Origin of the sequence: Prevotella sp. P3-122 (genome assembly GCF_002251365.1) — a bacterium.
Classification (GTDB): domain Bacteria; phylum Bacteroidota; class Bacteroidia; order Bacteroidales; family Bacteroidaceae; genus Prevotella.
On record NZ_NPJH01000087.1, the window covers coordinates 1 to 57671 of the forward strand.

A 57671-nucleotide genomic window follows, 5' to 3' on the forward strand; every position below is an offset into this window, starting at 1 on the left:
CTGTATCACTGTCCTGCCACCTCTATGCCGCATGCCGCAATGCCATAAACAGGTTATTGCATTGCTTGTCGCCAGAACTGTCCGACACTGACTTTTGACATGGCTTGAATCATGATTAACGACACCTCATCGAATGGTTCACTTGCGTTCAGCTCAGTAATACGTACCTCTCTGCAACGCTCACCACCGCAACGTTTCCGACTGCAGCAGCTTGCAGAGGGTTTGATGCCAGTGCCTGCACACCGACACCGAGAGACCTTCTCCCATCTCATTGGCAGTTACGGCTACATCTTATATGGAAGGTAGCCAACACTTAATATAGATGTGCACCTCGTGGCACACGGACAGGTCCCTGATTCGTTTATGTCTTAAAGATATCAATACTCCGGGTAGGGCTCGAATTCATCAGGTGAGCAGTAGGAATACCAGTCTTCGTCTTCAAGGGTAGATTCACATACCATTCCCGCCTGGAGTCTTTTATCATTTTCTGCACTTGTTGCCCTTTGCACGACGGAATATGGTACGCCTGTAAGGCGGGACAATGCGCGAGGACCTATTCCTTTTGTATGGGCTTCCCATAGATATAGCTTCTGCTGAGGTCGTGGCAATTGCTGAAACTCAGCAGCGGTGGTCATGCCACACAGATTTGTGAGTACATGCCATATCTCTTCATCGGAGTAGCAGGTCTTGACAGGTGTTTCTTCTATATCAAGGAGTCCTTCTTCTTCTTTTTCGGCCAGAGGCTCTGCTATGAGATTTGATAACTCCTCAAGACTAATTCTGCTTAGGACTACATTTGTGGCACAGAAAGCATTCTTTTCTTGTCCAATATATTCAAGCCAGCTGCTCCATTTGTATTCTCGAAGGGAGGTGACCAGATGAGGCTTGAGTGGGTTTTGATGGATATACCGAAGCAGTGTGAGGAAATAATCCCAGTCTCCAACAGGCTGGCTCTTGAATCGCTCCTGAAAGAGATGCCCTATTCGTCCATACTTGTGATTGTAGTAATATACATAGGATGAGGATATGCGCTTCATGATTTGAGCGAGGGTCTCACTGGATTCTTTGATGAGAAGGTGGACATGGTTTCCCATCAGGCAGTAGGCATATACCACACAGTTAGGTTTTGAACGATGTCCAGATTCGTCTTGCTCCTGAACTGTTAGAGTACGCAAGATATTTAGAAAGCGCTGATAGTCTTCAGTGCACTCAAAAATCTGTTGTTTGTTTACCCCTCTTAATATAGCGTGATAGACTCCGCTATCTGAATGCGTTCTTGCTGTACGTGCCATTACTTAATTCAATATGGATGGCTCAGGTACCTGTCCCCTGACCCTTTCAACAGTTCATACCGCCTTTCAGGCGATACGAAGCCTATCTTGTTCAATCGTTGGTTTTGCACCAATTTCTACATTATTACATTTCATGATTATATAATTTTAATTGTAACATTTTATATAGAATAATTCTCAACTCAGCTTTATATCAGACAATCCCAACCTTGAAGCATGTGATGAGAATTTTTGCAGTATGTCGGCAAACAATTTGGGCTTTGCCCTAAACCATACTTCAAAAATTGCAGGATTCTTCAAATCTTCGTCGTTTGGAGTGTAAAGATGTCTAAAGTCAAAAACCATATAGCAGTTTTTCCCTTCAATCATAATATTCTTGAGGACATACAAGTAATCACCTTTAAGATTACCATCTAATTTTTTGATATCTTTTGCTATTAAGGTATCCACACATTCGATGATATAACCGACTATGATTCTTGAGTTGATCTTCTTGTTAGAGAAATCACACGGAGGTGTCAGCTCTATAGCCACATCGTGTGATGTATATGGCTCTTCTTTATTGATTTTTGCCTTATTGATGATTTTCAATCGTGTTGCATCCCCCTTTAGTTTATATATGTTTCCGGGTACAATTACATTTTGCACGATGGCATCATTGTCTATAAACATTTTGGCGTTAAGTTTACCACAGGCTTTCTTCTTGTCTTCTTCTGTCAATGTTCCTGTAGGCTCTTCTTTAAAATGAGGATTCAATTCATCTTTCTGCTGTACAAACAAGTCTGCATACAACAATTCATCAAAAGCTTTGTAGCTATCAACTGTCAGATTGCCTGTATTTACACCAGTGTGGTTTATCGCCAACTGATAGAGCAAGTAGGAGATATTCTCATCATAGTGTTCATAATCTTTGCATATAGAATATACATCTACTATCGACTTATTACGAGCAGCGTTTACAGATGTTGTCCAGCTCATAAAGAAGAAGCCCGCATTGCTTTTCTTTACGACATTTTCTATATCTATAAGAACAGTGTCATAAGAATTTTTCGCAATATATTCATTTTTGTTCATTGTAACAATAAACATAGGAGGAACTTGCAAATGTGGCATATCCTCATCTATTTCATCTTCGTCAGTCGATGTATGTGATTGGTTCACATTGACAGACTTGTTGATAATCTTTTTTAGCTCATCTTCTAACTCCGAATGTTTTGTCCACACCACCAATCCGTATGGTCCAAAATCAACAGGTATTATATCGCTCAACAACTTTATTAACCGAGATAGATTTGATTTATACTTACTTACATCTTCATCAAGCATGAGATCCGCAAAAATCAGTTGACGGTTCTTCTTTAATGTATAAGGCTCGTCGTCTGTTTCCGGATTGAAGACTGTAACATCAATATCCTGTTCTTCACAAAGTCTCTTTAAATCCTCGATTTCATCTTCCTTGTTGTCGATGATGAATACTCTATCTGCAAAATCTTGTATATGCATTGCACAATCTGTTTTTCTTTGTATATAACTTTTATTTGGCCGGTGGAAAAGAGAGGACAACCACTGTCGGATTGTCTGTATAGTCATTAATTCTTTCAGGTAATTCCAAATCATAAGAATCCATTATTTGAAGTTTTCCATTCATTGCTGCCATCACCTCATTCGTGATATGAAGCCCTAATCCCATACCAGTATTCATCGGCTTAGCCGTTACAAATGGCTGCATCGCCATTTCTGGAGATAATGTAAAACCTGGGCCATTGTCACAAACTGCTATTGAGGCATATCCGTCAATATCATCAGTCAGATAGACATAAATCATTCTGTCTGTATCTCGGCTTCTGGACACCCAATAAATGGCGTTATCTATCAGGTTAGTCAACGAAGCGATTGTTTCCGACTTGCTTAACAGTGCTTTCCCAACATATCTCTTATAATTAGAGAATATTTTTATTTTGTGGTCAGAAAAGCGGAACATGTTATTGTCTATCACTATCTTCGCAATCTGTGCCAAGTCGGTTGCCTTGATGTCCGAATTTGAGAGAAACACACTATATCCAGCAACTATCTTTTCCAGATGGAGGGCCAGCGTTTTTATCTCCTCTATTTCTCCTCTCTCGGCAAGTCCTTTCAAACGAGCCACATTCTTCTCAATTTCATGTACTGCAACACCCAAATTCAGTCCTGCATTGGCACTTTTTATCAAAGTATCCCTTACCTCCTTATATTGCTTCCCGATCCTTATGAGATAATTCTTTATTGTAGCCTTGTCCTTCTCATTTTCAACGGCTTTTTCTACAATTTCCATAACCTCATTTAAGTCACCAACAACTGGCTCACTCACTTTTGAAGTTGACTTATATATCGACATTAAGTTGAATTTGTCCTCATTTCTTAGAAGGCAGATTTTATCCATAGCATATTTTACAGCATCCACAAAGGCAAAATAAGCATCGTTCTCTATGAACCCCTCTCGGTTGGTTTTTTCCTTTAGATCAGCACTTTCGAATCTATTTATACCTACTGAGCCTATAAGTTGAGCACTACTTAGTGTTCCACCTGCTCTTACCATTCTTCGATGATCAAGCCCGAGCCAGTCATTATCCCTCTCGCCGTAGTTGTACACCCTGACATCGTCTCTATATACCCTCATTCCTCCATTTTCCCTTAGATATTCATTTAATGAAGTCTTTTCAGTGTTGAGATAACTAAAGACTGAGACATCCTTTTCAAAAATTACCACATCAATTTGAATTGGTCCTATGTTAAAATAAGACAAATCCAGATATTCTTCATGGCTTCTTATCCTACCATTGTCATTAACATCCTCAACCCTACGAATTAACAAACTATCTACGTATTGCAAATTGTTAATCTTTCTTCCATGAATTCTGGTTAATGATTTCCATGGGCGGAATTCATAGTTAAAATCAGTTATTCTGTCTCCAATAATAACGCAGTGAGCTTTGTACATTCCCACATTAAGTATTTCTTCAACGTTCGGCAATCCACGAAATATGTTGTTATTGCTGGTAACATTAACAATGAATGAATCATTCTTATTTGAGAAAGGACTGTTCAGTGAGGTCAAGTCTCTATAGACAGAGCGCAGTTTGCGCCTGTCCCATTGTCCTTTTAGTGAGGTGATATATATCTTCGTTCCATGGGCATATGATCCATCGAAATGTTGTGGTGTACATGTCTCGTCAACATCAATTCTGAAATCATCAACAGACTTACTTGTGTATAGTTTACTCCAGTCTATTTTTACAGTCACCTCATTACCACCTCTTGTTTTCGTGTACATGGATATTTTTTCACCTAATTTATGTACACCAAGTCTGCCGATACCTTTCTCACCAAGAGGCATTCGTCCGAGATTAACGCCATTAGACATATCCATTATCTTTTTCTTATTGTCAGTGCCGATTACCAACCATACATTTTTTACAGTGTCGATAGACATTCCTGTGCCATCATCTTCAATGGATATGCGTTCCAATTCGTTGTCTGCACCGAAATGGAAATATACATTGCAATTATGAGCAAAAGCATCATATGAATTCTTGACAAGTTCCAAGATTGCAATGCTCTCGTTTTTTATCAAATCTTCTCCAAGATGAGCTATCACCCTAGGAGTAATCGTAAATGGGCTTTTCATATTGCTGTATATTTATACTTATACCAACTTTTATTTCACTTATTAAACAAATTGATCCATTTGTACTTTTTCTGAGTCGTAGTGAATAATTTGTCTGCAATCGTTGTTGCCAATACACCAGCGCTTCCCACCGCAGCGATTTTAGGGTAAGAGAAGAAATTTCCTAAAGTCATCCCCGCAGAGAAAGTTAATACGATATTTCTCCAGCGTTCAAATTTTTTATACGTATGATTCAACTTGCGTTGAACTTTAATTCTCTCAATATTGATCTCATGGAGTAATTCATCAACTGGAATATCCTCATTATACATAAACTTTTCAGAACATATTCTATCCATCAACTCGCATAGCTGATTGATTTCTTCGTGTTCTCTATATTCTAATATATACAATGTTTGTTTTTCTATTTGACTTAGATAGGAATCTTTGCATTGAGTATTATTATTGCAATTATTACATCTCTTCATTGATGTGGTGAGGTAATCATGTCCTAATTCAAAATTTGGAAGTGTTAATTGTAATACTTCATTAATTGCTGTCGATCTCCTTGCAATTCGTGGCGTCGTAAATACGTTTTGCATCTTTAGAGGAATTATTGTCTTCAAATATGAAATTTCACGAGGAGATAACATAAAACTCGCATTTTTCTGTCGAGATAGATATAGAGATGCATATAAGGACCACAAAGAAGGAACACAATGACAATGATGGCCGATAGTAATTAGAGGGTGGTCTGTGTATTCCTTTTTTCCTAACAATTCAAGATCAGAAGAAATCTGATTAAAAATATCTTCGGCTGTTTCTTGATTAATGCATGAGTCTGGAATAATGTTTACAAGACCAACTTCATTTAGAATTGTATATATAAGCTTTGTTGACTTTGCAAAAACTTCTTTTTTCCCTTCAAGTCTATTATCAGTACAGCGTTCGTTAATTACAATATCCCACATCGACTGGGTTATTACTAATTTATCCATCCACAATAAGTTAATGGGATTCCCATACAACCATTCAAAGTCCATATTTACACATGAACAGCTTCCTGATGGAATGCCCAAAGCAAGGCCTGTTTGAAATATATTCTTCATATTAATACGTTTTATTACAAATCATTATAGATTGTCCTATGTTATTCAAGCATCCATATATAAACTTCACAAGGCCATCTCACAAATTGCGCATATCAGTCGGATGATGATAAAGAAGAAGCTTTGTACTGTTTTGGCTTATATAATGTAGCCAAAGTTACTCCACTAATTATACAAACAGCGCCTATGGCTATAAACCATGTCAGTGTACCTGAAAAATACTCGGGGAAAAATATGCTCAGATCCAGAGGACACGAGAGGACACGGGGACAGGACTGAAGTGAACCCACAAAGTTGGACGGGTTAATAACTGTGAGCCAGTTCGAATGCCTTTCTGTATAAAACAGGTGACATACCGTTGAGTCTCAATTTTATTCTCTCATTATTATAGTATTCCATATACTCTTTTAAGCTACCTTTTGCAAAGGCCTGTCTGCAGTGAAATCCCTATTAATCACATTGGACACAGTCTTGCCGACATCACCCTTGTATGACCTGTATCTCACTTTACGCACCTCACATTTAAGCCCCAACTCATCCATAAGCCTCTTGACTGTCTTATGGTTGATACTTCTTCAACTCCAGCAGGAGATTGAGATCCACATGCTCCTCGCGCCTTAGTTCGTCAATGGCCCGCGCCCAATCCTTCTGTTTCGGGACTCTCTTTCCTCGACTAAGGCTTTCACTTTTTTTAGCAGCAGGTTCTCTGCCCTGAGACGTTCGTTCTCCTTGCGCAGTCTCTCGTTTTCCTTCTCACACTCTTCCTTTGGTAATCTTTTCATAATGCTCTTGGATTGTTCTCTTGGCGATGGTTGCTTTCTTGCAAGCGCATCCTTTCCACCCTTGTTGAACTTGGACAGCCAGCCGACTAAGGTACTAGACGCGATACCATGCTTCGAACTAATCTCCGGCAAAGTTAGCTCTGATTCTTGATATTCACGAATTATTTCGCATTTTTTTCAAATGAATACTGGTTTTTCTTACATATACGCTTGTTTTCAAGCCCGCAGACGCCTTTTTCTTTATAAATGTATAACCACTCATAAATTTGATGGTGTCCAATGTGTAAACGGTCAGACACTGAACGAGCAGAGTTGCCCTCCTCTACTAATCTAATAGCTTCTAACTTTTCTTCTAATGTTCTTCTTCGCATATGAACAGTAAGTGTTGTGTCCAACTTTTTGGGTTCACTTCAATCCTGTCCCCTGATCCTCTTGATGACATTGACTCGTTGTCTTGCACGAAGTTGATACTATGCCCAAGGATGGGCGTTACCTTCTCGTCGAATTCCCGCTGAGAGAAGCTCTCGAAGAAATAACCTCTGGAGTCTTTGAATACACGGGGTTCAATAATGAGCACTTCGCGGATATTTGTTTATAACACTCTTCTATTTTCTTAATTTCAACATACTATGTTTCAATACAGCCTTTGGGGCGTATTGATTGAGTAAAGCTTTCACAATAGTTTCTTGTGCTTCTGAAGTTCTCGGACCTAACATAACCTGTAGATTATCCAGTGCCGTGGATGACATTGCTGCATCATAATACTCTTGACTAATAGGCTGTTTGTTCAGAACATTTCTCAAACATTGAATTGATATGGAAATCTGGTCTAAGTCAATTTCTGTTTTTCCAAGATTTTCAACTATTTTTGCTTCCATCGGATATACTAAGAATTTGAATCTGCACTCCTGTTGGAACTCCCAGATTCTCCTCTTATATTTACCCGCATTAGTAGTACTGAAGGCAGTATGAGTGCCTGTATCAATAATTGCATTCTGTGCCAGATAATAAGGGTCGTCTGTATAAACCACATCTTCGCACTTTATTGAATTAATGCGAGGATCACAGATTGCATCTTTACCAACAGGTGAAAAAGGAGGTTTGAAATACGACTTCATACTATTAGGAAGCTCTGGGGTAATATCGTATGTCTGAAATACATTATCTTCCGCCAAGGCAATCCTTACTCCATCATATCCTGCGTATAATTTCCATTGGGCGATACTTTCTTCTTCACAACGTGTCCAACAAGATGCAAAAACATAGTTTCCCAGCCTGACATTAGTAGGACCTGATGTGAATTCAGATTCTTCTATGTCATCAACCTTGTCTAATCGGGAGAATCTTATGGTATGATTCTTCAGAATCAATGCCAATGTCTCTATTGTCGTATAATGATAAATTAACTTTTGGAGCATAGATACAAAAACTATTTTTCAATGCTTGCCGCAACACTTGATAGCTTTGCGGGCAATATACGGGTCATAGCATACTTAATAATTAGTTGTACCTGATATCTTCAACTAACCGTTGTAGGTTAGTGTCAAATTTAGTATCGTCTGTCATATCCAAACCTAATCTGTTACCCATATATTTAGGATAAGAAATATATTTCGTTCCTTTCCTTATGATAGGAATGAACTTGATGGTTGATTGGTTTCGGTACAACTCGTCGCTTATAAGAACTGACTCATATCCTACTCCATTTTCACGTGCATCTGCCTTCTTTTTGTACATGGGGGTAAGTATCATCAACACCCTATCCGATTTCGATACCATTATTTCCATAAAATGATTGACATCCAAACCTAAAGGTTGTTTAACATCTATTGATACTTCAAAATACTCACCCAACTTGTCAGCAAGGCTATGTACCCATGAATTGTGCTGCTCATCTTCCCAACCGTATGAGATAAATATCTTCTTCTTATTTGAAATAGACTGATTCGTATCTTCATTTGATGTGTAGGAATTTTCCATAGGAGTTATTTTCTGCAGAATATCAATCAAATGCAACTTTACTTTTGTAATGAGATTCTTGACATAGGCAATGTCGCTTTCTTGATAGATTCTTCCGAATCGTGTATGTTTAGGGAAATTATACCATTGAAGAATCATGTTTTTCAATCCTTCATTCAAATACATATTCAAACTGCCTGACCCTTTCTTACTCAGTTCTTCCAAAGATTCAAGTCCCTGAGTTACGTGCATTTTTTCAGGTGAAGAACTTTCATATCCTCCATCCCGCAAATAGGCTGAGATATGAGTTGTATCAAGTCTTTGTATAGTCATGTTGCCTAATGCATTAAAAACCTCAATATATAAATCACACTCAAGCAATCTATAAGCTGGTATCTGCATGGCATTATCATAACCTCTTATTTCGTGGTCTATCCAAACGTTTGATTCTACAGAAAGGTATTGTAAACAATACGACTTAGTTAACAATAAAGCTTGGCTTATTGTAATCTGATTTAGAATTAACTGTGACAGTATATCATTTGCATTCATACGACTATTCTTGTACAAAAAATATGGCAGTTAAAATACAATAATCCCGAGGTAATGTTCATTACTGATTATTCACACATTATCAATGTTTCAGCGGTGTTCATCAAGCTACGCAAGTGTCTGATGACTGATGACTGATGATTGATTACTGCAGAAATAACTTGAATATCTCTTTGCCCGCAAGCGTACTATTTTGGTTAAATAGCAATTGCCATAAATGACCAGCAATTAACAGAAAATAATTATTATTTCTCAATCGTACCCATATATATTTACGGATTATTTCATGAGCCTTTATCTATGCATACAGATAGGTATTACAATCGTTGTCCACTAAGTTTTTGATATAATGTCACTGCATATCTGTCCGTCATTCCTGATACGAAATCAACAATGAGTCTTAACTTGTAGTATGGAGTCAGCTTCTCCACATCATATTCCCATATGTCTTTTTCTGTAATGTTCATGTATTGTACTTTGTCATTAGAGGTTTCATGCATTGCCACCTTAAGACATGTCCGAGAAATAACGCTCTTGGAGTGATTCCTGAACTTTGCATCATCCTTAAACACATAGTCTATCAAAATATCAAGCAGACCACGCAAAACAGAATATCCTGTCAGTTCCAATTGCTCTATATCTTTTTGTGGAAAGATATAGCGCTTTGCAAATTTTGCTAGCGCTTTGGAAAGATATAATGGATCTTTTTCTATTAATTCTTCTGTATAATCACCACTATCTATTTTATCCAAGTTATTTACAAATGTATCAACAGCCAATTTTACAAAATGTCTGATTACGGCTACACGTAAGTCAACCATCATCTGACGTTCACTTTTCTCTTTGTCATCTTTCTTTTGGTTGATTTTCAACTCTTTCAGTATGTCGAATTCGTCGTCTCCCTTGAATTCCCCTATGGTGCTATTTAGATGTTTTACTATATCATTAAAAGAATACCATTTCATGATAAATCCATCTTCAACATCCATGATAAGATAGCAAATCGAATCTGCAGCCTCAACCAGGAAAGAGAGCGGGTGGCGAACAATTTTGTCTCCTTTCTTCATCTTGCATGCCTCGACCACCTTTTTAAAAAGCTCTTTCTCACTGTAATATACTCCATGCTTTTTGGTACCTATATATTTCTTGTTTATGTTTTTTTGATTGGGATACTTCATATATGCCGCCAATGTAGCATACGTGAGATTAAGACCATAAAGGTCTCCGATATATTGTAACTTACTAACCACCCTCAACCCTTGTGCATTACCGTCAAAACATGTAAAATCCAAGGCTTCTTCGTCAGTGATGATATGTTTTGTGAGATATTCCTTGAAGTAGTTCTGTATGATGGTTTCGCCAAAATGACCAAACGGAGGATTACCAATATCGTGTATCAATGCTGCTGAACGTAAGATTGAAATCATCTTGCGCTCTATCTCATAAGCCTGTTTCTCGCCATATAGTCTAATAAATTCTGGTCTTCTGCAATAGTCAAGCCCTAACGATTCGGCTACGTTCATGACTTCAAGAGAATGGGTGAGTCGAGTATGCACACTATCACCTGTGGTGAGTGGCACGACTTGGGTTTTATCATGCATTCGCCTTAAAGCGGAACTGAATAGAACACGCCCCAAGTCGCTTTCAAAGTCACTTCGGTTCTCGTTTGCCGCATTATCAATCTTGTAATCCCCGAATCCGGATTTTTGCCTTGCCCTACCGCTGTTCAAATAACGGTCCCAATCTATTTTATACTCTTCGCCTATTAATTCCATAACACGTTTTTTTATTGTATCATTAGTATATATTATCTTGTGGAAATGACGAGCCTGCACTGACTCAAAATCCATATTTTCATCATAATGAGAACTTATCCATTGTTTCAGACTCCTGCCTATCGCAATACCGCATTTATCTGAGAAATAAAATGTATTAACTATACACAATTCATTGTTGGGATTAAGAGGATATACGACCTCCATCGTATTCGTTTGAATAAATACCACAAATTCATCTGTATAGATAAATTTTTCATTGGTATAATCAAATACAATTGAAGAAAAATTGAAGAATGTTCGTTTTAGAAGAGAATCTACTTCGGGTATGTCCCCTTCTTTAACTATTCCCCAAGTATTCTCAAGAAACCAAACATCGAGTGACATATCGTCACCCATGATTTTCAATCCTCCAAACTGGTTTCGTTCGTATCTTGCTTTTCTTAATAAGGATACAGGTATCTTAAAATCCTGCCAAGGATTAATCACGATATCACAATCGCGAACCACATCAATGACTCCTGTAAGGAAATCACGTATGATTCCGCTAAATATATATACAGAGCTATGTTTTGATATTTCCTCGATAGATTTCCTTACCTCTGGCGAAAGGATGAATCTGTCGAGAAATAACTTAAACGATCTAGCTTGCCTATCAATATAAAAGTATGACTTTTGATTCATGCCTACTAGTGGTGCGATAAATTTCGCTAAATCACATCTATTAGTTTAATATTTAATCACTTACAAGCGTTCTATGATTTTTTGATTTGAATTTGATTGAGTAATTTTGCAGCCAAAACTGCAGAATTATGATTTGAGAGACCTCATCACAAAGCCAAAGAACTCAATCATTCAAAAACAAAATGTCAAAGAACTCACTTTATTTGATGATTTTTATTAACCGTGCAAATTTATTGCACCAGTACTAATTCATGCCGATGAATTATCAAATGAGAAGAAGTGTGGTAAGTACTCAATTTAGGGCATACCACCATTTATTGGCACTTTTCCAGTGTCTACAATTGGATATGGTAAGTAAGTACTCAATTTAGGGCATACGAATTTGATTGATGACTGATTATTGATTACTGATGACTGATTATTCGCAAGCTCATCAAGCTACGCAAGTTTCTGATTACTTGTCCTCATCCTTGCGGATGAACTTGTGCTTTATCTTGACTACTGCAAAATTTATTGAGCTTCGCTCGACCTTTTCTCGCCATGGCAATGATTAAGCGAACTTATCATTGCTCATCTGGCTAATCGAAAACGTTCAATCTCCGTCTCCGTGGAAGCAGTGGAGAGATTGTTGCCTACGACAGTGGCAAGGAGCTGGCCTGTCTTCTGGAGGAGGGACTGTTGCTCAGTGCCGCCGTCGGTGACGTTCTGGAGGGCTTCCATGGTGCGGGCCATCTCACGCACTTCAACGAAGGTGTCGATGATGGCGAGGGTGGTCTGGGTGGCACGGGGCGACTTCAGAATAGTGGCGAGCATGTAAAGTCCTCGCTCGGTGAAGGCTTTGAAATTGTATTTGGAATAGTGGCCTTTGCCTTGCGATGGTTCTATGGTCGAAAATTTCGACCTTAGAACTGCGGACTCTTCTTCATCGAGGTAGATGATGCAACGAGGTGGAAATTTTTCGGGGTTGTTTTTCACTGCCTCGTTGATGCGTTTTGTTTCTACACCGTAGAGTTCTGCCACATCTCGGTCGAGAAGGACATGCTGACCTCTTACGATAACAATACGGGACTCAACGTCCTTGGTGGTGATTGGGAGAATATGTTGATTCATTACTGATGACTGATGAATGATGACTGATGATTGATTATTGATTATTCACACATTATATATTATAAGAGGTGTTCATCAAGCTAAAGCAAGTTGCTGATGATTGATGACTGATTACTGATTGCCTTTTGGACACCATGCAAAAATCGACATCTTTCACCATACTATTATAATTACATTTACGGCTGACATACTACGGTCGGTGTTTAATATCGCCTATCAGGCGAGACGAAGCCTATCTTGTTTTCGAAATCTCTTTTACTTCTTTTGGTGCAGATTGCTCTTTTATGGTATTCTCTTTCTTATCTGTAGAATCATTTTTGAGTGAGAATACAAATTCTCCCAACGTAATAAGAAATATAATACCTAATAAACCAAATATCCATGGTTTTGCTTTTGTGAACCTTTCTGTCACAAGAAAATAACCTAAACACACGAATGATAGAAGAATTAAGCCCAAAGCAATTACATACCCCATTTTATCTGTAATAGAGGTGTTTGTATTGCCAATGAAAATTGAAAGCAACCCAACAAGAAAAGTAGTAACAGATGCATAAAGCCCCATTTGTTCAAGGTTCTTTCTCTCCATTGACTCAATCTTGTTTTTTGCACGTATAAGATCACGGTGTTCGTCAATATGACGTACTTGATAATCTAGCATTGAAACTTTAATATTTAGCTGCTCCATTTTTTCTTTTAATACTTTAAATCTTAATGGACGGCAGAATGAAGATGGACAAAAAATTTTTATATCATTTGCTTCATCTTTTATAGTTGAAAAATTATATCGCAATTGCATCAAATATGGATGATGATGTTTACACCACTCATAATTTTCTTTCAATTTACAATAGCATTTTTGCAGAAGTGTATTATAAGCTTCTATATCACATTCTATTCTATCTTCTTTTAGTAAGTCATCTATCTTGGCACACAGATATTCAACTATTTTTTGAAATGGATGATAATTAAATATAAATGTTTCATTTTGAACTGATTCTATCTTGGCAATTTCCTTTTCCAACTTCTGAATATTCAACCCTTTTCTATTGTCCAAAATAAACGATAGGCGAGAATTATACATATAATTCCTGAAAGACCTGTCTGCGCAATCATTAATTAGATTATGCTCTTCTCCTTTTATGTATTCTTTATGATGTTTCTCTCCTAACGATATGAGGCTATCTATTTGTTCTTGAGATTTAGTGATTTTTGTATAATATCTCATCAAGAAAGCAAGTTGCCACATAGCAACATCTTTATTGTGAGAATTTTTTTGCCACTCCAGTACTTGAGCATAATCCAAACGGTCCGGATCCATATATTTCAAAAATAGATGTCTAAAATCATCTGGTTGATATTTATCTGGCTCAGACAAAGAAATAATCTTTGTTTCGAAATTATAGTTGTAGTTAATTTGCTTTTGTTTTGAAAAAATAGACAGTTTGGACAACAATAATTCCACCTTTGTTAGACAAGCTTCGATTATTGCCTTTACATCAACTGACTTCTCCTTGTTCCTCTTATCCAAGATCTCCCTTATTATCAATAATTTTTGGATATATTTCTCATCATACGAGAATATATATTCCATAAAGCAGACTTCACACACTAATTCAAACAACTCAATATATTCATTCTTTGAACGGTCCGTTTCTCCATATAATATTGCAGAAAAAGGGTGGTTTTTTTGTACATCTAATCTGTCTTGAACCAAGGATATGTGATAACGGAGTAACTTGATAGCATCATGCAGATTATAAAGCATGTCACTATACGCTATCATTAACTTAGTTTGAAGCCTCTTGTCGTCTGGAACGGTATCTTGTAAACCCTTCTCAATCATTGAGTCAAGATCTGTGAGTTTTTTTATATTTCCAACCAAGAAATCTCCTGCTAACACCAATTTTGAAGCATTTGAAAATAGGAAAGGCACAAAGGATTTTATTTTTGTAACACCAGCAATTAGTGATTTCTTCTTCCCACCATCAGACCAGTCTAACATTTCTATCCATCCTTCAGGAAAGTCCGACATAAATTTGTCATATATGCTTTGAGAAAATTTAGACTCTTCCATGTCAATATGCTTTAACGTTGCTATTACATATATTTTCAACAGTCATCTCCTCACTCTTACTACCTAAAAGTTCTGCAACAGTTATTGCAGTCTGCCAAGCAGTCCATTGATGGGTAATTTCAACAAGGTCAAAAACTGGCATATAAAGGTAATCCTTACGTCTGCATTTCAATTCGCTGATAGCTTCATTAGTCCATTCCTTAAGTTGATTGTCAAGATTGTCAAAATTACAATTTTCGAATTGTTTCTCGAATGTACAATCATTACCTTTGAAAGTTATATGTGTAAACGAATTACTATTCATTGCCTCATAGATATCCAACTCTACAGGACCATAAGGCAGTGCATTAAAACGATTAAATACACTCATTAATCTTTTTTCAGCAATGGTTGCATTAATTGTACATGCAAGGAATAAAAGCTTTTGTAAACGAAGTTTTGTGAATGAGGGTATGGTATGCCCATTAATTTCTCTTTTCCATTCTACCAGAAGATATACGAAATATTCGAATAATAATTTCTTCTGTTGAAGCTTATTTGCTCTTTCTTTCATAGTCATATAAATAAATATGTATAACCTGTAAGGTAAGCGTCCAAAAGTGATTAAAATCCTTTTAAGGGCGGGAATTCCAAGAAGCCTGACTATTTTGATTTTATTGAAATTTAACTTGTATTAATCAACTGCTTGGAGAGAAAGCAAGTCTGACAAAATTGTCATAGTCCCTTCGTTCCTATTGTTTGGATTTTTTATTGCGGTGACAAAAGCAGAATTCCTATGGCTCATAGCCTTTCACCACGAGATTGATGACTGATTATTGATTATTCACACATTATATATTTTCAGCGGTGTTCATCAAGCTACGCAAGTTCCTGATTGCTGATTATTCGCGAGTTCATCATGCGGGTCACACCGACCTACATTTCCGCATTCCTCGTCTTCAGGCTCTTCACACATGTATCCATCTTCTCGAGAAGGTGTGAACAGGGGACAGGCTCCGTTCACAGGCTAAGGGTACAGGCTCCGTTCACGGGCTCACGCCCTATCCTATGTTATGTCGTCCTTGCATGGCTATGATGCTGCTTGCCCCATTACTCATCACCAATCAAAGCAACTTGTACCAAATCTGCCAATTTATGTGCAAATTCAGAAGTGTCATTTACTGAGTGTTTATTTATCAGCATATATAACGAAAGGTCATTTCTTCTATAATGTTCAAATTCTTCGTCAGATATTACTGAAGATACGAATCTTCTGTAAACCCTAAAACGTCTTGAAACCATTCCACTTACATCTCGTTCATCTTCTGCTCCGATAAAGAAAAATGATGCCGAAGAATCTCGCTTTAATACATCAAGCATTATGTGTATTAAAGTATAGAAAATAGTTCGAGGTTCAAATGTATTAGTACGAAGGCTGTACTTATTCTTACTGTCAATATTTGCTTTGTCAAAAAATTTTAGGCAGTAAGCGTGCTCTGGGTAATGTTCTACCCTTACAATATATGTATGATGAGACTTCATGGATTTAAATCTATATTGCAAAGTATTGAGCATGTACTCATTTTCAGTACACTTGTCAATCATTTGAAATATGAATGGATAACCATCACTCATCGAAGCCATAAATCATATAATTATATCATAAACTGGAATGGACAACTTATGCCTCTCTGCTTTAGATACCTTAACTACACCTGGGGTTGCATCGAAATAATCCACAGGATAACGCTTCTTTCCGTTAGGCATAACAACCTCTGTAACACGACGATAAAGAAGTATTCCCTCGTCTGTCACGACCTTCGTTATTTTTCTTTCAGCTTTACCCATATCGTAACGATTCTAATTTAACAAATGATTATAAACCACATTAAACATGCGATTTTCACAAAATTCGCTGTAAAGATACGTGTTATTTTTGAATCAGCCAAAGGAAATGGGAGAAATTATTGATTGATGAATGATGATTGATTGCTGATTATTCACACATTATAAATTTTCAGCGGTGTTCATCAAGCTACGCAAGTTCCTGATTGATGATTGTCTTCACACGGAAAATGCGGAGGACACGGATGGACACGGAGGTCCGCTAGCGGACGGTGTGGAGAACAGGAATCATCGGAATTTAAACGGATTTAAACGGAGGTCCGCAAGCGGACGAGGTTAGGAAACAAGTTTCGATTAATGATGACTGATTGCTGATTATTGATGACTGATGACTGATTATTGATGACTGATGACTGATGACTGATGACTGATTGCTGATGAATGATTACTGATTATTGATTATTGATTGATGATTACTGATTATTTGCCGATCTTGCGTCTTGTGGTGGAGACGATGGCATTTAATAGTTTGTGGATACGGACTCTATCTGTGTTAATAGAGCTGTATTGGACGTCGTTCAGATAACCATTATCATGCAATAGTTGCAACCAATATTCGGTTTCATTACATTCTTTCAGGGAGATTTGCATCTTGGAAAGGAAGTCTGCGTCGGATTGAGCATGCTGGGCTTCTCGTATATTTGCACCTATGCTGGTACCGCTACGGAAAACCTGTTTGCTAATGATGTATTCCTTATATATAGAGTCTTCTGTAAGATACTGAAACAGGCGTGTGATGCGACATGCGAAATCGTAAGACAGGTCTTGAATGCTGGCTGATTGTTTTTGCTCTTCACTAAGTAGGGGCGCATACGTTCTTGCCTTTTTTGACTCAAGAGTGCTCGTGGTCTTTTTCCGTTTCCAAGGGAATTTCCTGGGATTATTCATTGATTATTGATTACTGATGGCTGATGACTGATGACTGATTTCTGATTGCTGATTATTTATTATTGATTATTGATTATACGTTTTTCGAGCTTTTGTGGTCGGGGGTGGATAACCATGGGGTGATGTCGAAGGTGGCGAGGTCGGCTTGTATGATGGTGATGCGGTTGTCGTAGATACGGTATTCGGCGTTGTCGCGTATCTGGCGCGTATATCTGTTGACGGGCATCTGGAGGATGTGGCAGAGGTTGCGGCTCACGTCGTCTATGTTCTTGTCGATGATGACGATGGAGGCATCACGGTTTTCACGGAGCATGTCGCAGAAGAAGCTGTCGATGGTGGCGAAGGAATAGCCGAGGAAGAGGATGCGCCTGGCACGTAGCATGAGCTGGTATGTCTGGTACCATGTGGAGATATAGTGCCTGGAGATGACGGTCTGCAACTTCATGGGCGGCAGGAACGAGGGGATGGGTATCGCCTTGCGCTCGTCGTCGAAGCTTATTTCGGCGGCCAACTTGCTGCTGAAGAATTCGGGCAGGCTGATGTCTGTGATGTTGTCGAGACGGAAGTCGTTCTTGTTTTCGACATCCACATAACAGAGTAGGGAGCCGTGGAAGTATATTGCCTTGTCGGAACAGCGTCCGGCGAGGGTGGTGTAGTTGAATGTGAGCAGATGGGCATCGGTGTCGTGCAGCTTGCCATATACTCCGGGCAGGATGGTGCCGGTGGCGCCGTCGCCTGCCATCTGCTGTTCCCGGCTCACGAGGAACGCCCACAGCATCCACGAGATGTAGAGGTAGTCGCGCATCTGTCCTTTGCGTCCGGTGTAGAAGGCGTAGAAATACTGTGACAGCAGCTGTTCTATGTCGAGGATGTTCCTGTAGACATGTCTGAGGATGGGGTTCTCGCCATCGGTGATGCTCTTTTCGAGTATTGCCACGATGACGTTCCTGAACGTTTCGGTGTAGTTGATGCGGCTGAAGTCTATTATCGAGTCGTCCTTCACTGTCGTGCCGAGCACCTCGCTGATGAGGCTTTCTGTCTCGTCGTCGATGGCTGCTCCGCATTTTATGTCGATTATCTTGCGGAAGATGCGGGTGATGAGCATGCCGAGCTTGCGCTGCTCGTCGGTGAGCGAGGTGTTTGATCGTAGCTCTTCGGTTATGTTGCGGCATATAGTCTCCAGCTCCTTGTCGAGGTCTTTTGCCAGATTGTCGATGGCGTTGTTCACGAAGCGGTCGAAGTGGAAGCGCACTCCTCCTATGGCCTTTCTCAATGCCGCATCGACAGCCATGCCTTCGGGCGTGGCGATGTATTCGACTATGGCTGGTATGAGACGCGAGGATGTGGGCATTCCCATTGCCGTCTCGGCACCTGCTCCGAGCACAACCATCGTTACGGGTGTGTCTTTGCTCTTGGTCAGCACCTCGGCAAACTTGTCACCGAGGAATATCTGTTGCTGCACGGTGGCGTTGGGTGCTATCTGGTTGGTGCCGTTGTTTATGTCTATTGTCGTTTGTTCCATTTAGTATAGGTGTTATATCGGTCTGCCGGGTCTTGGGATATGTCGGCTTGGAGCAATAGTATTGCGATGGCTGATGCAAAGCTTTGCGATGGCACTTGCAAAGCTTTGCATTGGCACTTGCAAAGCTTTGCGTTGGCCGATGCAATAGTATTGCGTTGGCAATGCGAGAAGTCAATGCTCGACATATCGCCCGATGTGCCGGGGAAACAGGTGGCGGTCACCGGCGTCGGGGACGCTTTATCAGGGCGTCGTTGATTCGTGCCCTAATGTTGTCGATGGATTTGCCCTTGGTGATATTGATGGCATGAGGGAGCAGCAGGCTGATGAACCGTTCCTTCACTACCACCTCGTCGGTGAGCAGCGGCTCCTGTTCTATGAGCTGTACCACCAGTGTTGCCAGTTCGGTGGCGTTGCGACAGCCGGCTATCCGCGAAAGGCAGTCGGGCAGGTTCTCCTTATTAATATATAAGGTGAGGCGTTCTGTTCCGTCACCCTCTTCTGTCTCTGCTACTGGTGTGGCGGGTATCTGCCTGCCACAGCTGTCGCCATAGAAGTTCTGTACTGCTTCTGTGGCATTGGGGAGTATCTGGTTGTTTCCCCCGTTTATGTTTATTATCACGTCGCTCATATAATCGTTATCGTCGATACTTAACTGCTGCTAAATGTGTCCGCTTGGGAAGACAAAAACATGTAAAACCCCTTGCGACTGATGCTGATTGTCTCTACGAGCCATTGATGACGTAGCCGTCTGAAACTCCTTAAGCAAGCTCACGCGTTTTCAGCCATCTACATCATCACCCTATCGGGGCTTTGCATCTCTCGCAAGGCGATAAACAGATATAAACATTTCGTAACTCCTCGAACCTGTTAACCCCTTACCCCAATAACCCGTTAACCTGTTAACCCCTTATTAGTTTTGAATGTGTACCCCGTCTAAGCTAAGGTTTATTTCTTGTTTATCGCCTTGAAGAGGATGATAGCCTTCTGGAAGAAGGTGCTGTTAAGCTTTCGCTGTGGGCGTTAAGAGCTTGCTCTTATAAGAACGAAGCGGAAGCATAACAGAAAGGCGCAGCCGCCATTCTCTTCAAGGGGTTTATCTTGGTTTTTGTGAGTGTCCGCCCAGGAAGACAAAAACATGTAAAACCCCTTGCGACTGATGCTGTGTCTCTACGAGCCATTGATGACGTAGCCGTCTGAAACTCCTTGAGCAAGCTCACGCGTTCTCAGCCATCTACATCATCACCCTATCGGGGCTTTGCATCTCTCGCAAGGCGATAAACAGATATAAACATTTCATAACTCCTCGAACCTATTAACGAAAGGTTTATTTCTGTTAGAAGAGGTATATAGTATCTGTTTCAACATCGAGGTAATAATGTTCACTCTGGTCATGCGTTGGAGCGAAATTCCAAAGGATACCTATGCGAGTTTTTGTGAGTCGCATGTAATTCCACAACTGCTGACGATGTTCAGGACAAAGCTTTTCTACTGCCTTGCACTCAATGAAAGCCTTTTCCTTCACATAGAAATCTACAAAGTGCTTATGATTGATGCGCTTGCCATGGAACTCAACCGAGAAATAGTACTCACGAGTAAATGGTACTATCTGGCGTTCATTAAGCATAATTTCCAGGGCGTCCTGGTACATATACTCGTTCAAGAACGGACCTAAGCCTTTGTGAACCTCTTGACAGCACCCATTAAGATCGTAACACCACTGCTTAAGTTTCTGGCACAATACAGGATCTTTATCTACCAACCGTCCTATTTTGTAATTTTTCATTATTGTGCAAGTTTTTTTCTGAAAACGGAATTGTGTATTCTTTTATTGTCACAGACGGTAAGGTTTATTTCGGTTTTTGTGAGTCGATATTGCCGATAAAGGTGACTGCTTGGGAAGACAAAAACATGTAAAACCCCTTGCGACTGATGCTGATTGTCTCTACGAGCCATTGATGACGTAGCCGTCTGAAACTCCTTGAGCAAGCTCAGGCGTTCTCAGCCATCTACATCATCACCCTATCGGGGCTTTGCATCTCTCGCAAGGCGATAAACAGATATAAACATTTCGTAACTCCTCGAACCTGTTAACCCCTTATTAGTTTTGAATGTATACCCCGTCTAAGCTAAGGTTTATTTCTTGTTTATCGCCTTGAAGAGGATGGTAGCCTTCTGGAAGAAGGTGCTGTTAAGCTTTCGCTGTGGGCGTTAAGAGCTTGCTCTTATAAGACCGAAGCGGAAGCATAACAGAAAGGCGCAGCCGCCATTCTCTTCAAGGGGTTTATCTCGGTTTTTGTGAGTCGATATTGCCGATAAAGGTGTTGGCTTGGGAAGACAAAAACATGTAAAACCCCTTGCGACTGATGCTGTTTGTCTCTACGAGCCATAGATGACGTAGCCGTCTGAAACTCCTTGAGCAAGCTCAGGCGTTCTCAGCCATCTACATCATCACCCTATCGGGGCTTTGCATCTCTCGCAAGGCGATAAACAGATATAAACATTTCGTAACTCCTCGAACACGTCGAACTCTTAAACTGTTAAACCATTAAACTGTTAAACCCTTATATATATGTAATACGGTATAATAACGATGCTTTATCAATGGTATGTCAACGGGATATCAACGGTTTGTCAACGGTTGTCAATCGAATTGTTTTCGGCTTTTCGATGTTGTAACTTTGCTTCCAGAAAAGCGAAGACAGGCTGCACTCGGCAAAAGTAAGCATGCGTACATTGCGCTCGTTTGCACTGTCTTTGCAAAGCAGTCCAGGAGTAATAACATTTGTCGGGCGCATCGGGCTGTGTGCGTAAATACCAAGTCCCATACCGGCGATGGGCAAACGAATGATTAACTATAGTGTTTTTATGAAGGGTAATCCAACTAATCCTGAGGAGCCGGAAAAGGCTTATGCAAGGAACCAGGTATCGGAGGTATGGCCGCTGGAGAAGTTCTCGAAGCACATCGCCGACCACAACGGGGTGTATAGCCGCGGTACGGTGAAGGGTGTCATTAGTGACATGTGCGAGTGTCTGGTGGAACAGCTTCTCAACGGCAACAAGATTCAGCTGGGCGAGCTTGGCTCTTTCGTCATCAGCATCAGCAGTGAGGGGGCGGAGAGCATCGACAAGTTCACTTCGAAGAACATCAAGGCGGTGAACATACTGTTCGCTCCGGGTACGGACTTCGAAAACCTCATCAACTATGCCGAGTTCAACCCTGTAGCAAGCCGTGTGGCTCAGGCTGCTACCCTGAAGGCCGAGAAAGCCGGCGAGAGTGTCGTTGACCTTGATGCCGCGAAGAACAAGTAAGGTGAAGCCCCCTGCCTCCGGGCGGGGGGATAACCCTTCGAACTCCTCGAACTCCTCAACTCTCGCTAAAGTGTGTGCTCTTGGAAAGACAAAAACCTGTAAAACCCCTTGCGACTGATGCTGTTTGTCTCTACGAGCCATTGATGACGTAGCCGTCTGAAACTCCTTGAGCAAGCTCTGGCGTTCTCAGTCATCTACATCATCACCCTATCGGGGCTTTGCATCTCTCGCAAGGCGATAAACAGATATAAACATTTCGTAACTCCTCGAACACGTCGAACTCCTCAAACTCCTCGAACTTTTAAACTTTTAAACTTTTACAATATGGTATATCTTTATGAAAACGAGAAATCGGGACAGAAGTCCAAGATCTCATGGGTGAATATTGTTAATGCTGTCATACAGGCTCTCATAGCCGCGCTTACAGCACTTGGTGTCAGCTCGTGTGCAAACCTTATCTGATTATATAAGTATATGTCAACAAATAGTCTGATGAGAGAGAGCGACGTGAGGTATATCGTGCTTCACTGCTCTGCAACGAGATGCAACACCGATTATACGGAAGAGATGCTGCTGCGAGACCATCTGGCACGCAAGTTCAAAGGCATCGGCTACCACTTCTACATCCGCAAGGACGGCAGAAGGGTGCAGGGACGCAAACTCCTTGAAGTGGGTGCTCACGCTGTTCCTTACAACCGCTGTTCGATTGGTGTATGCTACGAGGGCGGACTTGATGAGAACGGCAGACCGTGTAACACGATGACCGAGAAGCAGCGTGCAGAACTGACTGACTTGCTGACCATCCTTCACAAACTGTTCCCGAAGGCAAGGATAGTGGGACATAGAGACCTGCCCGGCACGGTGCCTAAGGCGTGTCCTTGTTTAGATACGCGCAAGGTCTTTGGATGGATAGAGGGGGAATGATTATTGATTATTGATGATTGATGATTGATAGGGGTCTCAGGGACAGAGAGGCTCGCTTACCATTCCGTTGCTGCGGGTTGTCTCATGTCCCTCTGCCCCTTATTTTTTCCATGGAGTACACAGATGAACACCGATTTCTTTTTCCGTGTATTCTGTGTGTTCCGTGGAAAAAATAGATTCTATGAAGTTTATTATGTCATCTATTTAAAAACAACGAGTATGAAAGTGAATTGGAAGCGAATCGCACTGTATGTATTGCGCATCATTGAGTTGGTAATAACTGGCGCCGCAGGCGGTGCCATGACGCAACTCTAAACTCTCTTTATGTGAACGTGAATTGCCGGGAATTGGCCGTAAATTTTCATAAAACATTGTTTCTTTAATTAACGGATAATTTGCAATAATTCGCATTCAAAACATCATCATCTTGTGAACGTGAATTGACAGGAATTGGCCGTAAATTTTCATGAAACATTGTTTCTTTAATTAACGGATAATTTGCAATAATTCGCATTCCAAACATCATCATCTTGTGAACGTGAATTGACAGGAATTGGCCGTAAATATTCATGAAACATTGTTTCTTTAATTAACGGACAACTTGCGATAATTCGCATTCAAAACATCATCATCTTGGAACAATATTCATATTGCGGTCTATCAAACGACAATCATTAGTGGTACTATCATAGTAATATCGCTCACATTCAAGGCTACCAGAGCCAAAATTGATGAGCAACCCTATGTGATTCTTTGTCAATCGAAGGTAGTTGAACAACTGAAATCTATGTTCGGGACATATCTCGCTTGTTGATTTCAATTCCAATATGACATCATTAACTACAATGTCCATGCGGTATGACTTATTCATTCGCTTTCCTTTATAGAAACAGAGTAGTTCTTTCTCTGATTCTGGATGAAATCCTTTGTCTGACAATTCCATACACATGGCCTCATTGTATATCGGTTCCAAAAGCCCGCCACCCAGTTCTCGATGAACCGTCATGGCTGCTCCGATGATGTTATACACTATATCTTTATATCTCTTAATATCCATATATTTAAATTATTTGGGAATTTACGGATAATTTGCGATAATTCGCGTTCAAAACACTATCATCTTGTGAACGAGAATTGCCAGGAATTGGCCGTAAATATTCATGAAACATTGTTTCTTTAATTAACGGATAATTTGCGATAATTCGCGTTCAAAACATATAAAACAGGTATTTATGCGGACAATTTCTTTGATTATTGATAACCAAAACTGGAACGGGGAAGCGGAACGATTATTCCTTGACCAATTCGAGGATGTCGGAGGGACATTGCATTTTGGCATAGCCGAGGAAATCGACGCGGAGGGCAATCATGCTGGAGCCATCGGGCTCTTTACAGATGTTGCCAACCAGTCCGGCGAGCCTACCGGTCGTGATGCGTACCTTATCGCCTACATGCACACGGGAGGGATCTATGATGACTGCGTTCACCGCTTCCTCTACCATGCGCTTGAAATTTTCCATCTGGCCATTTGGTATGCGGGCGAAGTCGTTCCTGCCTGATTCGGTCTTTGAGGCACGGTCCATCAGGAAACGGAGGATGTACGGAGCCTCACATGCTATCTGGTAGCGTACGGTATCCTTACATCTTATGAACAAATAGCATGGAGCGAGCACCTTCTTTACTCGCACGCGCCGGCCAGTGCTGGGCTGTATGCGTACTACCGTCTGTGTGGGCACGTAGGTCGCTACCTCCTCCGAACTGTCAATAGCCTTGCTGCTTCGCCAGGTATTGACGAGCTTCTCCAGTCTTTCCACACATTTCATCTCGGTGTTGTGTGTGACGACGGCGACGAACCAGGAATAATTGTTCTCCATGTTTTGTTTTCTATGGTGGGGAGCTTGTCTTAACTTCCTATATATCTGCTGATAAGGTCTTGCTTTTATTCATGCCTACGGCGTCGGCAGTTTTTTCTGTAACTGTCGGAATTAGAGCTTCAGCATAACATTTCCATGACAGCGTTTTAAACGGAGATGTTATCCTGCCAATATTAGCCGAAGGCTTGATGGAAAGGTTCATTTATGCTGCTCTGTTTTAACAAGATGGACGCCCCACTCTTGGAACGAGTGAGTTGCTTAATGCAAAGATGCTAATAAATTTGCATTTATTGTAATGTTTCGCCGTAATTCTAACGGGAATTAGACTATTTTAACGGATGGCAGATGATTTGTTGTTCACACGGAAAACACGGAGGATGATTAATGATTATTGATGGCTGATGACTGATGACTGATTATTGATGATTGATTAATGATGTTGTTCACACGGAAAATGCGGATGACACGGAGGTCCGCAGGCGGACTTTGTGGGAGAACGTGAATCATCGGAATTTAAACGGAATTTAAACGGAGGTCCGCAGGCGAACGAGGGTTGATTAATGATGAACGATTAATGATTAATGATTGTCTTCGCACGGAAAATGCGGATGACACGGAGGTCCGCAAGCGGATGGTGTGGGAGAACGTGAATCATCGGAATTTAAACGGAATTTAAACGGAGGTCCGCTGGCGGACGATGTGGGGTAAGTTTCGATTAATGATGAACGATTAATCACACATTATTTATTTCAGCGGTGTTCATCAAGCTAAAGCAAGTTTTTGATGACTGATGATTGATGTGCGACTCCTCTGTGGACGCTGGTGGGCAGGAGGAGAGAGCTGCGGATTAGGCTGGAAGCCTATACTTTTAGTAACCGTGGGGAAATGCGATAGCATTTGCCCACGGGTTACGACATCTATCTCTCACCCCTGGCTGGAAGCCAGTACCTCTAATCCTTGGGTACTTGGTACTGGCTTCCAGCCAGCAGTCTTATGCTACTATCACTGTGCCGAGGACTACGTCCACGGTTACTCAGAGTATAGGCCTCCAGCCTATGCAGTGGTGGTGGATTGTAGACTATGCAGTGGTGTACTGCAGCTTTCATCAAGCTACGCGAGGGGCTGATTACTGATGATTGATGACTGATGACTGATGACTGATGACTGATTGTCTTCACACGGAAAATGCGGATGACACGGAGGTCCGCAAGCGGACGGTTTTGTGGGGAAACAGCAATTGTCATCAATTGGACAGCAATTGAAAGAAAAATATTTTTTTAATTGCCGTTATATTGCAGGTAATTGCTGTTCAAGAAAAAGAGTTGGTGGTTTGTGGTCTGCAATTGCCATAAATGACCAGCAATTAAAAGAAAAAATATATATATTGATGGACACAGATGGAGGTCCGCAGGCGGACGAGGCGGGTGACATAGATTATCATGAATGATAGCCGCCATACTATCAAAAAAAGGGTCGTGACACGTATGCGTCACGACCCTTTACTTATAATATAATAAGGTATAGAGCTATGCTTTTGCAACTTCTACCTCTACTTCCTCCTGAATCTTACGACCCATAACGAGGTAAGCGATTGGTGAGGCGATGAAGATAGAGCTGAGTGTTCCGAAGATTACACCCAAGGTCATTGCGAAGGCAAATGCCTGGATGCTCTTGCCACCAAGGAAGAGGATGCAGAGCAATACTATCAACGTTGAGAGTGAGGTGTTGATGGTACGTGCAAGGGTCTGGTTGATGGAGTCGTTGAACACCTTCTGTATATCCTGTTTCGGATGCAGGCGCAGGTTCTCACGAATACGGTCGAACACTACCACCTTATCGTTGATGGAGTAACCGATAACGGTAAGGATGGCTCCGATGAATGCCTGGTCGACCTCAAGCGAGAACGGCAGACAACCTTGCAGGAGCGAGAACAGACCGATTACTACGAGTGCGTCGAGAGCCAGCGCAACGGTAGAGCCTACAGAGAAGGCCACATTGCGGAAACGTACGAGGATATAGAGGAAGATTGCCACAAGTGCTATGAGCACGCTGATGATGGCTCCCTGGGTGATATCCTTAGCTACAGACGGTCCGACCTTAGAGCTGCTGATGATAGAGCCTCCCTGACGGATGTCCGGGTTCTTGAAGTCCTCGACGCTCTTCTGCGATACGAGGCCACCCTTCTTAAGGGCGTTGTAGAGAATGGTCTCGGCCTCGTCGTCAACAGTAGGACTATTGGACTCAATCTTGTAGTTGGTAGAAATACGGATTGTCTTGTTGTCGGTACCGAGAGAGAGGGCACTGGTGGTAGAACCAGGGAAAGCCTCGGCGATAATGCCACGTATATCCTCAGGCTGTACGCTCTTCTCGAACTGTACAACATAGTTGCGACCACCAGTGAAGTCGATGCTGCGAGCAAGTCCGCGAACGAAGAAGCTTACTATGAAGACAACCACTGCAACAACGGCCAGAGTGAAGGTCTTGCGATACATAGACATGAACTTGTAGCGTGTACCCTGCATCAGGTTGCGTGAGATGCCAGTAACAAATGTCTGGTTGAGCCACTTGTCTCTCTTAAGCTTGTATTCCCAAACAAGGCGTGTGAGGTATACTGCGCTGAAGAATGAGCAGACAATACCAATCATCCATGTCGTTGCGAAGCCGCGGATAGGACCAGTACCGAAAGAGTAGAGGATGATACCCGTGAGCAAAGAAGTGATATTGGAGTCGAAGATGGCCGAGAAGGCATTGCTGTAACCGGCTGCCACAGCCTGCTTGATACCCTTGCCCGACTTCAGCTCTTCCTTGGTACGCTCATAGATAAGCACGTTGGCGTCGACAGCGGTACCGAGTGAGAGTACCATACCGGCAATACCACTCATGGTGAGCGCGGCCTGGAACGAGGTAAGAATACCGAGCGTGAAGAAGAGGTTGACGAGCAGCGCGCAGTTGGCGAGCATACCCGGAACAAAGTTGTACATAAGCACCATGTAGACCATCAGGACTACGAAAGCGATGATGAACGAGATGACACCCTGCTGGATTGACTGTGCACCGAGTGTAGGACCAACGACCTCTTCCTGTACTATGCGGGCAGGAGCAGGCATACGTCCTGATTTCAGAGTATTTGCAAGGTCCTTAGTGTCCTCAATGGTGAAGCTACCAGAGATAGAAGACTGTCCACCGGTAATCTCTCCATTAACACGTGGAGCAGAATAAACAACTCCATCGAGAACGATGGCGATAGCCTTATCGATGTTGGCCTTGGTGAGTGCAGCCCAGCGGCGTGCACCATCGGCATTCATGCTCATGCTTACCTCTGGCTGACCGGTAATCTGGTCGAACTGGTCCTTGGCATCGGTGATAACATCACCCTCAAGCGGAGCACGTCCGGTAGTGGTTGTAATCTTAAGAGCATAAAGCTCATAGATGTTCTTGGCAGCGATGCCGTCGGCAGGCTTGGCACCCCACAGGAGCTTCACGTCAGAAGGAAGAACCTGCTTGGCGAGCTCAGAGTAGATGATGCTGTTGATGGCAGCTGTATCACGAACGCTTGCGTAACCAACGAGTGCAAGCGAGTTGCCATTGGTGGTCTGCAGGAGCGCGAGAAGAGGATGCTGCTTCTTAGCCTCAGCGAGCTGAGCCTCGGGAGTCTCCTTTACGGCAGTTTTCTTGGTATCGTTCTTAATCTGGAACTTAGCCTTTGGAGCCTCTTTCTTGGCAGCAACGGTATCAGCAACCTCTGCATCCTTGGCCTTAGCTGTAGTATCGGCCTTGGCCTCCTGCTGTCCGTCGTTAGCCATACGGCTATCGAGCTGCACGAGGTAAGGGATAATCTCCTGTGCGTTGTAGGTCTCCCAGAACTCAAGGTTGGCGCTACCCTGCAGCAGCTTGCGCATACGCTCGGGCTCGCTGATACCTGGCATTTCTACCATGATGCGGCCTTCCTGGCCCTCAAGTTTCTGGATGTTTGGCTGAACGACACCGAACTTGTCGATACGTGTACGTACGACGTTGAACGAGTTGTCGATAGCGGCCTGTACCTCCTGACGGAGCGCCTTCTCAACCTCTGAGTCAGTGCTCTGAGGATTTACCTTGCCCTGCAACTGCTGTGTGGCGAAGATTTCTGCCAGCTTGTGACCTGGGGCATTCTTGTGGTAGGCATTGATGAAGAGGGTGATGAAGTCTTCCTGACTTGTCTCCTCCTCGGCACGTGCCTGCTCCATGGACTTAGTGAAAGCCACGTCAGTCTTGTGGTCTGCCAGATTTTCAACTACGTCTGGGACAGAAATCTCAAGGATGACGTTCATACCGCCCTTGAGGTCAAGTCCGAGACCGATCTTAGTTTCCAAGCACTTCTGGTAAGAATAAATACCCAGATACTTCACAGAGTCCTTGTAGTCCTGCTGTGCAATGGGGTCTTCAATCTTTGCCGCCTCGCTGTCATAGTAGTAAGTGGCAGCAGAGAAAGACAAATAGAAGATGCTTGCAAGCGTCAATAAGACGGCTGTTACAATTACAATTCCTTTGTTTTGCATTTTGATTATTATTTGTTATTTTTCTATGATTTCCAAACCAGATTATGTCATAAGACGTGCAAAGATAATATTTTTTTCACACTTTGAAAAATTATTGGGACTTTATTATTCAATTTTTAAGGTTTTCGCCCCTTTTTTAGCCAGCAAACGACAGGATAATGGTCACTTGTGGCAATTTTCCTGTCAACAATGCACTTGCAAGGCTCTAAATCAGTGGAACATAAAATGTTATCAATTCGGACAAAAAATCCGTTCATGTGATAGCTTATACCGGGCCCGTTTCCTGTAGACACGTAACAGTCGGTGAGATTCTCGGCGACTGTCCGCCGGGCATACGAGTTGGGCCCGTCATTGAAGTCACCGCAGCATATTATGGTCTCACCAGAGTGAGACGCTATGAAGCGGGCCACTGCCTCGGCCTCTGGTGCCCGTCTGACGGTAGATTCCTTCAGCTTGTCAAAAAGTTTGCGTGAGGCATTCTCCACACTGTCTGAAAGGTATTCGCCATTAACGAGCTGCCTGAACTGTGCCTTATCATCGACTGTCAGTCCCGTAGTCTCGAAATGATTATTGATGACAATTACCGTGTCGCCGCCCATGTCAAGCCACACAGCTCCTGACAGGTTGCCCCTGGACTCGTAGTCTATGCGCTGCTTGCGCAATATGGGATGCTTGCTGTAGAAGGCTATTACAGACCCTCCACCGCCTATCCTCATCGTGTCACGATACTTGTACACAGGGTCGAGCATATTGTCTATATTCCTCTGCCCCACCTCGTTAGCACCAGCCTCCTGCAAGCATACCACATCGGCATCCGCTGAGGCTATGTACTCCAGTATAGGATTGGGACCGCCCTCGTCATTCCATCCCGCAAAGAGCCAGACATTATACGTCAGCACCTTGATGGTACTGTCTGGAACCTCGCCCGTGATATTGAAAGGGCAATAGTTTCTGACAGGCTGGAAGCACAGCAAGTAACCAACGAATGGGATGACAACCCAGCGGAACTTAAAGAACACCCAAAAGACAAGGAAACAGAAATTCAGCACAATGAACACCGGCAGGAGCAACCCCGCATTGGCAAACAGTGGGAAGGTGGCAGGATGCAGCCGGTCGCTGTAACCCACCATCAACATAATGATGACTGTGACGATATTGGCGCCAGCAACCATCTGCAAAACAAGGTTCTTGAATTTTGCCAGCATCACTTTCCGCTTTGGTCAAACAGTGTCTGCTTCTCTTCGCGGGTGAGGCTCTCATATCCGCTCTTGCGTATCTTGTCAAGGATACGGTCTACCTCCTCCTGCTGCGATTTCTTGCGGGAGTTGTAGTCCCAGTCGCTTACATGCCTGTTGTAGCTGCCACTATTGTCAGTCGGTCCGCTCTGCTTTCGAGAATGCTTCTCCCAGCTGGTCCTCATTTTGTCGAAGAACTCCTGTCCACGACTCCTGCCACCATAATGTCCACTAATGCTTTTTCGCCAATAGCGTATTAGCAGGAAGCCAAACAGCATACCTCCAAGATGGGCAAGATGAGCGACATGGTCGCCAGGAGTAGCAAGGGCGGAGAACAGTTCTACGCCTGCATAGAATATTACAAACCATTTTGCCTTAATCGGTATTGGCAACGGGAAAATGAATATGCGCTCCTCCGGAAATATCATACCGAACGCCAGCAGGATGGCATATATAGCACCAGAGGCTCCTACCGTTGTCAGGCCATTGAGCTGCTCAGACATCTGCGACATCACGCTAAAGGCATCGAACACCCCTAAAGACAGCTGCGAATCCAGCGTGCTGTACAACCAGAAGAACTGTGCTATTTCCTGCATGACACCTGCACCAATGCCACAGAAAATGTAATAAAAAAGAAACTTCCTCGGGCCCCACACTGTCTCCACCACTCGTCCGAACATCCATAGGGCAAGCATGTTGAAGGCAATATGCTCAATGCCGGCATGCATGAACATGTAGGTTACAAGCTGATAGACCTGAAAGTCGGAAGCCATAAAGAAATGGAGTCCGAACACGTTGTTCAAATCTATACCCATACTACCCTTGACAATGTACATCATTATGAATGCCAAGGCGTTGATGATTAGAAGATTCTTAGTGATATTTGGAAGATTTCCCATGTTTGTCTGAAATTCACTTAAAACTATTGTTGTGGGTGCAAAATTACTAAAAATCTCTGTTATAATGCACAAAACAAGGCATATTAAGAGAAAAAATAAAATATTATATCACTTTTTTTGCTTTTTTGTTTGGATTTTGAAAAGAATAAACTATATTTGTCAGCAAAAACTAAAGACTATTATTTATTTTATCATTTTACAATCCAAAAATTATGAACAAGAAAGAATTAATTGACAAGATTGCAGCAGCAGCTTCAATCAGCAAGGCTGATGCCAAGAAGGCATTGGAGGCCGCTACAGACGCTATGAAGGAAGCCCTCGTAGCAGGTGACAAAGTTCAACTCATCGGCTTCGGCACATTCTCTGTTTCAGAGCGTCCCGAGCGTCAGGGCATAAATCCTGCAACAAAGGAGCCTATCACCATCGCAGCCAAGAAGGTTGTTAAGTTCAAGGCTGGTGCAGAATTGGCAGACGCTATTGTGTAAGATCACAACTTTTTTTACCAAAATAAGGGCATGCCGCAGAAACGGCATGCCCTTCTTCTTTGTATATTCGGTTGTCTTATTTAGGCTGCTTGCCGATATAAGCGAGAATACCACCATCGACATAGAGCACGTGGCCATTGACAGCATCAGAAGCCTTGGAAGCCAGGAATACGGCAGGGCCACCAAGCTCAGAAGGATCGAGCCAACGTCCGGCAGGAGTCTTGGCACAGATGAAGCTATCGAATGGATGACGGCTGCCATCAGGCTGACGCTCGCGGAGAGGAGCTGTCTGAGGAGTAGCGATATAGCCCGGGCCAATACCATTACACTGGATGTTGTACTCACCATACTCAGAGCAAATGTTGCGGGTGAGCATCTTCAGACCACCCTTGGCAGCTGCGTATGCAGAAACCGTCTCACGGCCAAGCTCGCTCATCATAGAGCAGATGTTGATAATCTTACCCTCACGGCGCTCCATCATCTCTGGGATGACAGCACTTGAGCAGATGAACGGACCAACAAGGTCGATGTCGATTACCTGCTGGAACTCAGCGCGCTTCATCTCGTGCATAGGAATGCGCTTGATGATACCGGCGTTGTTTACCAGGATGTCGATATTGCCGACCTCAGCGTGGATTTTCTCCACAAGTTCCTTTACAGCAACCTCGTTTGTAACGTCGCAAACATAGCCCTTCACGTTCTCGATGCCAGCCTCCTTGTAGTTGGCAAGGCCACGCTCAAGAGCAGCCTCATTGATGTCGTTGAAGATGATGGTCTTTGCACCAGCAGCCACAAACGCTTTAGCAATGTTGAAACCAATGCCATAAGAGGCACCTGTAATCCAGGCATTCTTGCCTTCGAGTGAAAATTCTTTTAAACTTGTCATTTTAGTCTTGTATTTAAGTTAGTTCTAAAACTATAACCGATAATAAATTGGGGAGAGGGCAGCAAACTACTTTTCCACCATGGACGGATTATTTCAAATCCGTGATGGCATAGAAGTCCTGATCACCATAGTCGAGGTTCTCGCCTCCCATTCCCCATATGAATGTGTAGTTGTGCGTTGCGGCTGCCGAATGTATGCTCCATTCCGGTGACAGCACGGCCTCGTTGCCCTTCATCCATATATGCCTTGTCTCCTGTGGCTCACCCATGAAATGGCATACAGCCTGGTCCTCAGGTATATCAAAATAGAAATATGCCTCCATTCTGCGACTGTGAGTATGAGCCGGCATGGTATTCCATACAGAGCCTGTACACAGTTCCGTCATGCCCATCTGCAACTGGCATGTCGGCAGCACCTGATTGACAATCATCTTATTTATCACGCGCTCGTTCGATGTCTCCAACGCTCCCATCCTGACGCTTACGGCATCATCCTTGGAAATCTTACGGCAGGGATAAGAGGTATGGGCAACAGTACTGTTGAAGTAGAGCTTGGCGGGATTATTGTCTTCCTTGCTTGCGAATGTCACGTCTCTGTCGCCACTGCCTATATACAATGCCTCCTTGAACCCAAGGGTAAATGTCTCTTCGCCGACCTTTACAACAGCCTCTCCTCCACCGACATTGAATATTCCCACCTCACGTCTTGAAGTGAAGAAAGGGGCTTTCAGGGGGTCAATGGCTTCCAAAGGCAGTTCCTCACCGGCAGGCATAGCGCCTCCCACCACCATGCGGTCGTACATGGAATAGACCATGTTCACCTCGTTTTCCACGAAGAGGTTGTCTATCAGGAAGTCACTACGCAGGCGCGAAGTGTCGTATGATTTGGCATCAGCCGGATGAGCGGCGTATCGCAGTTGGTAATTAGTAGTCATATAGCAGTATTATATATTTAATGTGCTTCGATTAGTCAGTTCGTACCGTAAGCTAAAGACGGGGCGCAAGTCCTTTCTCACAAATTCTTTGGCAAAGATACAAAATAAATTCGAACATCATCATTTTATAATACGTTTCTTTTCTGAAAGATACTTAAAATGCCACCACAATCAACAAAAAAAGATGGATGAGAACATTTCCGCTCTCATCCAATCAAAAAAACTGGCATAGATAATAATGGTTGGACCAACGGGACTCGAACCCATAATGACAGAACCAAAACCTGTAGTGTTACCATTACACCATGGTCCAAACTTAGATTTGGATGCAAAGTTAGCAATAAAATGCCTAACATCCAAATTTTCCTTGCAATATTTTCCTGCCCACGTATCTATAGAATCCTTCCCCTTGGTATAAGCCTAATCTTAGAGTCCAAGCAGGTAGGGCGACACACGACACCTACTTCACCGTGATGAGGAAGTAGTTCTTCTTGCCTTTCTGTACAAGCAGATACTTGCCATCGATGAGGTCATCGGCAGTAATCGTCTGGTCGAAGGCAGTGAGCTTCTCCTTGTTGAGGCTTACGCCACCACCCTTGACGAGCTTACGCATCTCGCTCGTGCTTGGGAAGATATCCATTCCTTCCTGACAGAACACGTCAACAGCAGGCTGTCCTATCACATCCTTGGATGCTGTGTAGTGTGGCACACCATTGAAAACATCAAGGAATGTGGCCTCGTCGAGACGCTGGAGGCTGTCCTTGGTGGCTTTACCGAAGAGGATGTTGGTTGCTTCCTGAGCCATCTGCAGGTCTTCGGCAGAGTGTACCATTGTGGTAACCTCCTCGGCAAGACGCTTCTGCAGGGTACGGCGGCCAGGATCCTGACGGTGCTCCTCAATAAGAGCATCGATGGTTTCCTTTTCGAGACTTGTGAATATCTTGATGTATTTCTCAGCGTCATCATCCGACACGTTGAGCCAGAACTGGTAGAAGGCGTATGGCGTTGTGCGGTTACGGTCGAGCCAAACATTGCCACTCTCTGTCTTTCCGAACTTCTTTCCGTCGGCCTTTGTTATGAGCGGGCAGGTGAGGCAGAAAGCCTCGGCTTCCGAGCCTAGCGTGCGGCGGATAAGCTCCGTACCAGTTGTCATGTTGCCCCACTGGTCGTTGCCGCCAAGCTGCAGCTGTACTCCATGGTGCTGGTAGAGGTAGAGGAAGTCGTATCCCTGCAGCAGCTGGTAGGTGAACTCGGTAAATGACAGACCGTCGCGTGTCTCGCCGCTAAGACGTTTCTGCACGGAGTCTTTCGCCATCATGTAGTTCACTGTGATGTGCTTGCCCACCTTGCGTGCGAAGTCGAGGAAGGTGAAGTCCTTCATCCAGTCGTAGTTGTTTACGAGCTCGGCCTTGTTAGGCTCGGTGCTGTCGAAGTCGAGGAACTTAGCCACCTGCTTCTTTATAGCCTCCTGGTTATGGTACAAGGTCTCCGCATCGAGCAGATTGCGTTCCTGGCTCTTGCCGGAAGGGTCTCCAATCATACCTGTCGCACCACCGACAAGGAGGTATGGCTTGTGTCCGCAACGCTGCAAGTGACGCAGCATCATTATGCCACAAAGGTGGCCTATATGCAATGAGTCGGCTGTTGGGTCAGTACCTAGGTAAGCCGAAACCATATTCTTCTGCAAAAATTCTTCGGTACCGGGCATTATCTGTGCCAGCATACCGCGCCATTTCAGTTCTTCTACGAAATTCTTCATATATATTTTTTTTAGTTGACGAGTTGACAAGTACTAAGTGGTTTTACGGCACCGGGTCATATCCGCTTCCTCCCCACGGATGGCATCTGAGCAACCGCCTTATTGCAAGCCACATTCCCTTTATCGGTCCATGTTTTTGTAAAGCCTGCCGAGCATATTCCGAGCAGGTAGGCTGAAAACGGCACGACGGCGGTGTGAACGGAGATATGCACCTTTGATAGAAAAGTATCGGCAATATGAGCAGCCAGCTTATCCACCTTGATAGTGTCCTCATGACTTTTCCCATAACTTCTCACACAATCTTTCCATCAGGTTGAGCATCTTGGCATCAATGCGTGCAGAATCATGCAGCTTGGCATCGAGCCATATAAAGGCCATCACGAGGGTCTTTCCCTCAAGAGTTCTGGCAGCCTCCATAACAACATGCTTGTTGGTACGGTAGGCCTGCCTTAACTGCCTTTTCACACGGTTGCGCTTAACGGCACGTTTGAAGCATTTCTTAGGAACACTCACAAGCATCTGGCACGGTACGTCTCCTTGCGACTCCACAACCTTGTAGACAACACGCAGCGGGAAGGCCGAGAGAGAATGGCTATGCCCTCCTCTGAACAGAGCGTCAACAGTATTCTTGCTACAGATGCGCTCACTCTTTCCCAGCGTGCAGTCAACTGGCGAAGTCATTTCTGCCATCAGTGTATATATAATATATGTAAACTACTCCTCGCCCTTTACCTCAGCCAGATATGCCTTCAGGGCACTGGTCATAGACGGGTGTATGGATGACGGAGCCTCCAGGTCAAGCCTCAGTCCCTCGTCGCCCACGGTCTTTGCAGTAGCCGGACCAAAAGCAGCAATTCTGATGTCGCCCTGCTTGAAGTTGGGGAAGTTCTTGGTGAGAGCCTTCACACCTGTGGGGCTGAAGAAGAGAAGCATGTCGTAATCGAAATTAGCAACCTCCTCCTCGGTAAGGTCGTTGCTTACCGTACGGAACATCACACACTCCGTATGGTCAAGGTTCTTAGAGTCAAGCAGATCCTTCACATGGTCGTTATGCACATCACTAAGCGGAATGAGATATTTCTCTGTCTTATGCTTTGCCATAACAGGCACCAGGTCATCAATCTTACCCGTAGTACCGAAGAACACCTTGCGCTTGCGATACTGGACATATTTCTGGATATACAAAGAGATTGTCTCCGTCACACAGAAATACTTCATGTCCTCGGGTATAGTAAGCCTCATTTCCTTAGCCAACTTAAAATAGTTATCTATGGCGTGCCTTGAAGTGAACACCACAGCCGTATGGCTAAGTATGCTTATCTTCTGCTGACGGAACTCCTTTGCCGTGATACCTTCAACCTTGAAGAATGGTCTGAAAACCAATTCCACTCCAAACTCGTTCGCAATGTCATAATATGGTGACTTATCGCTTGCCGGCTTAGGTTGAGACACCAAAATCTTCTTTATCATCTTCTGTTATGTCCTAAAAATTTATTTTCAAATAACTGCACGCCATTACCAACACGCCCCACAAAGCGATGCCTGGCACTATTTCGAGCGCACAAAAGTACAAAATATTTTGCAAAAATACACCTTTCTGGTGGAAAAAGATTATATATGTCTTGTAAAAACACAACAATTTGGACAAAAGCAATACTATTGAAGCATATATGACGGCACTCTCCGATTCCAAATCAAAATATGCCATAAACATGGCCAGAGGGTATATGAGCACGCCCTCGGTGGCAACAAGGAAGAGGAATGCCTTAATCCATTGTAAAGTATTCTTCTTGTCAAAAAACACCCATCCGACAAGCCAGTAGGCAAGAATCTTCACAAGGAAATAGGCCGCTATAACTCCTGTGAAGGCGCCAATGACCAAATATTGGTCGATGACGAATGTCTGCCCGGCAAAGTCGTGGACAGCATAAAAGAAGATGAGCGAGAAGAGAAGGCATGTCTGAAGCATGAGGAAGAACTGGAAGCGCAGCTCGTTCGATGTCTCGCTAATCTCTGTAGTCTTTGAGCGTGGCACGTAGAAGAAGTTCTTGGCCTGCCTGAGGATGAACTGCTTTGACTGCGCTATAGCCACCATGGCTATGACAAAACATCCCAACAGCATGGAGGTAACAACGTTATCGCCAGCTATAGAGTAAGGCACAGGGTCACCACCTACCCCTTGCCGCCATGCTATCACCTCGGGTTTGTACACAGAGTCTTTCTGTACGAGCGACTTGCCATGCCATTGTGGCTTGGACAAAGTGAACGTGTCAAGATCGGGACGAGTGGAAGGAGTTCCCAGGGTGTCAGGACGAGAGCTGTAAGTAGGCGGCTCAATCTTGATATTTGCCCTTATGGCAGAGTCCTGTTGGGCAGGCGTAGCATCCTTGGGCAGCCAACTGAGCACCTGTGCCGGAGTGGGCTGTCCTGAATGGTGAACGGCGACAGCCTCCTCAGCAATCGCCGTTCCCTGTACTGTTGTAGTGTCTGCGTTCTGTAAAGCCATTAAAGCCCAAATTCTTTCCTAATATCCTCTACCCTATCGAGCTTCTCCCACGTGAACAGCTCCACGTCGATGGTCTTGCGCTCGTGGTAACGGCTTGTAAACGTCTTCTTCACAACCTCATTCCTGCGGCCCATGTGCCCGTATGCTGCAGTCTCAAGATACATGGGCTGGCGCAGCTTAAGCGTGCGCTCGATGGCCTTTGGCTTAAGATCGAAGAGCTTGGTGATGCGTGAGGCAATCTCTCCATCGGAGATGCCTACATGTGACTTGCCATAAGTGTCGACATACACGCTCACAGGCTCGGCCACACCAATAGCATAGGCTACCTGCACGAGCATCTCGTCGGCAACACCGGCTGCGACCATGTTCTTGGCAATGTACCTGGCTGCATAAGCTGCCGAGCGGTCAACCTTGCTGGAGTCCTTTCCCGAGAAGGCACCACCGCCATGGGCACCCTTGCCACCATAGGTGTCAACAATAATCTTACGGCCTGTAAGACCAGTATCACCATGTGGTCCGCCAATAACGAACTTGCCTGTAGGGTTAACGAAATACTTGATACCGTCATTGAACAAGGCCAGAACCTTCTCGCCTACCTGCTCCTTCACCCTTGGCATCAGTATTTCTATTACGTCCTTGCGTATCTGTGCCAACATGGCGTCATCGTCGTCGTTGCCGTTGGCATCCTTGATGAAGTCGTCGTGCTGTGTACTTACAACAATGGTGTCTATACGCTGAGGCACACCATTGTCGCTATACTCTATCGTTACCTGGCTCTTTGAGTCCGGGCGCAGATAGGTCATCTGCCTGCCTTCCTTGCGTATGTCGGCAAGGGTTTTCATGATGAGCTGCGCAAGGTCAAGGCCCACGGGCATGAAGTTCTCTGTCTCGTTGGTAGCATAGCCGAACATCATTCCCTGGTCACCGGCACCCTGGTCGTCATCGTTGTCATGGTCTACTCCACGGTTGATATCATCGCTCTGCTCGTGTATGGCAGTGAGAATACCACATGAGTTGCCATCAAACTGATACTCCGACTTGGTGTATCCTATGCGATTGATGGTACGACGTGCCATAGTGGCAAGGTCGATGTACTCAGATGAGCGCACCTCACCCATGATAACAACCTGTCCTGTAGTGACGAAACTCTCTACGGCACAGCGTGCCTTGTCGTCGTAAGCAAGGAACTGGTCAAGAATGGCGTCTGAAATCTGGTCGGCAACCTTGTCGGGATGACCCTCAGAAACAGACTCTGACGAAAATAAGTATGACATGTTTAAATAATGTGTTTATGGAGACCGTTCTGCGACACCGTCCCACTAATTAACAAATATACCATTTATGATTTCTGAGGGTAATCTTGGAGTTGGCCTCGCAGCACCATCTCCAAAACGTGGTGCAAAGTTACATCTTTTCATCCGAACAGCAAAATTAATAATGTGAATTTTGGTTTGGCGGCCTAAAAACACCTGTTCCGCACACTAAAGCACACTACAAGACAAAACCATCCGCAACACACGACATGGATAGTGTTGCGGATGGATCTGTTACGGATATACTGGCATGCCACGTATGGCACACCCTCAAAGGATTATTCCGCCGGCATCATGCAAACCGACAGACGGTTGCCGCTGGCATTGAACTCCTTCATGAACTGCATGATGGTCTCGGGGGTCTGAGCCTCGACGAGCTTCTTGTAGTCTGTGTGCATGTCGATGCCGTACTTGTTCCAATGACTCATGATGTTGAGCCAGTAGCCGTTGGTCTTCACGGCATCATCGGCCTGCTTGAGCATCAGCTCCTTGACCTTTGCAACCATAGACGCGTCACATTCAGTCTCCATGTTCTTGACTTCCTTTTCCATGATGGCTGTGGCAACGTCTTTCTTCTCTGGCTTGACAGGGCATACGGCGTAAATCATGATGTTGTGGGTCTTGTCCTCACGCATCTGTGCCATGCCTCTCGCACCCACCGAGTAGGCTGCGCTCTCCTCCTCACGTATCTTCTTGAGGAATATCATGTCGAGCACCTGTCCGGCAATGTCGGCACGGATGACGTTCTCAAGAGAGTAAGGCATATCCTCGTTGTACCACATATACTGGAACTTGGCCTTTGGTGTCTCCATCTTTCGTGTGAAAGTATTGTCGACAATTCCCTTCTCAAGGAAAGCGGTACGCTTGCCATTCACCACCTTGCCCTTGGCAGGCAGCGATGCTATGTACTGGCAGATGAGCGGACGGATGGTGGCCTCATCGTAGTTGCCGATGATGGTGAAGGTCCATCCGGCAGCATTGGCAGTACGCTCTTTGGCAATCTGGAGTATGCGGTCGTAATCGATGTTCTTGACATCTTCAAGGAGCATAGGCTTCAGACGTGGGTTGTGTCCATAGAAGGTAGCGGTAGCAGAGTCGCCGAACGCTATGTCGGGCGACAGCTCACGGTTCTTCAGCTCAATCTCGTAAGAGCTTATGAGGTTGTTGAAGGCATCGGTATCTTTCTTGATGTTGGTGAAGTAGAGATAATTCATCTGCAGCATGGTCTCTACGTCCTTAGGTGTGGAGCTTCCGTTTACTGTCATCGTTGTTCCAGAGAGCCGGAGGTCTACATTTGCAATCTTGCCAGCCAGCACCTTGCCAAGCTCAGTACTTGAGAAATTGCCGAGGCCGCTGTAGCCTATCACCTGGTCGAATGCGTTGAGGTTAGTAATCTCGCTGTTGGGATAGAGCGAGCCGCCGCCCTTGCCCTCACCGGAGAGCACTACCTGGTCTTTCTTGAAGTCGGTCTTCTTGAGTATGACGGTGGCACCATTGGAGAGGGTAAGCTTTGTGTAGCCGAACTTCTCGTTGCGCTCCTCCTTCTTTATCTTGCCTGGCTTAGGCATACTGGCTATCAGCGGTTCGTTCTTCACATTGTCCACGAAGGCCTCTATCTGCTGTGCGCGAGCCTCCTTGACAGCATTCAGCAGTCCTGCCTCGGTAGGATAGACGTTGCCCTCCTTCTCGTTGTTGAAGTTGATGATAACCATGTTGCTGTCGTTCTTTGGCAACAGCTCTGCCATGAAAGCGTTCACTACTTCGATAGGTATGGCAGGTATCAGCTGCTTCATCATCTGATAGCTGTAGTCGATGGAAGGCATCGGGGCATTGGAAAGGAAGTGGGCCTTGCATTCGTTGTAGAACTGGCTGCTATAGCGCTTGTCCTTGTTGCTGTACATCTTGTCGAGTGCGCTCAACATGCTTTCCTTGAAACGCGCATACTCAGTAGGCGTGAAGCCAAACTCAGCAGCCTTGCGCGCCTCTACGAAGGCAGCCTTGAGAGAAGGCTCAATCAGCGACATGTCCTTTGGCGACACACTGATGCCAAAGGCATCCTTGGTCTTGGCAAAGATATAGTTGCCGTCGAAAGAGCTGGCGCTGACGTATGGGCAGTCGGCCTTCTGGGCAGCCTCACCAAAGCGGCTGTTGAGCATGCTGGTGGCAGCCTGCTTCACATAGTTGTAAACCAGGTACTGCGGTGTCTGCTTCAGGGAGTCGGGGAACACGTCGTGCTTGAACATGATGTCGATGTCGTGCGACTGGTATTCCTTATCCTTGTCGATGATAACGATAGGTTCGGCATTGTCGGGAACAGCCTCGTCAACAACTGGAGCAGGGTTCTCAGGATTCTGGATTGGTCCGAAGAGCTTCTTTATCATAGCCTCCGTATGGTCGACGTCAACATCTCCTACGACAATGATACCCTGGTTCTGTGGATGATACCATTTCTCGTAGTAGTCGCGGAGCTCCTTTGGGGCAAAGTTGTCGATGACAGACATAAGGCCGATGGGATAGCGCTTGCCATACTTCGAACCGGGATAGAGCTTCTCGAGATTACGCTCAAAAAGGCGCGAGCTGGCACTTGTCCTCATACGCCATTCCTCATGGATAACGCCACGCTCCTTGTCAATCTCCTCAGGGTCGAGGATAAGTCCGTCTGCCCAGTCGCGAAGGATGAGCAGGCAGGAGTCAAGGGAACTCTGGCGTGCTGTCGGCACGTTGTCGATGTTGTAGACCGTCTGGTCGATGCTTGTGTAGGCATTGAGGTCGCCTCCGAACTGAACACCGATAGACTCGCAATAGCGGATAAGGTCGTTGCCCTTGAAATTGTCGGTACCATTGAAGCACATGTGCTCAAGGAAGTGGGCCAAGCCGCGCTGGCTCTCCTCCTCCTGAATGGAGCCTACCTTCTGTGCGATATAGAAGTTCGCACGGTTCTCAGGCCAGTTGTTGTAACGGATGTAATAGGTGAGTCCGTTGTCAAGCTTGCCTATCCTTACTGCCGTATCTACAGGCAGGGAAGGCATTGACATCTGCGCCTGCGATGCACTGGCCACTAAAGAAAGGGCCAGAAATAACAATTTTCTAAACTTCATGATCTTATATGTTATTTGTTAATCTATATGCTAATTTCTCCATCTATTGCCACTTGCGACAGAGACGAATCCAATAAAAGAACGTAAAATAAACGCTTTTAAGCCATATAATAGACATTTATGCCAATGTTTTATGTTATTTTAACTCCCTATTCCTGTTTCTGGGATGGTGGTCGAGTATCTCCTGTCTCAGCATGGTGGTGTCAATATGCGTATATATCTCCGTAGTTCCAATGTCCTCATGGCCGAGTAATGCCTGTATTACTCGCAGGTCGGCACCGCCCTTGAGCAGTGCTGTTGCAAACGAGTGACGGAGGGTATGTGGCGAGATGGTTTTCTTGATACCAGCCTCCTCGGCCTGCCGCTTTATCATTATCAATATCATAGTACGGGTGAGGTGATGACCACGGCGGTTCAGGAAGACATAGTCCTCCTCGCCACGCTTTATGTCAAGATGGCAACGGTCGGTGAACCACAGCTGCAGCTCATGGATGGCCTTGTCGGAGATGGGAACGAGCCTTTCCTTGCTCCCCTTGCCAAGCACTCTTATGAACTTCTCCTCGAAGAATATGTCAGAGAGCTTAAGATTGACAAGCTCGCTGACCCTAAGGCCACATGAGAACAGCACCTCGATGATGGCTCTGTTGCGCTGACTCTCGGCCTTGCTCATGTCCATGCTATCCTCAAGCCTGTCCACCTCCTCAAGGGTAAGATACTCGGGCAGGTGCTGGGGCAGGCGTGGAGACTCTAGCAGCTCAGAAGGGTCTGCATCCATGAAGCCATCGACATTGAGAAACTTATAGAACACCCTCACGCCACTCAGTATGCGGGCTTGCGTCTTTGCCGACATGCCACGCTCGTGAATGGTTGCCGCAAAATGCTGCAGGTCCTCAAGGCGCACCTCGGTAGGAGTGAGGCTGTTGGCGGCAAGATAATCGAGAAGCCAATGCAGGTCATGACGGTATGCCTCGATGGTATTCTCTGAGTAGTTGCGCTCCAATTTGAGGTATCTCATGTAGCGTTTCACAATATTGGCAGTTGATTGCTTGTCTGTTTCCATATTTTTTCGTACTTTTGCCGACAAAGATACAACATTTTCCTGAGATTATGAAGATACAAATCATAAACGGACCAAACTTAAACCTGCTCGGAGTACGCGAGCCAGGCATCTACGGTGACAATTCCTTTGAGAGCTATCTGCCACAGCTGCAGGCGCTATATCCCAATATAGAGATTGACTACTTCCAGAGCAATGTCGAGGGACTGCTCATAGACAAGCTACAGGAAGTGGGCTTCACCTACGACGGCATTGTAATCAACGCCGGAGCATATACTCATACTTCGATAGCCTTGCAGGACTGCATAAGGTCACTGAAATGCCCCGTGATAGAGGTACACATATCAAACGTACACAAACGCGAGGAGTTCAGACACCACAGCATGATATCGTGCGCCTGCCTTGGAGTGATTGCCGGCTTCGGACTCGACTCCTACAGACTGGCCATAGAAGCCATCGTAAAAGCAAGATAATGGATATCAGCGAATACATCCTCGACCACATAGAACCCGAGGGGGAATACCTGTACAGGCTGTATAGGGCAACCAACATACATACCATTCACGGCAGAATGGCGAGCGGGCATCTGCAGGGCAGGCTGCTGAAGATGCTGGTGCGGATGGCCAGGCCAAAAAACATACTGGAGGTGGGAACATTCAGCGGCTATAGCGCCATCTGTCTTGCTGAAGGTCTGGAGGAGGGAGGCAAAGTGTATACTTTCGAGATAAACGACGAGATGGAGGACTTCACACGCCCATGGATAGAGAACTCCTCAGTAGGCGACAAGATAGATTTCCGCATTGGCGATGCCAACGTTCTTGCTCCTCAGCTCGGCATCACGTTCGACATGGCATTCATAGATGGCGACAAGCGCACATATCTCGACACATTCAATATGGTAATGCAGATACTTAGGCCTGGTGGATTTATCATTGCCGACAATACTCTATGGGACGGGCATGTCACCGACCCCAGCTACAGCCATGACCATCAGACACAAGGCATAAGAGCTTTCAATGACGCACTGGCCAAAGACCAAAGAATAGAGCAAGTCATCCTGCCCCTACGCGACGGCCTAACAATAATAAGGAAAAAACACCCTTAAACTCCCCCTCACCTCTATCTCCTCTATCTTCTCTACCACATCTATCTGCTCTATCACATCTATCTGCTCTATCTCATCTATCCCCCTTCAGCAGCCTCTTACTGAAAGCCCTCACAGGATACCAAACGGCAAGCCAGCCCACTACGACCACCGTCACCAATATATACAGCACATCAATATAGTGTACGCTTACAGGATAGGCATCAACAACAAAAGACCCATCACTATCGCCCATGCGCACGAAGCCATACTCCTGCTGCAACCAGCACAAAAGCAGGCCTATGCCTATACCAAAAACTGCACCGATGAAGGAAATCATCCTACCCTCGAAAAGGAATACGCGGGCAATCTGTCTGTCCGTTGCACCAAGGTTGCGCAAAGTGACGACATCGTCTTTCTTGTCTATCATAAGCATTGACAGCGAACCGACAATATTGAAACATGCCACCATGAGGATGAAAGTCAGGAAGATGTAAGCTATCATCTTCTCAATCTGCATTATCTTGAATGTATCCTCCTGCTGCTCGAAGCGGTCACGTACAACATACTTGTCACCGGCAATCTCTCTTATCGCCTTTTTCACAGCACCAAGATCACTGCCATCCTTGAGCCTGAGCTCCAATGAGGACAACATCCCTTGCTGTCCAAACAGGTTGCGGGCAAAAGTTACGGAAGTAAGGATATAGTTCTTGTCGTACTTCGACTGCTTGACACAGAACACCACCCCAGGCGAGATTAACGAGTCGACAACAAAGCCGTCGGAAGGCGATGAAAGGTCAAGCTGTCCCTCACGGCGGGGAGCATAGAGATGCATATACCCGTTCCAACGTGCGCCAAGCCCCATTTCTTGGGCAAGGCGTATGCCTGGAACGCCATACTCGAGATTACCGGCATGAAGGCTGAACTGCCCGTCTCCAACAAGAATATCTGTGATATGGGTAAGCTCCGTGAAATTATCATCTACACCTTTGACCCGTACCATCATCTGGTTGCCATTATATATGGCAAGCGCCATATCCTCGACACACTCGGTAGCCACGTCTATCTGTGGCAACTTACTTATCTCAGTGAGTACAGGGTCGTCACAGGGAGCGGTCTTGCCTTTGGCTGGGACCACCTCTATCTGCGGGTCGAAGCTGGTAAAGAAGGAGGCTACCAGATCGTGGAATCCATTGAAGACACTCAGCACGATGACAAGAGCCGTCGTAGCGACGACAACGCCAACAACAGATATTACGGAGATGATGTTGATGGCATGAGTGCTCTTCTTGGAGAAAAGATACCTGCGGGCTATGAATAGAGGAAAGTTCATTTATTTCTTCAACAGTTCGTCGATGTGGTCTAAATAGTCGAGGCTGTCATCGATGAAGAACCTCAGCTCGGGTATGATGCGTAGCTGGTTGCGTACCCTTGTACCCAGCTCGTAACGGATGGTCTTCTCGTTTGCCACAATATTCTTCAGCAGTTCCTCACCCTTGTCCGACGGGAAAATGCTTAAATATGCCGTACAGATGCTCAGGTCAGGACTGATGCGAACCCTGGTGACGCTCACCAGTACACCATGCATAAGTCTGGTCTGTGACTGAAATATTGCCGCAAGTTCCTTCTGCAGCAGTCTTGATATGCGGTTTTGTCTTGTTTCTTGCATAACTATCCTAAATCTACGTGTTTAACATTTACTTGTTCATGGAGGAATATCCTTGCTGTCTCGCTAAACTTCTCCTCGCTCTCCGTGGTCAGATACTGACATCCGCCACCACGGGTCAGCATGGACTCAAGGGATTTGTGCCGGTCAAGGTAAGAACGAAGGCTATTGGCGACATACTCTCCCTGAGGTATGATGCGGACACCAGGAGGCACATGCGTGACAATACTGTTCATGAGCAGCGGGTAGTGGGTGCAGCCAAGAATGATTGCGTCGATATCCGGGTCTTTACGCAGAAGCATGTCTATGCGCTTCTTCACGAAATAGTCGGCTCCGGGACTGTCCGCCTCGCCAGCCTCAACGATTGATGCCCACAACGGACAGCCTACGCCCGAGAGTCTGATGTCGGGAAAGAGCTTGGCTATCTCCAGCTCGTAGCTTCCGCTGAGGATTGTTCCAGGAGTGGCCAGTAGACCTACATGCCTGCTTGTTGTCAGGTTGCCAATAACTTCTGCCGTGGGGCGGATTATTCCCAGCACCCTTCTGTCCGGATCCCATTCGGGCAGGTCACGCTGCTGTATGCTCCTCAATGCCTTGGCCGATGCGGTATTACAACCAAGTATAACAAGCTGGCATCCCATGTCGAAAAGCTTGAGAACGGCCTGACGGGTAAACTGGTACACAACCTCAAATGAGCGCGAGCCATAAGGCGCACGGGCATTGTCGCCCAAATACATATAGTCGTACTCAGGAAGCCGCTGACGGATGCCATGAAGTATTGTCAGGCCACCGTAGCCTGAATCGAAAATACCGATTGGACCGGGTGAGTGTGAGAACATATCCTATGTTTTAGAGATAATATCACTGGCGGGCTGCCTCTCGGATATACTGAAGGGCATCCTCACCGTAAGCGGGATTGATAAACGGCACCGAGTTCGAGTCGGTATTCAGAATGAAGGCATAGCCTCTTTCCTTGCCCACCTTGAGTATGGCATTGGCGAGCTTGGTCTTCAACTGGGCGAAAGCCTCGGTCTCCGCTTGCTGGAGCTGCCTCTTCGCCTCGTCTTTGAATGCGAGGTTTTTCTCCATCAATTCCTTTATCTCTGCCTGTCTTTTCTTTAGAATTGATGGAGCAAAATCACGCTGACCGTCAAGGAACTCCTCGTATTTGACATTGAATTCCTCCTCTACCCTCCTCATCTCGGCGTCATACTTGGCCTTAAGGTTGGCCACACTCTGCTGAGCCAGCCCATAGCCGGACATGGTTTCAAGGGCCTGCTTGTAGCTGAAATAGCCATACTTCAGCTGCTGCGACTGCTTGTGCATGGTGGAGTCCTGTGCATACATATAGCCGCAAGCAAGCATCGTCAGGCACAAGGCCAGTAGTCTCATTATCTTCATTTATTGTTTCCTCCCCTATATTTAGCCTATCCTCAGAATGTGGGGCAGAAAGCTCACCACCATCGGGACAGGGTATTATGCAAAATGTCTCCAAGCCTTGTGGAACACAAAGCCTGGAGCCATTCGCATGGATATAATTATTACTTCATTTTTGTCAGCTCGCTCTGTACCTTTGAGGTAACATCCTCAACATTGGTACCAGTATATACGGCAGCACCTTCCTCAAAGATATAGGTAAAGCCACCTGCATTGCCAACATTCTGAATAGCGTTGCGAACCTTTGTGATGACTGGCTGCATCTTCTCCTGCTGAGTCTTCTGCAAAGCCTGCTGGTTGTCCTGGTAAGTCTGCTGAATCTTCTGATAGAGAGTCTGCAGTTCCTGCTCCTTCTGCTGCTGTGCTGTCTGGTTCATTGTACTCTTAGCCTTCTCGTATGCCTCGCTCTGGCGCTGCAGTTCCTCCTGCATGCTCTTAAGCTCGTTCTCATACTGCTTGGCAGCGGCCTCCAGCTCACCATTTACCTTACTCAACTCTGGGAGCGACTGCATGATGGCCTGTGTGTTTACTTTGCCGAATTTCTGTGCGAAGACGGCTATTGGAGCCATCAGCATCACCATTAAAACAAATTTCTTCATTTTCTTTCTAACTGTTTATTATTACATTGTTTACTGTCAATGGGAATAGCCGAGCTTCTCAAGGACCTCATTGCTAATATCTATCTTCGGACTGCCGAAGATGATGGCCGTGTCGCTGGCACGGTCAAGGACAAGGGAGTAGCCCCGAAGGTCGGAAATTTCCTTCACGGCATTGTATATCTCCTCCTGAATAGGAGTCATGAGACTCTCACGCTTCTTGAACAGCTCACCCTCGGGACCGAAATATTTCTTCTTCAGGTCAGCAGCCTCCTTCTCCTTCTGCATTATCTGCTCCTGCTTGGCCTTCTTCTGCTCCTGGGAGAGGAACACTACCTCGTTCTGATAGTTCTTGTACATGGTTGTGGCCTCGGTGGTGAGAGCCTCAACCTCTGCCTGCCACTTCTTGCTTACCTGATTGAGCTGCTCGTTGGCACGCTCATAGGCAGGAATACTCTTCAATATGTATTCCATGTCGAGCAGGGCAAACTTCTGGGCATTCGCAGCCACGGCTGTCATTGCCACTACAATCATTAATAATATCTTCTTCATATCTGTATTTTTTTATATGTAACAGACTATATGATTCATCATTCTTTTCTCTTCACTTAGAACTCCTGTCCAAGTATGAAATGGAATTGGCTTCCGCCCTTTACTCCATATACCTTGTCGAAACCGTATGCCCAGTCTATACCCATCAGACCAACCATCGGGAGGAAGATGCGGACACCTATACCTGCTGAGCGCTTCATGTCGAAAGGATTGAAATCCTTGGTATCGTTCCATGCGTTACCAGCCTCAACGAATGTCAGTCCATAGATAGTCGTATTGCCGAGCATCAGCGGATAGCGTAGCTCCATAGAGAACCGGTCGTATGCATAACCCTCCTGATAGTACGGGGTAAGTGAGCCGTTCTCATAACCACGCAGTCCGATGGTCTCCTCAGCATAGCCAGTTGAATAGCCGCTCATACCATCACCACCCATATAATAGGTCTCGAATGGGCTCTTCTTGTACTTGTTGTACGAGCCAAGGATTCCAAGCTCAACACGGGTCATAAGGACGAAGCACTTCTGGCCGCTGGTCAGTGCAGTATATGTCTTCGACTTGAACTTCCACTTGTGATATTCTATCCAGCGGTATTTCTCCTGCTGCTCATCAACATAAGTTGGCGATGCAGTGTTGGTAGCAAGGTTTTTGTAGTCCTTGCCGTCCCACAAGCTCCAAGGTGGAGTAATGGTGACTGAGGCCGTGAACTCTGAACCGCGGCGTGGGAACAGCTGGTTGTCTGTAGACACACGGTTGAGTGCGATGCTGAGGTTCAGGTTGTTGGAGTTTCCGTTAGTGATGAGGAAATAACGCCAATTCTTCAACATGTACCTCTGGAATGCCAACTCGACATTAAGCGTGAAATAGTCGTCTGGCCAGCGCAGGCGCTTACCCCATCCGAGACTAATACCCAAAAGCTTGACATACTTGTCTGGGTCATAGTAGTTCTCGTAGTTGCTATAGTTGTAGCCGTAGCTGTTGTAACCATACAAATAGTTGTAGTAGTTGTTCATGTAAGCCGAGTTATAGTAGTTGCTCGACACGTCGGTCTGCTTCGAGAAATAGGCTCCGACACTGAACTGTATTGGGCGTTTGCCACCAAACCAGTTGGTGGAGTAGCCGATATTATACGACTGATAGTATGAGCCATTGGTCTGGGCACCGATGCTCAGGGTCTCTCCGTCTCCGATAGGCATGATGCCACGGTGCTCCTTGTTCTTATTGAACAGGTTGGCCATAGAGAAGTTGTTCAGCTTTAGTCCTACACGGCCGATAACGCCCGTCTGTCCCCATCCGAGTGAGAACTCAATCTGGTCATTCGATTTCTGTTCCAGGTTCCAGTTCACATCTACGGTACCACTCTCCGGGTCAGGCTTAACGTCTGGCACAACTTTCTCCGGGTCGAAATGTCCCATGGATGCAAGCTCACGTGCCGAACGCATCAAGGCATCTTTCGAGAACAGGTCACCAGGCTTTGTTCTAAGCTCTCGTCTGACAACATTCTCGTAGAGTCGGTCATTACCATTGATGCGCACATGGTTGAGGTGGGCCTGCGGGCCTTCCGTTACCCTCATCTCAAGGTCTATGGAGTCACCGATAATGTTCACCTCAGTAGGCTCAATGCGTGAGAACACATATCCGTTGTTATAATAAAGGTTGCCAACAGCATCCTCATCATCCATGAGTCGCTTGTTCATGAGCTTCTGGTTGTAGACATCACCCTCTGCCATGCCGAAGAGACGGGCAAGCTGGTCGGTATTGTAAACAGTATTGCCGACCCATGTGATGTTTCTCAGGTGGTATTTCTTGCCCTCGTCCACCTTAATATATATATTAACATGCTTCGGGTCGTTGTTCCAGACGCTGTCCTCAACGATATAAGCGTCACGGTAGCCAAGCTCGTTATATTTATCAAGCAGTTTTTCCTTGTCCTCCTTCCATCTGGTTGGCGTGAACTTCTTGGACTTCAGGAATGTGGATAGCTTGCCGGCCTCATGGGTCTTGGCAAAGGCACCCTTCCTAAAGAGTCCACCTTTTATCTTGCCTGTCTTTAGCTGCTCGTTGCCCTCGATGATGATATTTCTGACCTTCATCTTTTCCTTCTTGTCGATGATGACATCCAGTATCACATGGTTCTTCTCCGTCAGGTCAGTACGCTGCTGTATGTCGACATCGGCATTCTTGAAGCCCTTCTCGTCGAAATACTTCTTGGCAAGTATCTGGGCACGGTTGATAACATCAGGATGTATCTGCGAGCCGCGGAGCAGGCCGAGCTTCTCCTCCATGTCCTCACGCTCACTTTTCTTCAGGCCGATATAGTTGATTGCTGATACTCTCGGATGTGCGGAAAGCTTTATGTGCAGATACACCTTATTGCCCACTATGGAGTCGGCAGATATCTGCACGAAGGAGAACAGACCATGCCGCCAATACCTCTTCACGGCATCAGTGATTTCGTTTCCTGGGACAGAAACCTTCTGTCCAACCTGCAGTCCCGAGATACTGGTGAGCATGTAGTCCTCGTATCCCTCGATACCAGACACGCTCATGCCTCCGAGAATAAGCTCACGTGGTGTTCCGGCATAGGATATGTCGGGGTGAACTATCTTGTCCTGTGCAACTACGGTCACGCTGCATGCAAGCAGAGCGAGGGATGTAGCCAGCAGCTTTTTTATCTTGTTCATTGTCTCTGTTAGATTTCTTCTTTTTCCTTTTGGTATGCGGCTCAATGTGTTACCGCTCACTTTGTTACAGGAGTGTTGTTGTCGTTCTCCACCTGTTCTTCCGTCTTGCCAAACCTCCTCTGTCTGCCTTGGTAGCTGGCAATAGCCTTATGCAGGTCGGCCTCACAGAAGTCTGGCCAATATGTGTCACAGAAATAGAGCTCCGAGTAGGCTATCTGCCAAAGCAGGTAGTTGCTGACCCTCAGCTCGCCGCCAGTACGTATGAGCAGGTCGGGGTCGGGCATGAAGTTGGTAGTCAGATGGCGTGCTACGTCTTCCTCGCTTATAGAGTCAACCTGAAGTGTACCCTCGGCAACTTTGCGGGATATGGTTCTTACAGCCTCTGTTATCTCCCATCTTGATGAATAGCTCAGGGCAACAACCATTGTCATGGCGCTGTTCCCGGCAGTATTGTCCATGGTCTGCTGAAGCTTCTCCCTTACAGGGGCAGGCAGCCGTCCTATATCACCTATTACTCTGAAGCGGACGTTGTTCTTCATGAATATCTCGTCTTCGAGTGATGTGAGGACAAGCCCCATAAGTGCAGCGACCTCGTCGGCAGGCCGGTTCCAGTTTTCTGTTGAGAAAGTGTAGAGGGTAAGGTATTTAACCCCCAGCCTGGTACACTCAGACGTTATCCTCCTGACGGTGTCCACACCTGCCTGATGACCGAAGCTTCTCTCCTTTCCACGTTCGGTAGCCCAGCGCCCGTTGCCATCCATGATGATGGCAATATGCTGAGGCACGTTGTTCATATCTATTTCCACGTTATTCATCAATAATCCTTGTTGCAAGTTACACATTTTGGCATGAAGCTGTATGTCAGCGACAGCTGTAGTACCGAATAGCAGTCAGTATTCTTGAAGAGTCCAGAGCTTTTGATGCCGTATGGGTCCTCCGCTCCGTCCAGCTCATCGCTCTGCGAGAAGTGCACAGCCCACTCCAGACCGAGGTTGACTCTTTTGCCTATCTTGTATTTCAGTCCCAATCCTATTGGCATGTTCACGCTCGCGGCAGTCTTGCTGTCTCCTCCCGAGGCTACGCTCGCCCCAAGTCCTATGAAGACAAACGGTACGAGAGGCTTCGCTCCACGATAGTCGCGTCCCGTACCATAGGGAAGGAAGTTGTATTCGTATGTCAGGCATATGTCATACAGACTGCGGTCGAAGTTATATGGCTCTGAAAGATACTCAGGATATTTCGTCTCCACATTTGCCGACGAGCCTTTGATTTTACCAAACGAGGCGTTGAGCCTCAACCCCATCCATGGTGAGAGGATGCGTCGGAGCATCACGGTTGCCATAGGCTGGCTCTCCTTGAACAGGTTGCCGTTGAAGTCGCCCTCGTATGTGACGAGACCAACGCCTGCACCTATCTCCATCCTGTACTCAGGGTCATCCTGGGCTTTTACCGACAGGACGGCAAGAAGGAACGCTATGACAAGACCGGCTCTGCTCATTCTGCGATGATTTTCTTGTCATCAGTTGCCCAGCCAAGGGCATTGAGCCTTCCACGCCACACCTGTCCTGTGCCGCCGCATACCAACCAAATGAAGTTGTTGCTGTCAACAGCCATGGTAAAGCAGTCGGAGACAGAGGAAAAATCCTCTGGCAAGGTATATGTGGAGTCGGCATGCCATGTCAGTCCACCATCCCTGCTTGCATAGAAGTGCGAGAAGGGTTTTGATGGACTTCCGTCAAGAGCCTTGCCACCAATGGCAAGCGCACCATTATTATATGGTATCACATGCAGTGCTGCAAGGGCTGGCAACAGACAGCGGTTGTCCTCGCCCAGAGAGAATATGCTCCATGGCTGATCCTCTACTGCTCCGGGGGCTTCCTCCACCTTGCTCCAGATGCTTGTCTTACTGGTTTCAGTACCATTGCCGACCATCATCACCTGATAGGTATCATCGTTTGTCTTCGACTTCAACGCCACCATATTTATATTGTCCACTGGCAGCAGAGAAGCAGGAGCATCCATGCCACAGGCTTTCCATGTACTTCCGCCATCTATGGAGGAGACCATGAGTCCATTGGCATCATAAGCATACAGGCGTGTACCACCTGCTCCAACGAGACGGGATATGTCCGCATTGCCGCTTATCACGCTTACAACACCTTCTGTAACGGTCTTCAGTTCAGTGCCATCAAGAACATATACCTCACCGTCCAGCATGGCAACATTGCTATAGGCATCAGCTCCAAGAACCACGTCCGTCTGCCCGAATCCAGCAAATGAGGCGACATCGCCCATATATAGACGGGTTGACGCGCCATCGAAGCCAAAGAGATAGACAGAGCCGCCTGCACAAACGCTGCGCATGGCCTTAAGGCTGCTTAGTGTGGCATCCGCACCAAAACTCTTCCACACAAAGGAGTCAGCAACCTCCTTGTGAACATTCAAGGTAACGGTATATGCACGATAGGCTGTAAGCATCGTATTGTAAACTCTCAGCTCACGTGGCTCGGAGAGATCTACGGAGTCCTGTGCTGAATAAAAGGCAAGGCTGTCCTGGCCATTCGCATCAGTGTATTTCCATACTGCTACGCCAGAGTTCTTGGTATTCACCGTACAAAGCACTTTCGACGGATCAATACCCAATGGCAAAGAATCCGGGTTGTATATCATGCAGGGACGGCTCATGTTGTCAATACGGAAACCATAGCTGCTACAGTCCGTGGTCAATTTCACAATGCTGTCCTCGCCGGTCGAGGACTTCACGGTGACATACTTGTTCAGGTTACCAAGAGAAAAACTGGTAACGGCAGTATCTTCGTAATATATTATCTCCTGTTCATCATCTTCAAGGCATGAGGCCATACACAAGGCAATGGCACAGACCATGAAAATAGGCAATATTTTCTTGAACATTATGCTATAAAAATTGTTTTTGGGTACAAATTTACTCAGAATTCTGAAAATAAGCATCTTTTTTAATAGTTTATTATGTAAAAAATTGGTATAGAGGTTTTTTTTTAAGTTCTTTTAGAAGAAGAGCTGTGCAAGCCACAAAAAAAAGGTTGATACTCACCACGAGCTTCAACCTCTCCAAAGAATAATGTTAACCGATGCATGCCGTCAGGCTTCCGCCCGACACGATCATAGACATGACCTACACTACATCGCAGTTGTTTCTAAAACTAATAACATAATCTTTACCTTAAAAAAATCTATCAAACTACTAACCTAATGAAACTTTATAGTGATGTATTCTCACGAACACGATGCAAAGTTAGCGATTTTTCTTTCACTGTGTAATCTCAAAATACTTTTTTTGCTACAGTTCCCTTATTTGTTGACATATATCAACGGCATCATCCTCCAGAGGGGAGCATCCATCTATAATCCTCTCATAACGACTGCTTCGCGAACAAGACAAGCGGTTCTGCAGAAATATCCTGAGGGCTACAGTGACCCGTATGAAGAGTCTGACGTCCCTTTTCTCTTATCAGAATAGGACTGACGATTTCTGTACCAGTTTTGCCCATCTCAGACGCAAAGCTTTGCAACCGTCAACGCAAAGCTTTGCATCAGCCAACGCAAAGCTTTGCAATCGCCCATGCAAAGCTTTGCATCCGCTCCCGCAAACGTTTGCTGGAAAAGGGCTCTGCCAGTACATTGACCAGCACGCGCTGTCGGCGCAGAAGCACATAGCCCAGGGTAAAGCGCAGCGGCATCCTGGGTGTAAGTGGACATTGTCCATGCGCGCTGTAAGCGCAAAAGCGTTATATATCCTGCTGTTATCTACGCTTTTGCGCTTACAGCGCGACCATCACCTACACGAAATAGCCCAGGGTGTCGCTACGCTTTACCCTGGGCTATGTGCTTCTGCGCTTACAGCGCGACAATTACCGACATGAACTTCAGAATTAGGATATTCAATTTTTGCCCATCAAACTGTACACCCTACGAAATAATAGAACCCTCCCTGAAAGATTAATATTTCCAGTTCGGCATTTTCTTGGCACAGATAAAAAAAGAAGGCGTTCCTATCGATGGAACGCCTTCTTTCTTGGATGTTATCTCATGCGGCCGTGCAGGCACGACTGCTTTGAAGAAACGGATTAGAGCTGTGGACCAGCAGCAACGAGAGCCTTACCAGCCTCATTGGTGGTGTACTTGCCGAAGTTCTTGATGAAGCGTGCAGCAAGGTCCTTAGCCTTCTCTTCCCACTTGCAAGCGCAGTCGTAGGTGTCGCGTGGGTCGAGGATGTTGGTGTCAACGCCTGGCAACTCTGTAGGAACAGTGAAGTCGAACAGAGGAATCTGCTTTGTTGGAGCCTTGTCGATGTCGCCGCTCAGGATGGCGTCGATGATACCACGTGTATCCTTGATAGAGATACGCTTGCCAGTACCGTTCCAACCAGTGTTTACGAGGTAAGCCTTAGCGTTGTTGGCTTCCATCTTCTTAACCAGCTCCTCAGCATACTTTGTTGGGTGCAGCTCGAGGAATGCCTGGCCGAAGCAAGCAGAGAAGGTAGGAGTAGGCTCTGTGATGCCGCGCTCTGTACCTGCCAACTTAGCCGTGAAGCCAGAGAGGAAGTAGTACTTGGTCTGCTCTGGTGTCAGGATAGATACTGGAGGCAGTACGCCGAAGGCGTCTGCAGACAGGAAGATAACCTGCTTTGCTGCCGGAGCAGAAGAACCGGGCTGGATGTTATTGATGTGGAAGATTGGGTAAGAAACACGAGTGTTCTCAGTAACGCTCTTGTCAGCGAAGTCAATCTTACCATCAGCAGCTACAGTTACGTTCTCCAAGAGAGCGTTGCGCTTGATAGCGTTGTAGATGTCTGGCTCAGACTCCTTGTCCAAGTTGATAACCTTAGCGTAGCAACCACCTTCGAAGTTGAATACACCATTGTCATCCCATCCGTGCTCGTCATCACCGATAAGCTTACGCTTCGGGTCTGTAGAGAGGGTGGTCTTACCTGTACCAGAGAGACCGAAGAAGATAGCGGTGTTCTCACCGTTCATGTCGCAGTTTGCAGAGCAGTGCATGGAAGCGATGCCCTTCAGCGGCAGATAGTAGTTCATCATTGAGAACATACCCTTCTTCATCTCACCGCCATACCATGTGTTGATGATTACCTGCTCGCGGCTTGTGGTGTTGAAGGCTACGCAAGTCTCTGAGTTAAGACCCAGCTCCTTGTAGTTAGCAACAACAGCCTTTGAAGCGTTGTAAACAACGAAGTCTGGCTCGAAGGCCTCAAGCTCCTCAGCAGTAGGACGGATGAACATGTTTGTTACAAAGTGAGCCTGCCATGCTACCTCAACGATGAAGCGTACAGCCATACGGGTGTCCTTGTTGGCACCGCAGAAACCATCTACTACATAGAGGTTCTTGTTTGAAAGCTCGTTCTTTGCAATCTCCTTAACCTTTGCCCAAACCTCCTCAGACATTGGGTGGTTGTCGTTCTTATATTCATCAGATGTCCACCATACAGTGTCCTTTGAGTTCTCGTCCATTACGATGTACTTGTCCTTAGGAGAACGTCCGGTGTAGATACCAGTCATTACGTTGAC

Annotated in this window: 52 protein-coding genes, 1 tRNA gene and 3 pseudogenes (1 of these 56 running past the window's edge); 8 read left to right on the forward strand and 48 right to left on the reverse strand. The window is 45.2% G+C overall.

Features of this window, described 5'->3' with window-relative positions; genetic code table 11:
- Positions 1 to 111: 111 nt before the first annotated feature.
- Positions 112 to 306, forward strand: coding sequence for a hypothetical protein (locus tag CIL02_RS16155; protein ID WP_141210251.1), 195 nt, complete (start codon positions 112 to 114; stop codon positions 304 to 306).
- Positions 307 to 377: 71 nt separating this feature from the next.
- On the opposite strand, the gene CIL02_RS14020 is transcribed toward CIL02_RS16155, so the two are convergent.
- From CIL02_RS14020 to CIL02_RS14115, 21 genes and pseudogenes are all read right to left on the reverse strand, one after another.
- Positions 378 to 1292, reverse strand: coding sequence for a transposase (locus CIL02_RS14020; RefSeq protein ID WP_094402650.1), 915 nt, complete (start codon positions 1290 to 1292; stop codon positions 378 to 380).
- A gap of 177 nt (positions 1293 to 1469) precedes the next feature.
- Positions 1470 to 2795: a hypothetical protein gene (locus CIL02_RS14025; RefSeq protein ID WP_094402651.1), complete on the reverse strand. Its 1326-nt coding sequence runs from the start codon at positions 2793 to 2795 to the stop codon at positions 1470 to 1472.
- Positions 2796 to 2826: 31 nt separating this feature from the next.
- Positions 2827 to 4956: a sensor histidine kinase gene (locus CIL02_RS14030; RefSeq protein WP_094402653.1), complete on the reverse strand. Its 2130-nt coding sequence runs from the start codon at positions 4954 to 4956 to the stop codon at positions 2827 to 2829.
- Positions 4957 to 4991: 35 nt separating this feature from the next.
- Positions 4992 to 6044, reverse strand: a complete 1053-nt coding sequence (locus CIL02_RS14035) for a hypothetical protein (protein ID WP_141210252.1) — start codon at positions 6042 to 6044, stop codon at positions 4992 to 4994.
- A 303-nt stretch (positions 6045 to 6347) separates the two neighbouring features.
- Positions 6348 to 6452: pseudogene (locus tag CIL02_RS17025) on the reverse strand (IS3 family transposase); the annotation flags it as partial.
- A 209-nt stretch (positions 6453 to 6661) separates the two neighbouring features.
- Positions 6662 to 6826 carry a hypothetical protein gene (locus CIL02_RS16825; protein ID WP_240513722.1) on the reverse strand — a complete coding sequence of 55 codons (165 nt, stop codon included), beginning with the start codon at positions 6824 to 6826 and terminating at the stop codon, positions 6662 to 6664.
- A pseudogene (locus CIL02_RS17030) lies at positions 6827 to 6958 on the reverse strand (helix-turn-helix domain-containing protein); the annotation flags it as partial.
- A gap of 29 nt (positions 6959 to 6987) precedes the next feature.
- Positions 6988 to 7197, reverse strand: a complete 210-nt coding sequence (locus CIL02_RS14050) for a helix-turn-helix domain-containing protein (RefSeq protein ID WP_094402659.1) — start codon at positions 7195 to 7197, stop codon at positions 6988 to 6990.
- A pseudogene (locus CIL02_RS14055) lies at positions 7194 to 7412 on the reverse strand (dTDP-4-dehydrorhamnose 3,5-epimerase family protein); the annotation flags it as partial. The pseudogene CIL02_RS14055 and the gene CIL02_RS14050, both read right to left, overlap by 4 nt.
- Before the next feature lie 19 nt (positions 7413 to 7431).
- Positions 7432 to 8202 (reverse strand): hypothetical protein, encoded by a 771-nt coding sequence (locus CIL02_RS14060; RefSeq protein ID WP_170935110.1) that lies wholly within the window; start codon positions 8200 to 8202, stop codon positions 7432 to 7434.
- Between the two features lie 124 nt (positions 8203 to 8326).
- Complete coding sequence (locus tag CIL02_RS14065; protein ID WP_094402665.1) at positions 8327 to 9337, reverse strand: TIR domain-containing protein; 1011 nt, start codon at positions 9335 to 9337, stop codon at positions 8327 to 8329.
- A 317-nt stretch (positions 9338 to 9654) separates the two neighbouring features.
- Positions 9655 to 11796 carry a dGTP triphosphohydrolase gene (dgt, locus tag CIL02_RS14070; RefSeq protein WP_094402666.1) on the reverse strand — a complete coding sequence of 714 codons (2142 nt, stop codon included), beginning with the start codon at positions 11794 to 11796 and terminating at the stop codon, positions 9655 to 9657.
- 570 nt (positions 11797 to 12366) lie between these two features.
- Entirely contained in the window at positions 12367 to 12906 is a 540-nt protein-coding gene (locus tag CIL02_RS14075) for an ORF6N domain-containing protein (protein WP_094402668.1), read from the reverse strand.
- Positions 12907 to 13138: 232 nt separating this feature from the next.
- On the reverse strand, positions 13139 to 14980 hold the full coding sequence (locus tag CIL02_RS14080; protein WP_094402669.1) for a hypothetical protein: 1842 nt from the start codon (positions 14978 to 14980) through the stop codon (positions 13139 to 13141).
- 1 nt (position 14981) lies between these two features.
- Entirely contained in the window at positions 14982 to 15533 is a 552-nt protein-coding gene (locus tag CIL02_RS14085; RefSeq protein ID WP_170935111.1) for a type II toxin-antitoxin system antitoxin SocA domain-containing protein, read from the reverse strand.
- Between the two features lie 536 nt (positions 15534 to 16069).
- Complete coding sequence (locus CIL02_RS16455) at positions 16070 to 16603, reverse strand: hypothetical protein (protein ID WP_206073524.1); 534 nt, start codon at positions 16601 to 16603, stop codon at positions 16070 to 16072.
- Between the two features lie 3 nt (positions 16604 to 16606).
- Positions 16607 to 16807 carry a hypothetical protein gene (locus CIL02_RS14095; protein WP_094402674.1) on the reverse strand — a complete coding sequence of 67 codons (201 nt, stop codon included), beginning with the start codon at positions 16805 to 16807 and terminating at the stop codon, positions 16607 to 16609.
- A 477-nt stretch (positions 16808 to 17284) separates the two neighbouring features.
- Positions 17285 to 17752 carry a four helix bundle protein gene (locus CIL02_RS14100; protein ID WP_094402676.1) on the reverse strand — a complete coding sequence of 156 codons (468 nt, stop codon included), beginning with the start codon at positions 17750 to 17752 and terminating at the stop codon, positions 17285 to 17287.
- A gap of 73 nt (positions 17753 to 17825) precedes the next feature.
- Positions 17826 to 19274 carry a hypothetical protein gene (locus tag CIL02_RS14105; protein ID WP_094402678.1) on the reverse strand — a complete coding sequence of 483 codons (1449 nt, stop codon included), beginning with the start codon at positions 19272 to 19274 and terminating at the stop codon, positions 17826 to 17828.
- Positions 19275 to 19491: 217 nt separating this feature from the next.
- Positions 19492 to 19902, reverse strand: a complete 411-nt coding sequence (locus tag CIL02_RS14110; RefSeq protein WP_094402679.1) for a hypothetical protein — start codon at positions 19900 to 19902, stop codon at positions 19492 to 19494.
- 705 nt (positions 19903 to 20607) lie between these two features.
- The gene (locus tag CIL02_RS14115) at positions 20608 to 21057 is read right to left on the reverse strand and encodes a GxxExxY protein (RefSeq protein WP_094402680.1); all 450 of its coding nucleotides are present in this window, start codon (positions 21055 to 21057) and stop codon (positions 20608 to 20610) included.
- A 1061-nt stretch (positions 21058 to 22118) separates the two neighbouring features.
- Between CIL02_RS14115 and CIL02_RS14120 the strand changes: the two genes are divergently transcribed.
- The 3 genes from CIL02_RS14120 (at position 22119) to CIL02_RS14125 (ending at position 23507) form a co-directional block, all read left to right on the forward strand.
- Positions 22119 to 22583: an HU family DNA-binding protein gene (locus CIL02_RS14120; RefSeq protein WP_094402682.1), complete on the forward strand. Its 465-nt coding sequence runs from the start codon at positions 22119 to 22121 to the stop codon at positions 22581 to 22583.
- Positions 22584 to 22907: 324 nt separating this feature from the next.
- Positions 22908 to 23045, forward strand: a complete 138-nt coding sequence (locus tag CIL02_RS16460) for a smalltalk protein (RefSeq protein ID WP_170935113.1) — start codon at positions 22908 to 22910, stop codon at positions 23043 to 23045.
- A gap of 12 nt (positions 23046 to 23057) precedes the next feature.
- Complete coding sequence (locus tag CIL02_RS14125) at positions 23058 to 23507, forward strand: N-acetylmuramoyl-L-alanine amidase (RefSeq protein WP_240513723.1); 450 nt, start codon at positions 23058 to 23060, stop codon at positions 23505 to 23507.
- Between the two features lie 628 nt (positions 23508 to 24135).
- Here the strand turns inward: CIL02_RS14125 and CIL02_RS14135 are convergent.
- Together CIL02_RS14135 and CIL02_RS14140 are read right to left on the reverse strand one after the other, a co-directional pair.
- Positions 24136 to 24564 (reverse strand): GxxExxY protein, encoded by a 429-nt coding sequence (locus CIL02_RS14135; RefSeq protein ID WP_094402685.1) that lies wholly within the window; start codon positions 24562 to 24564, stop codon positions 24136 to 24138.
- 232 nt (positions 24565 to 24796) lie between these two features.
- Positions 24797 to 25381, reverse strand: coding sequence for a transcription termination/antitermination NusG family protein (locus CIL02_RS14140; RefSeq protein ID WP_094402687.1), 585 nt, complete (start codon positions 25379 to 25381; stop codon positions 24797 to 24799).
- A 1222-nt stretch (positions 25382 to 26603) separates the two neighbouring features.
- Here CIL02_RS14140 and CIL02_RS16165 point away from each other — a divergent pair.
- Complete coding sequence (locus CIL02_RS16165; RefSeq protein WP_141210254.1) at positions 26604 to 26828, forward strand: hypothetical protein; 225 nt, start codon at positions 26604 to 26606, stop codon at positions 26826 to 26828.
- Positions 26829 to 26907: 79 nt separating this feature from the next.
- On the opposite strand, the gene secDF is transcribed toward CIL02_RS16165, so the two are convergent.
- The 3 genes from secDF to CIL02_RS14155 all read right to left on the reverse strand — a co-directional run bounded on the left by secDF (position 26908) and on the right by CIL02_RS14155 (position 32053).
- Complete coding sequence (gene secDF, locus CIL02_RS14145; protein ID WP_094402688.1) at positions 26908 to 29919, reverse strand: protein translocase subunit SecDF; 3012 nt, start codon at positions 29917 to 29919, stop codon at positions 26908 to 26910.
- A 116-nt stretch (positions 29920 to 30035) separates the two neighbouring features.
- A complete protein-coding gene (locus CIL02_RS14150) occupies positions 30036 to 31124 on the reverse strand; it encodes an endonuclease/exonuclease/phosphatase family protein (protein ID WP_094402690.1) in 1089 nt (362 codons plus the stop codon).
- Positions 31124 to 32053 (reverse strand): rhomboid family intramembrane serine protease, encoded by a 930-nt coding sequence (locus tag CIL02_RS14155; RefSeq protein ID WP_094402692.1) that lies wholly within the window; start codon positions 32051 to 32053, stop codon positions 31124 to 31126. Before CIL02_RS14155 ends, CIL02_RS14150 begins: the two co-directional genes overlap by 1 nt.
- Before the next feature lie 212 nt (positions 32054 to 32265).
- On the opposite strand from CIL02_RS14155, the gene CIL02_RS14160 reads away from it, so the two are divergent.
- The gene (locus tag CIL02_RS14160) at positions 32266 to 32538 is read left to right on the forward strand and encodes an HU family DNA-binding protein (RefSeq protein ID WP_094402693.1); all 273 of its coding nucleotides are present in this window, start codon (positions 32266 to 32268) and stop codon (positions 32536 to 32538) included.
- Positions 32539 to 32614: 76 nt separating this feature from the next.
- Here the strand turns inward: CIL02_RS14160 and CIL02_RS14165 are convergent, their stop codons facing one another.
- The 11 genes from CIL02_RS14165 to xerD form a co-directional block, all read right to left on the reverse strand.
- Positions 32615 to 33424 (reverse strand): gluconate 5-dehydrogenase, encoded by an 810-nt coding sequence (locus CIL02_RS14165; protein ID WP_094402695.1) that lies wholly within the window; start codon positions 33422 to 33424, stop codon positions 32615 to 32617.
- Between the two features lie 88 nt (positions 33425 to 33512).
- A complete protein-coding gene (gene kduI / locus CIL02_RS14170) occupies positions 33513 to 34358 on the reverse strand; it encodes a 5-dehydro-4-deoxy-D-glucuronate isomerase (protein ID WP_094402697.1) in 846 nt (281 codons plus the stop codon).
- 239 nt (positions 34359 to 34597) lie between these two features.
- Positions 34598 to 34671, reverse strand: a tRNA-Gln gene (locus CIL02_RS14175).
- 147 nt (positions 34672 to 34818) lie between these two features.
- The gene (gene tyrS, locus CIL02_RS14180) at positions 34819 to 36117 is read right to left on the reverse strand and encodes a tyrosine--tRNA ligase (protein ID WP_094402698.1); all 1299 of its coding nucleotides are present in this window, start codon (positions 36115 to 36117) and stop codon (positions 34819 to 34821) included.
- A 43-nt stretch (positions 36118 to 36160) separates the two neighbouring features.
- Positions 36161 to 36403, reverse strand: a complete 243-nt coding sequence (gene yidD / locus CIL02_RS14185; protein WP_094402700.1) for a membrane protein insertion efficiency factor YidD — start codon at positions 36401 to 36403, stop codon at positions 36161 to 36163.
- Positions 36388 to 36807 carry a ribonuclease P protein component gene (rnpA, locus tag CIL02_RS14190; protein ID WP_094402701.1) on the reverse strand — a complete coding sequence of 140 codons (420 nt, stop codon included), beginning with the start codon at positions 36805 to 36807 and terminating at the stop codon, positions 36388 to 36390. The genes yidD and rnpA overlap by 16 nt, the downstream gene beginning before the upstream one ends.
- 24 nt (positions 36808 to 36831) lie before the next feature.
- Positions 36832 to 37587: a uroporphyrinogen-III synthase gene (locus CIL02_RS14195; protein WP_094402703.1), complete on the reverse strand. Its 756-nt coding sequence runs from the start codon at positions 37585 to 37587 to the stop codon at positions 36832 to 36834.
- 13 nt (positions 37588 to 37600) lie between these two features.
- Positions 37601 to 38623 carry a DUF4271 domain-containing protein gene (locus CIL02_RS14200; RefSeq protein ID WP_094402704.1) on the reverse strand — a complete coding sequence of 341 codons (1023 nt, stop codon included), beginning with the start codon at positions 38621 to 38623 and terminating at the stop codon, positions 37601 to 37603.
- The gene (metK, locus tag CIL02_RS14205; protein ID WP_094402706.1) at positions 38623 to 39897 is read right to left on the reverse strand and encodes a methionine adenosyltransferase; all 1275 of its coding nucleotides are present in this window, start codon (positions 39895 to 39897) and stop codon (positions 38623 to 38625) included. The genes CIL02_RS14200 and metK overlap by 1 nt, the downstream gene beginning before the upstream one ends.
- 317 nt (positions 39898 to 40214) lie before the next feature.
- Positions 40215 to 43034, reverse strand: coding sequence for a pitrilysin family protein (locus CIL02_RS14210; RefSeq protein ID WP_094402707.1), 2820 nt, complete (start codon positions 43032 to 43034; stop codon positions 40215 to 40217).
- A 136-nt stretch (positions 43035 to 43170) separates the two neighbouring features.
- A complete protein-coding gene (gene xerD, locus CIL02_RS14215; protein ID WP_094402709.1) occupies positions 43171 to 44094 on the reverse strand; it encodes a site-specific tyrosine recombinase XerD in 924 nt (307 codons plus the stop codon).
- A gap of 47 nt (positions 44095 to 44141) precedes the next feature.
- On the opposite strand from xerD, the gene aroQ reads away from it, so the two are divergent.
- Both aroQ and CIL02_RS14225 read left to right on the forward strand, forming a co-directional pair.
- A complete protein-coding gene (gene aroQ, locus CIL02_RS14220) occupies positions 44142 to 44564 on the forward strand; it encodes a type II 3-dehydroquinate dehydratase (protein ID WP_094402710.1) in 423 nt (140 codons plus the stop codon).
- The gene (locus tag CIL02_RS14225) at positions 44564 to 45196 is read left to right on the forward strand and encodes an O-methyltransferase (protein WP_094402712.1); all 633 of its coding nucleotides are present in this window, start codon (positions 44564 to 44566) and stop codon (positions 45194 to 45196) included. Before aroQ ends, CIL02_RS14225 begins: the two co-directional genes overlap by 1 nt.
- Before the next feature lie 73 nt (positions 45197 to 45269).
- Here CIL02_RS14225 and CIL02_RS14230 read toward each other — a convergent pair whose 3' ends face one another.
- The 11 genes from CIL02_RS14230 to pckA all read right to left on the reverse strand — a co-directional run.
- Positions 45270 to 46508, reverse strand: a complete 1239-nt coding sequence (locus CIL02_RS14230) for an FtsX-like permease family protein (protein WP_094402714.1) — start codon at positions 46506 to 46508, stop codon at positions 45270 to 45272.
- Complete coding sequence (gene rbfA, locus CIL02_RS14235) at positions 46509 to 46844, reverse strand: 30S ribosome-binding factor RbfA (RefSeq protein WP_094402715.1); 336 nt, start codon at positions 46842 to 46844, stop codon at positions 46509 to 46511.
- A 2-nt stretch (positions 46845 to 46846) separates the two neighbouring features.
- A complete protein-coding gene (gene murI / locus CIL02_RS14240; protein ID WP_094402717.1) occupies positions 46847 to 47680 on the reverse strand; it encodes a glutamate racemase in 834 nt (277 codons plus the stop codon).
- Positions 47681 to 47702: 22 nt separating this feature from the next.
- Complete coding sequence (locus CIL02_RS14245) at positions 47703 to 48233, reverse strand: OmpH family outer membrane protein (protein WP_094402778.1); 531 nt, start codon at positions 48231 to 48233, stop codon at positions 47703 to 47705.
- A 149-nt stretch (positions 48234 to 48382) separates the two neighbouring features.
- Positions 48383 to 48877 (reverse strand): OmpH family outer membrane protein, encoded by a 495-nt coding sequence (locus tag CIL02_RS14250; RefSeq protein WP_094402719.1) that lies wholly within the window; start codon positions 48875 to 48877, stop codon positions 48383 to 48385.
- Positions 48878 to 48913: 36 nt separating this feature from the next.
- Positions 48914 to 49426: an OmpH family outer membrane protein gene (locus CIL02_RS14255; RefSeq protein WP_094402721.1), complete on the reverse strand. Its 513-nt coding sequence runs from the start codon at positions 49424 to 49426 to the stop codon at positions 48914 to 48916.
- A 56-nt stretch (positions 49427 to 49482) separates the two neighbouring features.
- Positions 49483 to 52107, reverse strand: coding sequence for an outer membrane protein assembly factor (locus CIL02_RS14260; RefSeq protein WP_094402722.1), 2625 nt, complete (start codon positions 52105 to 52107; stop codon positions 49483 to 49485).
- Between the two features lie 56 nt (positions 52108 to 52163).
- Positions 52164 to 52922, reverse strand: a complete 759-nt coding sequence (locus CIL02_RS14265; protein WP_094402724.1) for an isoprenyl transferase — start codon at positions 52920 to 52922, stop codon at positions 52164 to 52166.
- Positions 52922 to 53605 (reverse strand): DUF6089 family protein, encoded by a 684-nt coding sequence (locus CIL02_RS14270; protein WP_094402725.1) that lies wholly within the window; start codon positions 53603 to 53605, stop codon positions 52922 to 52924. Before CIL02_RS14270 ends, CIL02_RS14265 begins: the two co-directional genes overlap by 1 nt.
- Positions 53602 to 55020, reverse strand: coding sequence for a DUF6242 domain-containing protein (locus tag CIL02_RS14275; protein ID WP_141210255.1), 1419 nt, complete (start codon positions 55018 to 55020; stop codon positions 53602 to 53604). Before CIL02_RS14275 ends, CIL02_RS14270 begins: the two co-directional genes overlap by 4 nt.
- 1193 nt (positions 55021 to 56213) lie before the next feature.
- Positions 56214 to 57671, reverse strand: the 3' portion of a protein-coding gene (gene pckA, locus CIL02_RS14290) for a phosphoenolpyruvate carboxykinase (ATP) (protein ID WP_094402732.1). 144 nt of this gene lie beyond the right edge of the window; only the last 1458 of its 1602 coding nucleotides appear in the window; its start codon lies off the right edge, out of view; the stop codon is at positions 56214 to 56216.

Coding starts and splice junctions, on each gene's coding strand:
- CIL02_RS16155 (WP_141210251.1), top strand. CDS start 112: ATGATTAACGACACCTCATCGAATGGTTCACTTGCGTTCAGCTCAGTA.
- CIL02_RS14020 (WP_094402650.1), bottom strand. CDS start 1,292: ATGGCACGTACAGCAAGAACGCATTCAGATAGCGGAGTCTATCACGCT.
- CIL02_RS14025 (WP_094402651.1), bottom strand. CDS start 2,795: ATGCATATACAAGATTTTGCAGATAGAGTATTCATCATCGACAACAAG.
- CIL02_RS14030 (WP_094402653.1), bottom strand. CDS start 4,956: ATGAAAAGCCCATTTACGATTACTCCTAGGGTGATAGCTCATCTTGGA.
- CIL02_RS14035 (WP_141210252.1), bottom strand. CDS start 6,044: ATGAAGAATATATTTCAAACAGGCCTTGCTTTGGGCATTCCATCAGGA.
- CIL02_RS16825 (WP_240513722.1), bottom strand. CDS start 6,826: ATGAAAAGATTACCAAAGGAAGAGTGTGAGAAGGAAAACGAGAGACTG.
- CIL02_RS14050 (WP_094402659.1), bottom strand. CDS start 7,197: ATGCGAAGAAGAACATTAGAAGAAAAGTTAGAAGCTATTAGATTAGTA.
- CIL02_RS14065 (WP_094402665.1), bottom strand. CDS start 9,337: ATGAATGCAAATGATATACTGTCACAGTTAATTCTAAATCAGATTACA.
- dgt (WP_094402666.1), bottom strand. CDS start 11,796: ATGAATCAAAAGTCATACTTTTATATTGATAGGCAAGCTAGATCGTTT.
- CIL02_RS14075 (WP_094402668.1), bottom strand. CDS start 12,906: ATGAATCAACATATTCTCCCAATCACCACCAAGGACGTTGAGTCCCGT.
- CIL02_RS14080 (WP_094402669.1), bottom strand. CDS start 14,980: ATGGAAGAGTCTAAATTTTCTCAAAGCATATATGACAAATTTATGTCG.
- CIL02_RS14085 (WP_170935111.1), bottom strand. CDS start 15,533: ATGAAAGAAAGAGCAAATAAGCTTCAACAGAAGAAATTATTATTCGAA.
- CIL02_RS16455 (WP_206073524.1), bottom strand. CDS start 16,603: ATGGCTTCGATGAGTGATGGTTATCCATTCATATTTCAAATGATTGAC.
- CIL02_RS14095 (WP_094402674.1), bottom strand. CDS start 16,807: ATGGGTAAAGCTGAAAGAAAAATAACGAAGGTCGTGACAGACGAGGGA.
- CIL02_RS14100 (WP_094402676.1), bottom strand. CDS start 17,752: ATGAATAATCCCAGGAAATTCCCTTGGAAACGGAAAAAGACCACGAGC.
- CIL02_RS14105 (WP_094402678.1), bottom strand. CDS start 19,274: ATGGAACAAACGACAATAGACATAAACAACGGCACCAACCAGATAGCA.
- CIL02_RS14110 (WP_094402679.1), bottom strand. CDS start 19,902: ATGAGCGACGTGATAATAAACATAAACGGGGGAAACAACCAGATACTC.
- CIL02_RS14115 (WP_094402680.1), bottom strand. CDS start 21,057: ATGAAAAATTACAAAATAGGACGGTTGGTAGATAAAGATCCTGTATTG.
- CIL02_RS14120 (WP_094402682.1), top strand. CDS start 22,119: ATGATTAACTATAGTGTTTTTATGAAGGGTAATCCAACTAATCCTGAG.
- CIL02_RS16460 (WP_170935113.1), top strand. CDS start 22,908: ATGGTATATCTTTATGAAAACGAGAAATCGGGACAGAAGTCCAAGATC.
- CIL02_RS14125 (WP_240513723.1), top strand. CDS start 23,058: ATGTCAACAAATAGTCTGATGAGAGAGAGCGACGTGAGGTATATCGTG.
- CIL02_RS14135 (WP_094402685.1), bottom strand. CDS start 24,564: ATGGATATTAAGAGATATAAAGATATAGTGTATAACATCATCGGAGCA.
- CIL02_RS14140 (WP_094402687.1), bottom strand. CDS start 25,381: ATGGAGAACAATTATTCCTGGTTCGTCGCCGTCGTCACACACAACACC.
- secDF (WP_094402688.1), bottom strand. CDS start 29,919: ATGCAAAACAAAGGAATTGTAATTGTAACAGCCGTCTTATTGACGCTT.
- CIL02_RS14150 (WP_094402690.1), bottom strand. CDS start 31,124: ATGCTGGCAAAATTCAAGAACCTTGTTTTGCAGATGGTTGCTGGCGCC.
- CIL02_RS14155 (WP_094402692.1), bottom strand. CDS start 32,053: ATGGGAAATCTTCCAAATATCACTAAGAATCTTCTAATCATCAACGCC.
- CIL02_RS14160 (WP_094402693.1), top strand. CDS start 32,266: ATGAACAAGAAAGAATTAATTGACAAGATTGCAGCAGCAGCTTCAATC.
- CIL02_RS14165 (WP_094402695.1), bottom strand. CDS start 33,424: ATGACAAGTTTAAAAGAATTTTCACTCGAAGGCAAGAATGCCTGGATT.
- kduI (WP_094402697.1), bottom strand. CDS start 34,358: ATGACTACTAATTACCAACTGCGATACGCCGCTCATCCGGCTGATGCC.
- tyrS (WP_094402698.1), bottom strand. CDS start 36,117: ATGAAGAATTTCGTAGAAGAACTGAAATGGCGCGGTATGCTGGCACAG.
- yidD (WP_094402700.1), bottom strand. CDS start 36,403: ATGGGAAAAGTCATGAGGACACTATCAAGGTGGATAAGCTGGCTGCTC.
- rnpA (WP_094402701.1), bottom strand. CDS start 36,807: ATGGCAGAAATGACTTCGCCAGTTGACTGCACGCTGGGAAAGAGTGAG.
- CIL02_RS14195 (WP_094402703.1), bottom strand. CDS start 37,587: ATGATAAAGAAGATTTTGGTGTCTCAACCTAAGCCGGCAAGCGATAAG.
- CIL02_RS14200 (WP_094402704.1), bottom strand. CDS start 38,623: ATGGCTTTACAGAACGCAGACACTACAACAGTACAGGGAACGGCGATT.
- metK (WP_094402706.1), bottom strand. CDS start 39,897: ATGTCATACTTATTTTCGTCAGAGTCTGTTTCTGAGGGTCATCCCGAC.
- CIL02_RS14210 (WP_094402707.1), bottom strand. CDS start 43,034: ATGAAGTTTAGAAAATTGTTATTTCTGGCCCTTTCTTTAGTGGCCAGT.
- xerD (WP_094402709.1), bottom strand. CDS start 44,094: ATGGAAACAGACAAGCAATCAACTGCCAATATTGTGAAACGCTACATG.
- aroQ (WP_094402710.1), top strand. CDS start 44,142: ATGAAGATACAAATCATAAACGGACCAAACTTAAACCTGCTCGGAGTA.
- CIL02_RS14225 (WP_094402712.1), top strand. CDS start 44,564: ATGGATATCAGCGAATACATCCTCGACCACATAGAACCCGAGGGGGAA.
- CIL02_RS14230 (WP_094402714.1), bottom strand. CDS start 46,508: ATGAACTTTCCTCTATTCATAGCCCGCAGGTATCTTTTCTCCAAGAAG.
- rbfA (WP_094402715.1), bottom strand. CDS start 46,844: ATGCAAGAAACAAGACAAAACCGCATATCAAGACTGCTGCAGAAGGAA.
- murI (WP_094402717.1), bottom strand. CDS start 47,680: ATGTTCTCACACTCACCCGGTCCAATCGGTATTTTCGATTCAGGCTAC.
- CIL02_RS14245 (WP_094402778.1), bottom strand. CDS start 48,233: ATGAGACTACTGGCCTTGTGCCTGACGATGCTTGCTTGCGGCTATATG.
- CIL02_RS14250 (WP_094402719.1), bottom strand. CDS start 48,877: ATGAAGAAATTTGTTTTAATGGTGATGCTGATGGCTCCAATAGCCGTC.
- CIL02_RS14255 (WP_094402721.1), bottom strand. CDS start 49,426: ATGAAGAAGATATTATTAATGATTGTAGTGGCAATGACAGCCGTGGCT.
- CIL02_RS14260 (WP_094402722.1), bottom strand. CDS start 52,107: ATGAACAAGATAAAAAAGCTGCTGGCTACATCCCTCGCTCTGCTTGCA.
- CIL02_RS14265 (WP_094402724.1), bottom strand. CDS start 52,922: ATGAATAACGTGGAAATAGATATGAACAACGTGCCTCAGCATATTGCC.
- CIL02_RS14270 (WP_094402725.1), bottom strand. CDS start 53,605: ATGAGCAGAGCCGGTCTTGTCATAGCGTTCCTTCTTGCCGTCCTGTCG.
- CIL02_RS14275 (WP_141210255.1), bottom strand. CDS start 55,020: ATGTTCAAGAAAATATTGCCTATTTTCATGGTCTGTGCCATTGCCTTG.